This is a genomic window from Aeromonas sp. R4-2 (genome assembly GCF_040908295.1).
Taxonomy (GTDB): Bacteria; Pseudomonadota; Gammaproteobacteria; order Enterobacterales; family Aeromonadaceae; genus Aeromonas; species Aeromonas veronii.
The window spans coordinates 485361-543031 of sequence record NZ_JBFODL010000014.1 but is presented as its reverse complement, the minus strand read 5'-3'; the positions used below and the strand labels follow the sequence as shown (position 1 = coordinate 543031).

At 60.0% G+C, this 57671-nt stretch carries 47 protein-coding genes, 1 tRNA gene and 1 pseudogene; 36 read left to right on the top strand and 13 right to left on the bottom strand.

The features are described from left to right. Positions 1 to 340: 340 nt before the first annotated feature. From AB5Y99_RS12970 to AB5Y99_RS12950, 5 genes are all read left to right on the top strand, one after another. On the top strand, positions 341 to 1690 hold the full coding sequence (locus tag AB5Y99_RS12970) for an APC family permease (protein WP_005359067.1): 1350 nt from the start codon (positions 341 to 343) through the stop codon (positions 1688 to 1690). Between the two features lie 538 nt (positions 1691 to 2228). Continuing rightward, the gene (locus AB5Y99_RS12965) at positions 2229 to 2495 is read left to right on the top strand and encodes a hypothetical protein (RefSeq protein ID WP_021230505.1); all 267 of its coding nucleotides are present in this window, start codon (positions 2229 to 2231) and stop codon (positions 2493 to 2495) included. Further along, entirely contained in the window at positions 2495 to 3841 is a 1347-nt protein-coding gene (locus AB5Y99_RS12960) for an APC family permease (RefSeq protein WP_058057766.1), read from the top strand. The genes AB5Y99_RS12965 and AB5Y99_RS12960 overlap by 1 nt, the downstream gene beginning before the upstream one ends. 306 nt (positions 3842 to 4147) lie before the next feature. Then, positions 4148 to 5296, top strand: a complete 1149-nt coding sequence (locus tag AB5Y99_RS12955) for a Na/Pi cotransporter family protein (RefSeq protein WP_323890977.1) — start codon at positions 4148 to 4150, stop codon at positions 5294 to 5296. Between the two features lie 174 nt (positions 5297 to 5470). After that, on the top strand, positions 5471 to 5941 hold the full coding sequence (locus tag AB5Y99_RS12950) for an FKBP-type peptidyl-prolyl cis-trans isomerase (protein ID WP_005347462.1): 471 nt from the start codon (positions 5471 to 5473) through the stop codon (positions 5939 to 5941). A gap of 64 nt (positions 5942 to 6005) precedes the next feature. Here AB5Y99_RS12950 and ggt read toward each other — a convergent pair whose 3' ends face one another. Both ggt and rdgC read right to left on the bottom strand, forming a co-directional pair. After that, positions 6006 to 7787: a gamma-glutamyltransferase gene (ggt, locus tag AB5Y99_RS12945; RefSeq protein ID WP_323890975.1), complete on the bottom strand. Its 1782-nt coding sequence runs from the start codon at positions 7785 to 7787 to the stop codon at positions 6006 to 6008. 191 nt (positions 7788 to 7978) lie between these two features. Next, on the bottom strand, positions 7979 to 8890 hold the full coding sequence (gene rdgC, locus AB5Y99_RS12940; RefSeq protein ID WP_005347467.1) for a recombination-associated protein RdgC: 912 nt from the start codon (positions 8888 to 8890) through the stop codon (positions 7979 to 7981). Between the two features lie 177 nt (positions 8891 to 9067). On the opposite strand from rdgC, the gene AB5Y99_RS12935 reads away from it, so the two are divergent. From AB5Y99_RS12935 to AB5Y99_RS12925, 3 genes are all read left to right on the top strand, one after another. Further along, positions 9068 to 9496, top strand: a complete 429-nt coding sequence (locus AB5Y99_RS12935) for a GNAT family N-acetyltransferase (RefSeq protein WP_100654228.1) — start codon at positions 9068 to 9070, stop codon at positions 9494 to 9496. Positions 9497 to 9599: 103 nt separating this feature from the next. Further along, positions 9600 to 10826: an exonuclease SbcCD subunit D C-terminal domain-containing protein gene (locus AB5Y99_RS12930; protein WP_368209834.1), complete on the top strand. Its 1227-nt coding sequence runs from the start codon at positions 9600 to 9602 to the stop codon at positions 10824 to 10826. Beyond that, positions 10823 to 14575, top strand: a complete 3753-nt coding sequence (locus AB5Y99_RS12925) for an AAA family ATPase (RefSeq protein ID WP_368209833.1) — start codon at positions 10823 to 10825, stop codon at positions 14573 to 14575. The genes AB5Y99_RS12930 and AB5Y99_RS12925 overlap by 4 nt, the downstream gene beginning before the upstream one ends. A gap of 93 nt (positions 14576 to 14668) precedes the next feature. Here AB5Y99_RS12925 and AB5Y99_RS12920 read toward each other — a convergent pair whose 3' ends face one another. After that, positions 14669 to 15433: a class III extradiol ring-cleavage dioxygenase gene (locus AB5Y99_RS12920; protein ID WP_231720395.1), complete on the bottom strand. Its 765-nt coding sequence runs from the start codon at positions 15431 to 15433 to the stop codon at positions 14669 to 14671. A gap of 167 nt (positions 15434 to 15600) precedes the next feature. Further along, entirely contained in the window at positions 15601 to 15843 is a 243-nt protein-coding gene (locus AB5Y99_RS12915) for a hypothetical protein (RefSeq protein WP_139493569.1), read from the bottom strand. 308 nt (positions 15844 to 16151) lie between these two features. On the opposite strand from AB5Y99_RS12915, the gene pykF reads away from it, so the two are divergent. The 5 genes from pykF to AB5Y99_RS12890 all read left to right on the top strand — a co-directional run bounded on the left by pykF (position 16152) and on the right by AB5Y99_RS12890 (position 25210). Continuing rightward, positions 16152 to 17564, top strand: a complete 1413-nt coding sequence (pykF, locus tag AB5Y99_RS12910) for a pyruvate kinase PykF (protein WP_031227651.1) — start codon at positions 16152 to 16154, stop codon at positions 17562 to 17564. 150 nt (positions 17565 to 17714) lie between these two features. Beyond that, positions 17715 to 21044, top strand: a complete 3330-nt coding sequence (gene mscK / locus AB5Y99_RS12905; protein WP_058057772.1) for a mechanosensitive channel MscK — start codon at positions 17715 to 17717, stop codon at positions 21042 to 21044. Positions 21045 to 21449: 405 nt separating this feature from the next. Next, the gene (locus tag AB5Y99_RS12900; RefSeq protein WP_247824141.1) at positions 21450 to 21854 is read left to right on the top strand and encodes a hypothetical protein; all 405 of its coding nucleotides are present in this window, start codon (positions 21450 to 21452) and stop codon (positions 21852 to 21854) included. A gap of 53 nt (positions 21855 to 21907) precedes the next feature. Further along, positions 21908 to 23938, top strand: coding sequence for a M13 family metallopeptidase (locus tag AB5Y99_RS12895; RefSeq protein WP_323890969.1), 2031 nt, complete (start codon positions 21908 to 21910; stop codon positions 23936 to 23938). A gap of 339 nt (positions 23939 to 24277) precedes the next feature. Next, entirely contained in the window at positions 24278 to 25210 is a 933-nt protein-coding gene (locus AB5Y99_RS12890; RefSeq protein WP_270658999.1) for a GGDEF domain-containing protein, read from the top strand. Positions 25211 to 25308: 98 nt separating this feature from the next. Here the strand turns inward: AB5Y99_RS12890 and crr are convergent, their stop codons facing one another. The 4 genes from crr to cysK form a co-directional block, all read right to left on the bottom strand. Continuing rightward, positions 25309 to 25818, bottom strand: coding sequence for a PTS glucose transporter subunit IIA (gene crr / locus AB5Y99_RS12885; protein ID WP_005338264.1), 510 nt, complete (start codon positions 25816 to 25818; stop codon positions 25309 to 25311). 42 nt (positions 25819 to 25860) lie between these two features. Next, positions 25861 to 27588: a phosphoenolpyruvate-protein phosphotransferase PtsI gene (ptsI, locus tag AB5Y99_RS12880; RefSeq protein WP_204380033.1), complete on the bottom strand. Its 1728-nt coding sequence runs from the start codon at positions 27586 to 27588 to the stop codon at positions 25861 to 25863. 46 nt (positions 27589 to 27634) lie between these two features. Further along, positions 27635 to 27892: an HPr family phosphocarrier protein gene (locus AB5Y99_RS12875; protein ID WP_005338266.1), complete on the bottom strand. Its 258-nt coding sequence runs from the start codon at positions 27890 to 27892 to the stop codon at positions 27635 to 27637. Positions 27893 to 28332: 440 nt separating this feature from the next. Next, a complete protein-coding gene (cysK, locus tag AB5Y99_RS12870) occupies positions 28333 to 29301 on the bottom strand; it encodes a cysteine synthase A (protein ID WP_005338267.1) in 969 nt (322 codons plus the stop codon). A gap of 159 nt (positions 29302 to 29460) precedes the next feature. Between cysK and AB5Y99_RS12865 the strand changes: the two genes are divergently transcribed. The 18 genes and pseudogenes from AB5Y99_RS12865 (at position 29461) to exeN (ending at position 48397) form a co-directional block, all read left to right on the top strand. After that, the gene (locus AB5Y99_RS12865) at positions 29461 to 30303 is read left to right on the top strand and encodes a MoxR family ATPase (RefSeq protein ID WP_279489051.1); all 843 of its coding nucleotides are present in this window, start codon (positions 29461 to 29463) and stop codon (positions 30301 to 30303) included. A gap of 3 nt (positions 30304 to 30306) precedes the next feature. Continuing rightward, entirely contained in the window at positions 30307 to 31470 is a 1164-nt protein-coding gene (locus AB5Y99_RS12860) for a VWA domain-containing protein (RefSeq protein WP_368209832.1), read from the top strand. 54 nt (positions 31471 to 31524) lie between these two features. Then, on the top strand, positions 31525 to 32646 hold the full coding sequence (locus AB5Y99_RS12855) for a beta-ketoacyl-ACP synthase III (protein WP_110302726.1): 1122 nt from the start codon (positions 31525 to 31527) through the stop codon (positions 32644 to 32646). 49 nt (positions 32647 to 32695) lie between these two features. Then, positions 32696 to 34141 (top strand): HD domain-containing phosphohydrolase, encoded by a 1446-nt coding sequence (locus tag AB5Y99_RS12850; protein ID WP_368209831.1) that lies wholly within the window; start codon positions 32696 to 32698, stop codon positions 34139 to 34141. 327 nt (positions 34142 to 34468) lie between these two features. After that, positions 34469 to 36037: an ExeA family protein gene (locus tag AB5Y99_RS12845; protein ID WP_040065846.1), complete on the top strand. Its 1569-nt coding sequence runs from the start codon at positions 34469 to 34471 to the stop codon at positions 36035 to 36037. After that, on the top strand, positions 36037 to 36732 hold the full coding sequence (exeB, locus tag AB5Y99_RS12840; RefSeq protein WP_106842467.1) for a GspB family T2SS assembly factor variant ExeB: 696 nt from the start codon (positions 36037 to 36039) through the stop codon (positions 36730 to 36732). Before AB5Y99_RS12845 ends, exeB begins: the two co-directional genes overlap by 1 nt. A gap of 227 nt (positions 36733 to 36959) precedes the next feature. Continuing rightward, positions 36960 to 37793 (top strand): GspC family type II secretion system variant ExeC, encoded by an 834-nt coding sequence (gene exeC, locus AB5Y99_RS12835; protein WP_323891196.1) that lies wholly within the window; start codon positions 36960 to 36962, stop codon positions 37791 to 37793. A 21-nt stretch (positions 37794 to 37814) separates the two neighbouring features. Then, on the top strand, positions 37815 to 39854 hold the full coding sequence (gene exeD, locus AB5Y99_RS12830; protein ID WP_159143319.1) for a GspD family T2SS secretin variant ExeD: 2040 nt from the start codon (positions 37815 to 37817) through the stop codon (positions 39852 to 39854). Continuing rightward, on the top strand, positions 39854 to 41359 hold the full coding sequence (exeE, locus tag AB5Y99_RS12825) for a GspE family T2SS ATPase variant ExeE (protein ID WP_323890962.1): 1506 nt from the start codon (positions 39854 to 39856) through the stop codon (positions 41357 to 41359). Before exeD ends, exeE begins: the two co-directional genes overlap by 1 nt. A 1-nt stretch (position 41360) precedes the next feature. Beyond that, positions 41361 to 42581, top strand: a complete 1221-nt coding sequence (gene exeF / locus AB5Y99_RS12820; protein WP_005338296.1) for a GspF family T2SS innner membrane protein variant ExeF — start codon at positions 41361 to 41363, stop codon at positions 42579 to 42581. 97 nt (positions 42582 to 42678) lie between these two features. After that, positions 42679 to 43110: a GspG family T2SS major pseudopilin variant ExeG gene (gene exeG, locus AB5Y99_RS12815; protein ID WP_005338297.1), complete on the top strand. Its 432-nt coding sequence runs from the start codon at positions 42679 to 42681 to the stop codon at positions 43108 to 43110. Positions 43111 to 43148: 38 nt separating this feature from the next. After that, positions 43149 to 43721, top strand: coding sequence for a GspH family T2SS minor pseudopilin variant ExeH (gene exeH / locus AB5Y99_RS12810; RefSeq protein WP_005350046.1), 573 nt, complete (start codon positions 43149 to 43151; stop codon positions 43719 to 43721). After that, positions 43718 to 44077 (top strand): GspI family T2SS minor pseudopilin variant ExeI, encoded by a 360-nt coding sequence (exeI, locus tag AB5Y99_RS12805; protein WP_021229089.1) that lies wholly within the window; start codon positions 43718 to 43720, stop codon positions 44075 to 44077. The genes exeH and exeI overlap by 4 nt, the downstream gene beginning before the upstream one ends. Then, a pseudogene (gene gspJ / locus AB5Y99_RS12800) lies at positions 44074 to 44721 on the top strand (type II secretion system minor pseudopilin GspJ); the annotation flags it as partial. The gene exeI and the pseudogene gspJ, both read left to right, overlap by 4 nt. Before the next feature lie 115 nt (positions 44722 to 44836). Further along, complete coding sequence (exeK, locus tag AB5Y99_RS12795; protein ID WP_167572355.1) at positions 44837 to 45838, top strand: GspK family T2SS minor pseudopilin variant ExeK; 1002 nt, start codon at positions 44837 to 44839, stop codon at positions 45836 to 45838. Positions 45839 to 45960: 122 nt separating this feature from the next. Continuing rightward, positions 45961 to 47145 carry a GspL family type II secretion system protein ExeL gene (gene exeL, locus AB5Y99_RS12790; protein ID WP_323890955.1) on the top strand — a complete coding sequence of 395 codons (1185 nt, stop codon included), beginning with the start codon at positions 45961 to 45963 and terminating at the stop codon, positions 47143 to 47145. Then, positions 47142 to 47633 carry a GspM family type II secretion system protein ExeM gene (gene exeM, locus AB5Y99_RS12785; RefSeq protein WP_323890954.1) on the top strand — a complete coding sequence of 164 codons (492 nt, stop codon included), beginning with the start codon at positions 47142 to 47144 and terminating at the stop codon, positions 47631 to 47633. The genes exeL and exeM overlap by 4 nt, the downstream gene beginning before the upstream one ends. Beyond that, positions 47630 to 48397: a GspN family type II secretion system protein ExeN gene (gene exeN / locus AB5Y99_RS12780; RefSeq protein ID WP_323890952.1), complete on the top strand. Its 768-nt coding sequence runs from the start codon at positions 47630 to 47632 to the stop codon at positions 48395 to 48397. Before exeM ends, exeN begins: the two co-directional genes overlap by 4 nt. 62 nt (positions 48398 to 48459) lie before the next feature. Here exeN and AB5Y99_RS12775 read toward each other — a convergent pair whose 3' ends face one another. From AB5Y99_RS12775 to AB5Y99_RS12760, 4 genes are all read right to left on the bottom strand, one after another. Then, entirely contained in the window at positions 48460 to 49104 is a 645-nt protein-coding gene (locus AB5Y99_RS12775) for a 3-keto-L-gulonate-6-phosphate decarboxylase UlaD (RefSeq protein WP_323890950.1), read from the bottom strand. Positions 49105 to 49229: 125 nt separating this feature from the next. Further along, on the bottom strand, positions 49230 to 49922 hold the full coding sequence (locus tag AB5Y99_RS12770) for an L-ribulose-5-phosphate 4-epimerase (RefSeq protein ID WP_104015386.1): 693 nt from the start codon (positions 49920 to 49922) through the stop codon (positions 49230 to 49232). 40 nt (positions 49923 to 49962) lie between these two features. Next, complete coding sequence (locus AB5Y99_RS12765; protein WP_071912067.1) at positions 49963 to 50439, bottom strand: PTS sugar transporter subunit IIA; 477 nt, start codon at positions 50437 to 50439, stop codon at positions 49963 to 49965. 44 nt (positions 50440 to 50483) lie between these two features. Beyond that, the gene (locus AB5Y99_RS12760; RefSeq protein WP_368209829.1) at positions 50484 to 52235 is read right to left on the bottom strand and encodes a PTS ascorbate-specific subunit IIBC; all 1752 of its coding nucleotides are present in this window, start codon (positions 52233 to 52235) and stop codon (positions 50484 to 50486) included. 512 nt (positions 52236 to 52747) lie between these two features. Between AB5Y99_RS12760 and ulaG the strand changes: the two genes are divergently transcribed. The 4 genes from ulaG to ulaR all read left to right on the top strand — a co-directional run bounded on the left by ulaG (position 52748) and on the right by ulaR (position 56502). Continuing rightward, complete coding sequence (ulaG, locus tag AB5Y99_RS12755) at positions 52748 to 53815, top strand: L-ascorbate 6-phosphate lactonase (RefSeq protein WP_323890946.1); 1068 nt, start codon at positions 52748 to 52750, stop codon at positions 53813 to 53815. Positions 53816 to 53934: 119 nt separating this feature from the next. Further along, complete coding sequence (locus AB5Y99_RS12750; protein WP_368209827.1) at positions 53935 to 54759, top strand: Cof-type HAD-IIB family hydrolase; 825 nt, start codon at positions 53935 to 53937, stop codon at positions 54757 to 54759. A gap of 14 nt (positions 54760 to 54773) precedes the next feature. Then, entirely contained in the window at positions 54774 to 55646 is an 873-nt protein-coding gene (locus AB5Y99_RS12745) for an L-ribulose-5-phosphate 3-epimerase (protein WP_368209825.1), read from the top strand. A 97-nt stretch (positions 55647 to 55743) separates the two neighbouring features. Further along, the gene (gene ulaR / locus AB5Y99_RS12740; RefSeq protein ID WP_069526315.1) at positions 55744 to 56502 is read left to right on the top strand and encodes an HTH-type transcriptional regulator UlaR; all 759 of its coding nucleotides are present in this window, start codon (positions 55744 to 55746) and stop codon (positions 56500 to 56502) included. Positions 56503 to 56616: 114 nt separating this feature from the next. Here the strand turns inward: ulaR and AB5Y99_RS12735 are convergent. Continuing rightward, positions 56617 to 56704, bottom strand: a tRNA-Ser gene (locus AB5Y99_RS12735). A gap of 208 nt (positions 56705 to 56912) precedes the next feature. On the opposite strand from AB5Y99_RS12735, the gene AB5Y99_RS12730 reads away from it, so the two are divergent. Beyond that, positions 56913 to 57569 carry a Bax inhibitor-1/YccA family protein gene (locus AB5Y99_RS12730; protein WP_335847997.1) on the top strand — a complete coding sequence of 219 codons (657 nt, stop codon included), beginning with the start codon at positions 56913 to 56915 and terminating at the stop codon, positions 57567 to 57569. The last annotated feature ends 102 nt before the right edge of the window (positions 57570 to 57671 follow it).

Below are 57671 nucleotides of genomic sequence, written 5' to 3'. Positions count from 1 at the left end.
TGCAAATAAATGCAATTTTGCCCCCTTTTTTTCTTGTCAAGGGGGCCCTGCAAATGCACAATGCGCCGCCACTGAAAGAACCGATGTAAAACAATGGCATCGGTTCTTTTTTAGACAGTGAACACACCCATAAACGAGGCCGGATCACCCCCGGAAAAGATAGCGAGATTGGCAGCAGTCTCCCGACACCAAGTCTAGTGAGGAACAACATGGGGCATCTCAATGCTTTCCAACCGGCCATGGCCGGTGTGCGCCGCCCTGGCGCCCTTGATTCCCGGGCCTCTCTCCCGGTTTCGTTGATGGACCGTGCCACTCTGGCACTGCATGAGGAACATGCATAATGGCGGCCCAGCAGGTTGGTCTGAAAAAGACCCTCAAACTGTGGCAGGTCGTGGTTATGGGACTGGCGTACCTCACCCCCATGGCAGTGTTCGACACCTTCGGCATCGTTACCGAAATCACCGAAGGCCATGTGCCGACTGCCTACCTGTTTGCCCTCATCGGCATGCTGTTCACTGCCTTGAGCTACGGCCATCTGGTGCGCAAGTTCCCGTCGGCTGGCTCTGCCTATACCTATGCCCAGAAGGTGTTTCACCCCTATGTCGGCTTTATGGTGGGCTGGACCTCCCTGCTCGACTACATGTTCATGCCGATGATCAATATGCTGCTGGCCAAGATCTATCTGGAAGCCCTCTTCCCGAACGTGGAGCCCTGGACCTATATCTTCGGTCTGGCGGCGGTGATGACCGCCCTCAACCTGCGCGGCATCAAGCTGGTGGCCAACTTCAACAGCCTGATCGTGGTGATGCAGTTCAGCATCATCGCCATCTTCATCGGCCTGATCGCCTGGGGCGTTCACAACGGTGAAGGGCTGGGTACCGTGGCCAGCAGCCGTCCCTTCTTCTCCGAGCAGATCCAGGTATCGCCGCTGTTGATGGGGGCCTCCATCCTCTGTCTGTCGTTCCTCGGTTTTGATGCCATCAGTACCCTGTCGGAAGAGACCCCGGACGCGGATCGGGTGATCCCCCGCGCCATCGTGCTGACGGCGCTGATTGGCGGTGTGCTATTCGTCACCACCTCCTACTTCCTGCAGCTCTACTTCCCGGACATCTCCCGCTTCCAGCATCCGGATGCGGTACTGCCGGAGATCGCCCTCTATGTCGGCGGCAAGCTGTTCCAGGCGGTGGTGCTGGTCTGCACTACTGTGGCGGTGCTGGCCTCCGGGCTCGCCTCCCACGCCGGTGTATCGCGACTGCTCTACGTGATGGGTCGTGATCGCGCCCTGCCCGCCCGCTTCTTCGGCTACATCCATCCGAAGTGGCAGACTCCGGCGTTCAACGTGCTGCTGGTCGGCCTGCTGGCCCTCTCTGCGGTGTCGCTGGATCTGGAGATGGCGCTGGCGCTGATCAACTTTGGCGCCCTGGTGGCCTTCACCTTCGTCAATCTGGCGGTGATTGCCCACTTCTATGTGAAGCTGGGCCGCAACAAGTGTCTCAAGGACCACCTGATGTACCTGCTGCTGCCGCTCTGTGGCGCCGCCTGCATCGGGGTACTGTGGCTCAACCTCGAGCCCTCCTCCTTCGAGCTGGGGCTGATCTGGGCGGCGCTGGGGGCCATCTACCTGTTCCTGCGCCTGACCGTATTCCGTATCCCGCTGCATACCGCAGACAAGGTGGAGATCGCCCAGTAACCGCGGCTCAACCATACCGTCATACAAAACAAGGAGCCTGCGGGCTCCTTGTTGTTTTTGCGGTGTTCTGGTTGCCAGCAGCACGGGTTGCCAGAAATGCGGTTTCTGCAGGAAGTGTGACTGATTTCAAATAACTACCCAGCCGGGCTGCTTCCCGGGCCATGGCCCGAGCCGCGTTGCCTTCTATCCTCAGTCATTAATGTGAATGGATATGCAACCACTCTTTATCCACTTCACCCCCTCCCATCCCCCGCCAGCCGATAAGCTCGCAGGACTCGAGCCCGGGGGGACGCCGGCAAATATGATCAGGATCAATGTTGAGGCGCTATGCACCCTGCAGCCCCGATTTGCCGATTTTTCATACGCCATGACAGGGTTCTCTTCCCCCCCGAAAAAGGGGGAGCGGCTCGGGGACGGCTGCAGGGGGCGAGTGATCACTTACCTGCCCCGTACGTATGCAAAAAAATGCGTTAATCCGCCCTTTTTTGCTTGTCAAGGGGGCTGACCGAATGCACAATACGCCGCCAATAAAGGACCGATGTTCACTGCGACATCGGTTTTTGTATTTTTGAAGTGCAGTACAAACCCACCACAAGAGGCCGGAACGTTTCCGGAAGTGATATTCGAGATTGCCAAACAATCTCCCGACGTTGAGAGGATAACAATGGGGCGTTTTAATGCTTTCCTGCCGGTACAGCCCGGTATGCGCCTCCCCGGCGCCCTTGATGTACAGGCTTGCGAATCCATCGTATCCCTGCGCTCGTTGCAAGCACGTGCTGCGGCACTGATTGAGGAGAAAGCGTAATGGCATCGCAAAACGCCAAGCTGCTCAAGACCCTTACCCTGACACAAGTGATTGTGATGGGTCTGGCCTATCTGACCCCCATGGCTGTCTTCGACACCTTCGCCATCGTCGGTGACATCACCGACGGCCGGGTCGCCACCGCCTATCTGCTGGCTCTGGGTGGCATCCTGCTCACCGCTCTCAGCTACGGACATCTGGTACGCAAGTTCCCCTCTGCGGGCTCTGCCTATACCTATGCCCAGAAGGTGTTCAACCCCTACGTCGGTTTCATGGTCGGCTGGTCATCCCTGCTCGACTACATGTTCATGCCGATGATCAACATTCTGCTGGCCAAGATCTACCTGACCGCCATGTTCCCGGGCGTCGAGCCCTGGGTGTTCATCTTCGGTCTGGTGACCGTGATGACCTTCCTGAACCTGCGCGGCATCAATCTGGTGGCCAACTTCAACGGTCTGATCGTGGTGATCCAGCTGGCCATCATCACCCTCTTTATCGGCCTGATGGCGTGGGGCATCTACCACGGTGAAGGGGCTGGCACCCTGATGAGCAGCCGTCCGTTCCACTTCGAGTCAGCACAGCTGGTACCGCTGTTTACCGGTGCGACCATCCTCTGCTTCTCGTTCCTGGGCTTTGACGGTCTGAGCTCCCTCTCCGAAGAGACCCCGAACGCCGGCAAGGTGATCCCCAAGGCGATCGTGCTGACTGCCCTTATCGGCGGCATCATCTTCGTGGTGGTCTCTTACTGCCTGCAGCTCTACTTCCCGAGCCTCGCCCGCTTCCAGCATCCGGATGCGGTATTGCCGGAGATCGCCCTCTACGTTGGCGGCACCTTCTTCCAGTCCGTGGTTCTGGTCTGCACCACGGTCGCGGTACTGGCCTCCGGCATGGCGGCTCACGCCGGTGTGTCGCGCATCCTCTACGTGATGGGTCGTGATCGCATGATCCCGGAGCGGGTGTTTGGCTACATCCACCCGAAATACCGCACCCCGGCCATCAACGTGCTGATGGTGGGTGGTCTGGCCCTCTCCGCCGTGTCGTTTGATCTGGATACCGCACTGGCGCTGGTCAACTTCGGCGCACTGGTGGCGTTCAGCTTCGTCAACCTGTCGGTGATCGGTCAGTTCTGGGTGCGCGAGAAGCGCAACAAGACCCTCAAGGATCACGTCATCTACCTGTTGATGCCGCTGCTCGGCGCCGCCACCATCGGTGCTCTGTGGATCAACCTGGAGCAGAGCTCGCTGGAGCTGGGCCTGATCTGGGCGGGCCTCGGCGCAACCTATCTGTTCCTGCGTCTGGCGGTGTTCCGTATCCCGTTCCGTCAGTACGAGGAAGCGGCTGACGCCTGATCCTTTGCGGATAACGGATAGACAGAAGGGGAGCCATGGCTCCCCTTTTGCTATTTGACGGGCTGAATATGGGGCTCGACTATTGCCACTCTCCCGCACTTGCTTGGTCGGCAAGGAACAGACAGGGCGGATGGCGTCACCAGCCATATTTCTCGCCATCCCCATCATCTATTAGCGAGCAAACCACCAAAGCAAGTCATAAAACCATCATAAAAGTGTCACCTTGTCATATTTCTGTCATTAACCACTGATTAAATGCGCGGGTCATCAACAACCCAAGACGGAACGACCGTCTCAAGAGGCTTTATGCAACACCATCACTCCTTGTCACAGCCGCCCGCGACCCGCGCCCTGTTCAACTGGATGAGTGTCATCGTACTGGTCTACCTGATCCTGGTTGCCGTGGGCGCCATCTCCCACGGCTTCAAAGATTTCTCCGGCGGCGCCGAGGGCGCAGCCCAGATCTTCGCCTTTGCCAACAACCCCTTTGTCGCCCTGCTGCTGGGTATTCTCGCTACCGCGCTGGTGCAATCCTCCAGCACCGTCACCTCGGTGATCGTTGGTCTGGTGGCTGGCGGCCTGCCCATCGGCATGGCCATCCCCATGGTCATGGGTGCCAACCTCGGCACCACCATCACCAACACCATCGTCTCCATGGGCCATGTACGGGATCGCGCCGAGTTCCGCCGCGCCTTCGCCGCCGCCACTGTGCACGACTTTTTCAACCTGCTGGCGGTGTTCATCTTCCTGCCGCTGGAGCTGATGTTCGGTCTGCTGCAACACAGCGCCGAGTGGCTGGCCAACCTGCTGGTAGGCTCCGCCAACATGTCGATGAAGGGCATGGACTTCATGAAGCCGCTGACCGCACCGGCCCAGCAGCTGATTGACAGCGCCGTTGCCTTCCTGCCGGGCAAGGGTGCCGCCATCGCCACTATCGTCATCGGCATCCTGCTGATCCTCGCCTGCGTCACTTATCTCGGCAAAGTACTGCAACAGGTACTGGTTGGCCGTGCCAAAGAGGTGCTGCACAAGGCGCTGGGCCGTGGCCCGCTGACCGGCATCACCTCCGGTGCGCTGGTGACCATCATGGTGCAATCCTCCTCCACCACCACCAGCCTGATGATCCCGCTGGCCGGCGGCGGCGTGTTCAGCACCCGTCAGCTCTACCCCTTCACCCTGGGGGCCAATATCGGCACCACCATCACCGCCTTGCTGGCTGCCACCGCCATCAGCGGAGCCGGTGCCCAGCTGGCCCTGACCATCGCGCTGGTCCACGTGCTGTTCAACCTCTTTGCCGTGGTCATCATCTATGGCATCCCCTTCCTGCGCGACCTGCCGGTTCGCGCCGCCGAGGGGCTGGCCCGGGTAGGCAGCGAGAATAAGCTGCTGGCTCTGGGTTATGTGGCGGGTCTCTTCTTCGCCCTGCCCGCCCTGATGATGGTGGCCGCCAAGTAAGCGCCGCCGCCATGACGAGGGGCGAGTCACCGACTCGCCCCTTTTTGCGTCTGCGTCTCCGAGCTTTGCCTGCCCGCTCACATCCTCCCGCCCTGTGGCTCGCCATCAGGGGCGGTGCGCGATAAGATGGCGTCCTCATTGCACTTTTTACATTTCATGGAACAGGAAAAACCGATGAAATTCATACTGATCGCACTGCTCATCGCCGGTGTGGCCTACTACTTCTACTCCAGCAGCAACAACAAGAAGCTGGCGGCCGACAACGTGCGGATTGGCGCCGAGTTCCTCGCCAGCAACAAGGAGAAGCCGCTGGTGACCACCACCGCCTCCGGCCTGCAGTACGAAGTGCTGACCCCGGGCACCGGCACCGTTCACCCCACAGCCACCAGCAAGGTGAAGGTGCACTACGAGGGCAAGCTGCTGGACGGCACCGTCTTTGATAGCTCGGTCGCCCGTGGCGAGCCCATCGAGTTTGGCCTCAATCAGGTGATCGCAGGCTGGACCGAAGGGGTGCAGCTGATGGTGGAAGGTGAGAAGACCCGTTTCTACATCCCTGCCAACCTCGCCTACGGCGACCGCGCCGCTGGCAAAATCCCGCCGGGATCAGTCCTGATCTTCGACGTGGAGCTGTTGGGTATCCAGTAAGCGCTCCGTCACGCTCCATCAACAACAAGGCCAGCATTATGCTGGCCTTGTTGTTATGGGAACCTTACTCCCCCTTGGCGATCCCTTCCCGGCGCGGATCCGCTGCGCCAAACCAGCCGCCAGCGTTGCGCTCAACCCCCTGCAGGCCGGAGGTCTGCTCGTTCAATACCACCTCGTGTCCCCTCGCCTTCAATCCCTCGACCACCGACATGGGGGTGCGCCCCGCTTCCAGCTCGGTGGGGCCGTTGCGGCTGCCAAAGTTGGGCAGGTTGATGGCCTGTTGCAGGTTCAGGCCCCAATCCTGGGTGCCGAGCAGGGTCTTGCCCACGTAGTTGATGATGGCGGAGCCCCCCGGCGAGCCCAGCGTCATGGTCAGCTCGCCACTTGGCTTGTCAAACACCAGCAGGGGTGACATGGAGGAGCGGGGCCGCTTGCCCGGCTCCACCCGGTTTGCCACCGGCAGACCGGCAGCATCCACCGAGGTGAAGGAGAAATCGGTGAGCTGGTTGTTGAGCAGGTAGCCGTTGACCATCTGACGCGATCCGAAACCATCCTCGATGGAGCTGGTCATGGAGATGGCCATCCCCGCCTTGTCGACGATCGAGACATGGCTGGTCGAGGGGAGTTCCGGGGTCGCATCCTTGCCCCGCGCCAGCGCCAGTGGCGGCGTACCGGGCTTGGCAATCCCCATGGAGAGCTGACCGACAAGCTTGCCGCGTTCGGCCAGATAGCCCTTGTCCAGCAGCCCCTGCACCGGCACGCTGACAAAATCGCTGTCGGCGACGTACTGGTTGCGATCGGCGAAGGCCAGACGCGCCGCTTCGCTGTAGAGGTGGATAGCCTCGCTGGAAGCAGCCAGTCCCCCCTCCTTCGTGGTGATCGGCTTGAGGGCCGCCATATCGCGGCTCTCCAGCATGCCGAAGATCTGGCCGAGCGCCAGGGTGCCGGACGAGGGAGTGGGAAAGCCGCAGATCTTGCTTTGGCGATAGTCAAAGCAGAGGCCATCCCGCACTTTGGCCTGATAGCTGGCCAGATCGGTGGCCGCCAGTACCCCGGGGTTGGTGGGATGTTGGCGTACCTTGGCTACCATGGCATCCGCCAGCGGCCCCCGATAGAAGGCATCCGCCCCCTCTGTGGCCAGAGTGCGCAACACCTTGGCCAACGCTGGGTTGGTCAGCCGGGTGCCCGCCGTTTTGGGGCTGCCATCCGCCTGATAGAAGTAGGCACGCGCCTGCGGATCCCGTGCCAGATAGGGATCCTTGGCCAGCAATGTGGCCAGCCGTGGACTTATCACAAATCCTTGTTCTGCCAGCGTGATGGCGGGCTCGAACAGCGTAGCCCAGGGCAGCTTGCCATAACGTTGATGGGCCAGTGCCAGAGCGCGCAGGGTGCCGGGAACGCCGACCGAGCGGCCCCCGACCACCCCGTCATAAAACGCCAGCGGCTTGCCATCTTGCATAAACAGCTGGTCGGTGGCGGCAGCCGGCGCCGTCTCGCGGCCATCCACCGCACTCACCTTGTGGCCATCCCACACCAGCAGCAGCGTCCCGCCACCGATCCCGGAAGATTGCGGCTCTACCAGCGTCAGCACCAGCTGCACCGCAATGGCGGCATCGACGGCACTGCCACCGGCCTTGATGATCTGGTAGCCCGCATCCACCGCCAGCGGGTTGGCGGCCGCCACCATGAAGTCATGGCCCTGCCAGCCCTGTTTGTCGGTCCAGCCACTGGCGGCTTCGGGTGCGATCAGGGTCTGGGCTGGCGGGGTGTAGTGAAAGCCGTTGTCACTGGCACAACCGGCCAGCAGGGCAAGGGCGACAGCCAGCCCCAGAGGTTTGCGCAACATGACACTCTCCTTGTCTGTTTTATGACCATGAAGAGGGACTATGTCACGATTGGCGCTGATAGCTCAAGTTATTGAACAAGATCAATATCTTACTCATCTATCAATAATGGCTATCCGTAACAGATATAAAAAAACCGCCCGAAGGCGGCTTTTACGATGGGATGGCAGAGGCCAAACAGGCGCAAGTCCGGTTAGATGGACTGCTCTTCGCCACCCAGGGCGGCAAACAGCGCCGGGATAAACTGGGACAGCTCGGCGGTGACCAGCGCGAAGTCGGCATCCAGACGGGCGGCAGGATCTTCGCTGGTGACGTCGTCGTTCTGCTCGCGCAGCTCTTCGCTGAATTTCAGACGCTTGATGGAGAGATCATCCCCCAGCACGAAGCTGACGGTCTCGCCCCAGTTGAGGGCCAGCTTGGTCACCAGCTTGTCGTTGGCCAGGTGGTTCTTGATTTCATCCGTCATCAGATCCTGCTGCTTGCAGCGGATAATACCGCCGTGCTCCATGGCACTGCGCAGCTCGGCTTCATCTTCCAGCGTGAAAGAGGCCGGCAGGTTGCCCTCGTTCAACCACTCGGTCATGGTGATCTCGGGCGGGTTCTTGAGAGCCACCGGCACCACCGGCAGGGAGCCGATGGATTTGCGCAGCAGCGCCAGCAGATCGTCCGCCTTCTTGGCAGAACCTGCATCCACCACCATCAAATTGTCGGCCGGATTGATCCAGGCGAAGGTCTGGCTGGTACGACTGAAGGCACGGGGCAGCAGGGTGTGGAGGATCTCCTCTTTCAGCGCTTCCTTCTCTTTCTTCTTGAGGGCGCGTCCCTGTTCGAACTCGATCGCCTCTACCTTCTCGGCCAGCATCTCCTTGACCACGGTACCTGGCAGCATCTTCTCCTCTTTGCGGGCGCAGATGAGGATATGGCCGGAGGCGCTGTGAGTCAGGGTTGAGCCGAATTTGCCAAGGGGCTTGACCCACCCGAAACGGGAGATGTCCTGACTGCCGCAAGGGGTGAAGGCACAGGCTTCCAGCTGGGTTTCCAGCTGATCCACGGTCAGGTCAAAGGGGCGGGTAAAGCGATAAATCTGCAGGTTTTTAAACCACATGGCGTCCTCGGTCTCTAGATTGTCCGGCGGGCATTGTACTAGAGAGGCGCTTTGTGATCAGCCAATCATTCTCGCTAAATAAAGGGCGATCGACCTCACAGGGTCTCATTTATGTCACCTGTTTGTTCATCAAGTTCTCCTAGACTGCGAAAGTAAATTGTTAATAAGGATGAAGGTATGTTGCGGCCCAGTCGCCCGGAAGACATGGAAGAGATCGTCGAAATCTGGTTGCTGGCCTCCCTGCAGGCCCACGATTTCGTCGATGCCTCCTGCTGGTGGCAGGCCCAGGAGGATCTACGTACCCGCTATCTCGATCGCGCCGCCATCTGGGTGTTCGAGGAGCGCGGCGATCTGCTCGGTTTCATGGCACTGGCGGACAACTATCTCGCCGCCCTCTTTGTGCGCCCCGACCGTCAGGGCCGCGGCGTCGGCCACGCCCTGCTGCAGGAGGCGAAGCGTCAGGGGGCGTCGCTCCACGCCCGGGTCTTTGTCGAGAATGATCAGGCGGTGCGTTTCTATCGCCGCCACGGCTTCGTCATCGAGGCCGAGGAGTCCGATCCCCTTACCGGCCACCCCCAATACCGGATGTGCTGCGAACCTGCCTGAATCGATGCCAGCCCCCTGTTTTACTTGAAAAAAGCACGGGGCATCCTCATCTTGTCACCATCGGGTGCCACAGGCACCGTCCCTGCAACCGGGCTGCTTTCCAATGAAAATCCTCCATACCGCCGACTGGCACCTTGGCCATCAACTTCATGGCCATGACCGCCGTTTTGAACACGATGCCTTTCTCAACTGGCTGAGCGACACCCTCAAGGCGCGCGAGATCGACGCCCTGCTGGTGGCGGGCGATCTGTTTGATACTGCCAATCCGCCCGCCAGCGCCTGGCAACAGCTCTACCGCTTTCTGGCGCGGCTGCGCGCCGAGATGCCCCACCTCAATATGGTGCTGATCGGCGGCAACCACGACTCCCCCTCCAAGCTCGATGCCCCCCACGAGTTGCTGCGCGCCTTTGACCTGCATCTGGTCGGCAGCATCAGCCGCGACAGTGAGGGTAAGCTCGAAACCGACCGCCTGCTGGTGCCACTACAAGACAAGGAGGGTAACATTGCCGCCTGGTGCGCCGCCGTGCCGTTCCTGCGCAGCAGCGATCTGCGGGTGGAACAGCTGGCAGAAGGACAAGACAGGCTGATTGAAGGGGTTAGGCAGGTCTATGCCGAGGTGCTGGCCGAAGGGCGCGCTCGCTGCGGGGAGGCGCTGCCGCTCATCGCCATGGGCCACGCCTATCTGGCGGCGGGCCAGCTCTCGGAGCTGTCGGAGCGGCGGGTGCTTGGCGGCAACCAGCATGCCCTGCCCGCCGATCTTTTCGCCGCAGCCGACTACACGGCGCTCGGTCACCTCCATCTGGCCCAGAGCCCGACCGAGGGGGTGCACTACAGCGGCTCGCCGCTGCCCCTGTCGCTGGCCGAGGCCAACTACAACCATCAGGTGCTGGAAGTGACCTTTGCGGGGGGGAAACTGGCCGGGTTGGAGCGGATCCGGGTGCCCCGCGCGGTGGAGATGATCCGCCTGCCCCAGAGCACCCTCGACGACGCGTTGAACGCCATCGCTTCGCTCGAGCTGCCTGCTTGTCCACAAGAGGCACAACCCTTCCTCGAAGTGCGGCTGCTGCTGCCCAAGCCCGAGGCCCGCATCCGCGAGCGGATTCTCGCCGCCATCGCAGACAAATCGGTGCGTCTGGCCCGCATCAGCACCCAGTATCAGGGCTCGGGCGAAGGGCTGGCCGATGGTCGCGAGCGGCGCAGGCTCGATGAACTCTCCCCCACCGAGGTGTTTCGCCTCTGCTATCAGCGCCAGTTTGAGGGGGAGCCCGAGGCTGGGCTAGTTGCCTCGTTTGAAGAGATCCTGGAGCTGGTGAAGGAGTCAAACCAATGAAAATCTTGTCTCTGTCAGGTGAGAATCTGGCCAGTCTGACCGGCCCCTTCACCATCGACTTTACCAAGGGGGCGCTCGGCGCCGCCGGTCTGTTTGCCATCACCGGCAATACCGGCGCGGGCAAGAGCACATTGCTCGACGCCATTTGCCTGGCCCTCTACGACGAGATGCCGCGCTTTATCGCCAATCGCAAGAACGTGGCCGAAGTGGGTCGCATGGATGATGAAGAGAAGCTCAAGGCCAACGACGTACGAGGCATCCTCAGTCGCGGCCACGCCAGCGGTTTTGCCGAGGTGCAGTTTCGTGGCTGCGATGGTCGCATCTGGCTGGCCCGCTGGGCGGTGCGCCGGGCGCGAAACCGCTCGGAGGGGCGTTTTCAGGCGCAAGAGCGAACCCTGACCGATGTGGAGTCCGGGCAGGTCTTCTCCGGCAGCAAGCGGGAGCTGCAGGATCGCATCGACGAGCTGGTGGGTCTCTCCTGGGAGCAGTTCCGCCGCGCGGTGATCCTGCCGCAGGGGGAATTTGCCGCCTTTCTCAAATCGGATGCCAACGAGCGCTCCGCCCTGCTCGAACGGATGACCGGCACCGAGCTCTACTCCGCCATCTCCATCCAGACCTATGAACGGGCGCGGGAAGAGCAGCAGAAGCTGGCCACCATCGCCCAGCGCCTCGGCGACGTGGCACTGATGGATGAAGCGACCCGCGAACAGTGGGTAAGCCAGCAGATAAGCCTCTCCACCACCCTCAAGCACGAGCAGCAGCAACAGCAGCTGATGCAGGACTTGCGCGACCTCAACAGCCGCATTGCCGCCCAGCTGCAGGGCTGCGCCGAGGGACAGGCGGCGCTCGATGCAGCCCTGCAAGCCCACGGCGCCGCCGCCCCCGAGCGCGAGGAGTTTACCCGCGCCGAGCAGGCCCAGGTGGCCCGCGCCGATCACGACGAGCTGGCCCGCCTCACTCTGGAAGTGCAGCAGCAGGAGAAGGTGATCGCCGAGCTTGGGCCGGAGCTGGCCAAACTCGAAGAGCAGACCCAGCAGAGCGCGCTGACCGAACAGCAGTTGTTGGCGGAGAAGATCGCCGCCGAGCGGGAATGGGGCGCCCTGCAACCCGAACTCAAGCGGGCGCAGGAGCTCGATACCCGCATCCGGGAGAAAGTGCAGCAGTTGCAGAAGATCCAGCAGGAGGGGGCGCAGGAACGAGAAGTGCAGCTCACCCTCGAGCAGGGTTGGCGCGAGCAGAGCCGACAGGTGGAACTGCTCAAGCAGCAGCACCAGCAGTGGGGGCTCTGGCTCGAAGAGCACAAGGAGCTGGCACCGGTTGCCCGCCAGTGGCAGCCCCTGCTCACCGCCATGCAGGATTGGGCCGAGGATGCCGACAAGCTGCAGCAACTGCTCACCCTGCGCGATCACAAGCTGCGCGCCCTGCAACAGTTGCAGCGCCAGCTGGAGCAAGGCCAGCAGGAGCGCGACTACTGGCAACATGAACAAGCTCGGCTGCAACAGCAACAGAACGAGCTGCAGGAGCAGCAGTGGGAGAGCCGCCTCGCCAAGGCGCAGGAGCAGTGGCAGCAGCAAACCGAACAGCTGGGTCAGCTGCGCCAGTTGCTGGAGCTGGCCGACTATGGCCGCAACCACGGCGAACAGCATGGCCGCCTGCAGCAGGAGATTGCCCAGCTGGAGCAGGCGCTCGGCAAGCTCGCCACCCTAAGCGAAGAGCTGGCCCCCGCCCGCGAGCGGCTCGCCCTGCAGCGGGATGAGGCGCGCCACGCGCTGGAGCAGTCCCGCGCCATCGCCAGCTTCGAGCAGTATCGCCATATCCTGAGCGATGGCGAACCTTGCCCGCTGTGCGGTTCCGGGGAGCACCCCTACAGCCAGAGCCAGCCACAGGTGGCGGGGATCCTGGGTCAGCTGGCGGAGCGGGTCAGAAGCCTCGAACTCGAATGGGATCGCCTCAATCATCAATACATCCAGTGCGAGAGCGAGCGTCAGGAGCTGGCCCGCCAGCTGGCGGTACGCCAGCAGCACCTGCCAGAGCTGGAAAACCGCGCCGAGCAGCTGACCCAGCGCTGGCAACAGCTGGGGGGCGATACCCTGCTCGGCCATCCGCTACCGCTGCGCCAAAGCCCCATTGAGTGGAACGAGCTGATGAGCACCCTGCTTGGCCGTGGCCAGGCGCTGGAGCAGGGGTTGGCCCAGAGCCAGCAGCAGCTGCGTCAGGCCCAGCTTGGTCAACAACAGCTGCAAGGGGTGCGTCAGCAACTGAGCCAACTGGCTGCCCAGCACCAGCAGTTTGACCAGCAGTGGCAGGAGGCCGATCGCCAGCGCATCGCGCAGGAAGGGGAAGTGAAGGGGATTGGCGAGCAGGAGGCGACCCTGCGCCAGCGCCTTGAGCAAAGCGCCCACCGCCTCGACGAGCAGATGGGCGGCCAACCGTGGCGCCAGTGGCTCGGCAGCCAGCAGTGGCACGAGTGGCAGCGAGCCTGCGAGGCCTGGCTGCACGGCCAGAGCGAGTGGGAGCGGCTGGCCAGCGAGATCGCCAGCCTCACCCCCGCACTAAGTGCGCAGGAGGCGCGCCTGCAGACCCAGCGCGAGCTGCTGCACAAACTCGAGCGGGACTACAAGGAGCACGAACAGCAGCGTCAGGGGCTGCTCACCAGCCGCGCCGCCTGTCTGAATGGCGAGGAGATCCCGCTGGTCGAGAGCCGCTGGCAACAGCGGCTGCAACAACTCGCCAGCGAACTGGAGCTGATGCAAAGCGGCGCCCGCGCTCTGCGGGAGCGGCAGACCGAACTCAAGACCCGCCTCACCCATGTGGAGCAGGAAAAGCAGACCAGCAGTCGCCGCAAGCGGGAGGTGCTGGGGCGCTGGGCTGCCCACGCCAGTACCCTCGGCATTGCCGAGTACGACCTGCGCCGCCTGCTTGCCATCACTCCCGATGAGCTCAAGGCTCGCCGCACGGCCCTGCAAGGATTGGAAGATGTCCTTGGTGAGGCGCGTACCCGCCTCGCCGAGCGGCAACGGGCGCTGGCACTGGAGGAGAGCAAGCGGGATCGCTATCGTGAGCATCACCCCGAGCTGGCCGCCCTGCCGGATGCAGAGCTGAGCGATCTACTGGCGGCACTCGATGCCCGTTGTCGCGCCCTTGAAGAGCAGCTGTTCGAGTGCAAGAGCAAACTGGCACAGGCCGAAGCCGCCGCCCTCAAGGCGGGCAGCCTGCAACAGGAACTGGCCGCCCAGCAGGCAGTGGCCGACCACTGGCAGCAGCTGTGCGATCTGATCGGGCAAGCCAACGGCGCCAAGTTCCGCACCTTCGCCCAGAGCCTCACCCTCGAGCGTCTGCTGTTGGAGGCCAACGCCCAGCTCGCCGAGCTGTCGCCGCGCTACCGGCTGGAGCGGGTACCCGGCACCGATCTGGCGCTACAAGTGGTGGATCTCGACATGGGGGACGAGGTGCGCTCGGTGGACTCCCTCTCCGGTGGCGAGAGTTTTCTGGTGTCGCTGGCGCTGGCGCTGGCCCTCTCCAGCCTCTCGTCACGGCAGACCCAGGTCGAGTCGCTCTTTATCGACGAGGGGTTTGGCACGCTCGATCCGGACAGTCTGGATCTGGCGCTCGCCAGTCTCGACTCCCTCCAAGCCGCCGGTCGCCAGATCGGGGTCATCTCCCACGTCCAGACGCTGGTGGAGCGGATTGGCGTGCAGATCAGGGTCGAAGCCCTCGGCGGCGGCGAGAGCCGGGTAGTGGTCCCCTGAGTAGCATCAGCTCAATCACCAGTACCATCGGCTAAATCACTACGCCGTAAACAACAAGACCCCGCCAATTGGCGGGGTCTTGTTGAGAGGCTATCAGCCGAAGCGGTAGGCGCCCATATAGAGGCTGCCGCCATCCCAGCTCTCGTGCAGCCGGGTGGGCGCCACACCATCAGCGGCCCCCAACGCCACAAAGAGTGGGCGCAGATGATCGTCGTGGGGATGGGACTCCACTGCTCCGGGAGCCAGCCGACGATAGTCGAGCAGCGCCAGACGATCCTCGTCGGCCATCTTCTGCTCCAGCCAGTCGACAAACTGGCTGGCCCACTCTGGCACTGGCGAGCCTTCCGGTGCCAGCGCCCGCAGGTTGTGGGTAATGGCGCCAGAGGCGAGGATGCCAATCCCCTGACTGCGCAGCGCCCCCAATACCTCTCCCAGTTGCCACAACTGAGCCGGGGTGAAGCTCGCGGGAATGGAGAGCTGCACCAGCGGGATCTCGCTGTTTGGGTCGATCAGGGAGAGCGGCGACCAGACCCCGTGATCCAGCTCGCGCCGCACCGGGGTGGCGGTCAGTCCGGCCAGTGCCAGCTGGTCGCTCACCCCTTGTTGCAGCCACTCGGGGCTGCTGGCAGGCCAGCGCATCCGGTAGAGGGGCTCGGGAAAGCCGTAAAAGTCGTACATCAAGGCCGGTTTGGGCTCGACGTTGATCTGCAGCTCGCGGCTGAACCAGTGGGCGGAGATGACCACCAGCCCCTTGAGCTCACCCAGACGCAGGGTTCGCAGAAAGCGGGTGGCGGGTTGCTCACGCAGCACCAGATCCGGTGCGCCGTGAGAGATAAACCAGACGGGGGCGAGGGACATAAAGCGGACTCCAACAAAGTATCAGGGGGCGATACCGGAGGGGATATCGCTGTTGGAATCGATTATCCCCCTGCCATTAAAGGTGAACAATCCAGCAAGATATATAAGCACTATCAACTAATGGTTGATAATTTCACGCCTTCACGACAGGAAATCGGCAATAGATATCAAGGCTGCGGTGCATCCGGCAGCGGTCGGGCTACACGAAGCGCCATCCGGGTCGCGGCACTGTGATCCTGCCACTCTCGCCACGCCAATCCCTCGGCGGCCGCCTCCCCTTTCACTGGATGGGAGAAGATCGCCAGCAGACCGGCATTGTCAGGCCAGTAGCGGGCTGGCAGTGTCTGAACCAGCAGCAGGGCGGCGCCCAGCAAGAGCAGAGCCCATCCGGTTTCATGGCTGTTTTTCATCCCGGCCTCCTTCACCCGTGCGCCAATGAACTAACATTTTTGCGCAAGCCGGTGACAAGACGGTGACAGCGGACGGGTGGTCATTTTACAACATCTGAACCTCAACCCGGCCAAACAACCACAGATGGCAACATTTGTATCCCTTCAGCCCGAACCTGTGGCCGTATGCTCTAAAATGTGACTCACAGGAAAACGTTATCCCTGAAAAGAAAACGTTATCTGGTCAAAACGTTGTTTCTGGATCATAAAAAGATTCCAAAAACTGGTGTATATTGCTCGGCGGAAATTCCTTAACCATGAAGATTGACATGAAAAAGACCAAAATTGTCTGCACCATCGGTCCGAAGACCGAATCCAAAGAAATGCTGGCCAAAATGCTGGACGCCGGCATGAACGTCATGCGCCTGAACTTCTCCCACGGTGACTACGCCGAGCACGGCAGCCGCATCAGCAACCTGCGCGCTGTGATGGCCGAGACCGGCAAGCACGCAGCTATCCTGCTGGACACCAAGGGTCCGGAAATCCGTACCATGAAGCTGGAAGGCGGCAACGACGTCGCGCTGGTCGCTGGCCAGACTTTCACCTTCACCACCGACCAGACTGTGGTTGGCAACAAAGACAAAGTGGCCGTGACCTATGCCGGTTTCGCCAACGATCTGCGCGTCGGCAACCGTATCCTGGTTGATGACGGCCTGATCGGTCTGGACGTTATCGAAATCACCGAGCGCGAAGTTATCTGTAAAGTGCTGAACAACGGTGATCTGGGCGAGAACAAAGGCGTTAACCTGCCGGGCGTCTCCATCAAGCTGCCGGCCCTGGCCGAGAAAGACAAGCGCGACCTGATCTTCGGTTGCGAGCAAGGCGTTGATTTCGTTGCTGCTTCTTTCATCCGTAAGAAAGAAGACGTTCTGGAAATCCGTGAGCACCTGAAAGCCCACGGTGGCGAGAACATCCAGATCATCTCCAAGATCGAAAACCAGGAAGGTCTGGACAACTTCGACGAGATCCTGGCTGTTTCCGACGGCATCATGGTTGCTCGTGGCGACATGGGTGTAGAGATCCCGGTTGAAGAAGTTATCTTCGCCCAGAAGATGATCATCGCCAAGTGCAACAAAGCCCGCAAAGTGGTTATCACTGCCACCCAGATGCTGGACTCCATGATCAAGAACCCGCGTCCGACCCGCGCCGAAGCTGGTGACGTGGCCAACGCCATCCTGGACGGTACCGACGCAGTGATGCTGTCCGGTGAATCCGCCAAGGGTAAGTACCCGCTGGAAGCCGTAACCATCATGGCCACCATCTGCGAGCGTACCGATGCCGTGATGCCGTCCAACCTGTCTGCTGCCAACGACAGCAACAAGCTGCGCATCACCGAAGCCGTATGTAAAGGCGCCGTAGAGACCTCCGAGAAGCTGGACGCCCCGCTGATCGTGGTCGCTACCGAAGGCGGCAAGTCTGCCAAGGCCATTCGCAAGTACTTCCCGAAAGCCTGGATCCTGGCTATCACCACCAACAAGAAAACTGCTGCCCAGCTGGTTCTGACCAAGGGTGTGGTTGCTCACGTGGTTGACAGCATCGCCTCTACCGACGATTTCTATCGCATCGGTAAAGAAGCCGCGCTGGAAATCGGCATGGGTCTGAAAGGTGACGTGGTTGTGATGGTCTCCGGTGCTCTGGTACCGAGCGGCACCACCAACACCGCTTCTGTTCACGTTCTTTAATCAGAGCTGAACGAGTTGAAAACGGCGCCTGCGGGCGCCGTTTTTTTTGTCTCTCCCCCCTGCTTACCTGACAAGCCCGGTGTTAGAATCCACGCGAATTTAATCTATGCGGGAAATCTCCCGAATATCGCGTAATAACCCGGAAGTTATATGCCCTCAATACGTTTTAAAAGAGTCTCGGCCACCCTGTTGCCGCTGCTCTGTCTCCTTGCCAGCCTCTGCGTGCCGCAAGCCATGGCGCAAGATGTCCCCTCTCGCAACGCAGTTCAGCGAGCGCTGGATGGTCTGGGTAAATCAGAGACCCTGACCGTCAGTCAGCAAGCAGATCAGAAGTTGCTGACCGAAACCCTCGCCCTGCTCGACAGCATCGACAAGGAAGAGGCGAAGGCCAAGACCCAGGCCCAGCGGATCCGCAACCTGCCCACCGAACTCAGAGAGATCAGCGCCAAGCTCGATGCCCTGACCAAGGGCAAGAGTGCCGAGCAGATCAAGAGCGAATACGCCAGCATGAGTCTGGCAGAGCTCGACAGCCGTCAGCCGGAAGTGCTGGCCAACATGCAGGCGGCCCAGGAGGCCCTCGGCGCCATCGGCAGCCAGCTCACCAGCTTGCAGACCCTGCCGGAGCGGGCCCAGGCCAGCATGAGCCGTGCCTACCAGCGCAGTCAGGAGATCCGTACCCGCCTCAACGCAGGTGAAAGCGTCTCCAGCGCCGAGAAGATGAAGCTCGGTGCCGAGCTGGCCCTGCTCGACCTGCAACTGGCCCACCTGCAAAAGGAGCTGGATAACCGAACCAGCATGCAGGATCTGGCGATCAAGCAGCGCGACTACCAGAGTGCCCGTCTCGCCAGCGAAGAGCAGAAACTGCAGCTGTTGCAGGATCAGAGCAGCGCCAAGCGCCTCGGCGATACCGAAAAAACCGCCGAGCAGACCGGTGAACTGGTGGCGACCGAAGACAGCCCGCTGGTGCAAAAAGAGCAGGAGCTCAACCACCAGCTCAGCCAGCAGCTGATCGGTGCCACCACCAGCCTCAACTCGCTGGTCCAGAAAAACCTGCAAGCCAAGAGCTGGCTGGAGCGTGGCATCCAGACCGAGCGCAACCTCAATGAACAGGTGCAGATGCTCAAGGGCAATCTGCTGCTGTCGCGCATTCTCTATCAGCTCTACCAGCAGTTGGAAGCGGCGCCCACCATCGCCGTCAAAAATCTGGAAGAGCAGATTGCCGATCTCCATCTGGCCCAGTTTGAACTGAGCCAGCAGCGTGACCAGCTGTTCCAGAAGAACCTCTATCTGGACAATCTGATCGCCGGCAGCAAGGATCCGGTGAGCGAGGAGGACAAGGAGAGCCTTGCCAAGCTGCTCGATACCCGTATCAATCTGCTCGATCAGCTCAACCGCCAACTCGACAGCCAGCTTACCAACGCCATCAGCCTGCAGCTGACCCAGCAGCAGCTGGCGCGGGTCTATGCCTCTATCGAATTTACCCTGCAGCAACATATCTTCTGGGTAAGCAGCAACAAGCCCATCGACAGCAAGTGGTTTATCAGCTGGCCCGCCCAGGCCTACAAACAGGCCTCCGACTGGGTATTGAAACCGGACTGGAAACGCTGGCGCGAAGAGCTGCTCGGGATCTCCCTGCTTGCCTTCCCGCTGCTGCTGATCGGCGGCCTGCTGGTCTGGAAACGTCCGGCGCTGGTTGAGCGCGAGAAGAAGATCACCAAGGACCTTGGCCGTTTCCGTCAGGACAGCCAGTGGCACACCCCGCGCGCCCTGCTCTATACCGTGCTGCAACGCCTGCCGGGCAGCATGTTCATTCTGGCTGGCGGTCTGCTGCTCACCTACTGCGGTCTGCTCAGTCCCAAGCTGATGTTCCAGATCACCCTGAACCTTGCCCTCGGCTATCTGGTATTCAGCGTCTATCTGGCGGTGATGCGCCCGGGCGGCATCGCCGAAACCCACTTCCGGATCCCGAAAGCGGAGCTGCAGGCCAAGCGCAACAGCATGCGCTACATCTGGTTACCACTGCTGCCGCTCATCATGCTCGCAACCAAGGCGGTGGTTGAACCCTCCACCCTGGGCAACGACGTGATCGGCCAGGCCATGACCCTGACCCTGCTGGGGCTGGCCGCCTATCTGGTGTTCCCCATCTCCCGCGCCCGCATCAAGGGCGAGGCGAGCATGCAGAAGTCGCTGATCGCCATTGCCCTGGCGCTGGCACCGGTGGCGCTGATCGTGCTGGCCGTGCTCGGTTACTACTACACCGCGCTGAAGCTGACCGGTCGCCTGATCGAATCCTTCTACCTCATCATCATCTGGAGCCTGGTCTACCGCACCGCCCTGCGTGGTCTGGAGCTGGCTGCCCGTCGTCTGGCCTACCGCCGTGCGGTGGCCAAGCGTGAGCACAAATCTTCGGAAGATGCGGAAGGTGGCGAGTCCATCGAAGAGCAGCCCATGGATCTGGAGGATGTCAGCCAGCAGTCCCTGCGTCTGACCCGTACCGTGCTGATGCTGATCTTCGGCGTCGCCTTCTACTGGCTCTGGTCCGATCTGGTGGCGGTCTTCTCCTACCTCGACAGCATGGTGCTGTGGCACCGCAGTGAAGGCACCGGCGCCAACGCCGTGCTGTTCCCCATCAGCCTGAGTGATGTGCTGATCGGCTTCCTGCTGCTCGGCGGTGCCTGGTCACTGGCGCGCAACCTGCCCGGCTTGCTGGAGGTGCTGGTGCTCTCCAAGCTCAATCTGGCTCAGGGGACCGCCTACGCCATCACCACCATGCTCAACTACGTGCTGATCGGCTTTGGCTCCCTCACCGCTCTTTCCATGATGGGCGTGCAGTGGGACAAGCTGCAGTGGGTAGCGGGTGGTCTGTCAGTCGGTATCGGTTTCGGCATGAAGGAGATCCTCTCCAATTTCGTCTCCGGCATCATCATCCTGTTCGAGCGTCCGGTGCGGATCGGTGACACCGTCACCATCGGCTCCTTCTCCGGTACCGTCTCGCGGATCCGCATTCGCGCCACCACCCTGACCGACTTCGACCGCAAAGAGGTGATCATCCCCAACCAGCAACTGATGACAGAACGGCTCATCAACTGGTCGCTGAGTGACACCGTCACCCGGGTGATCGTACGGGTGGGCGTGGCGTATGGCTCGGATCTGGAGCTGACCCGCACCCTGCTCAAACAGGCGGCCGACGAAAACAGCCGGGTGCTGAAAGACCCGGCCCCCATCGTCTACTTCCTCACCTTTGGCGCCAGCACGCTGGATCACGAGCTGCGCTTCTTCGTGAGCGAACTGGGAGACCGCAACCCGGCGGTGGACGAGTTGAACCGCAAGATCGACCAGCTGTTCCGCGAGAACGGCATCGAGATCGCCTTCAACCAGATGGATGTCTACATCAAGAACATGCAGGGCGAAGAGCAGAAGGTGGAGTCCAACTCCGCCGCCCTGCCGCCGCCCGCGGAAGATGGCAAGCAGCCAGCCTGATAGCGAACTGCACTGATCTGATGACAACAGCCGCTCACCCAGGTGAGCGGCTTTTTTATGCCAGTTTATGGCGATAGAGACAGTTATCCATTGCCAACATGGCTGGCCGCCGCACAACAGGCAGCCATCACCCTTGATAAAATATAAAGAGAAATAAAAGTCTAAAAACAAACACTTGCCCTACACCACTACTTACCGCATGGATGAAACCTGCGCCCTTCTCCCCTCACCGCCCCCCATACCGCGCTCGCTCCGGCTCCCGGATTTTTATAACTTTTTTTAATTTTATTTGAGTGTCCTCTTCATCCTGACCATTGCAAAGTGGCGCCATTCCAGCGCCGGGCCCTGTGACCACCACCCTGCTGACACCGACTTGCTCATTTGATAATTGAAAGGATCCGAGAGATGAAACACTCCTTGATGGTAATGGGAATAGCCGCCTGTCTGGCATTAAGCGGCTGCCAGAATATGGACACCAAGAAAGTCCTGATAGGTGCAGCTGCGCTGGGGGCCATCGGCGCCGCTGGCTATTACGCCGGGAAAAAGCACAGCGATAACAAACACGAGCATGATGGCCAGCATGACGATAGCGATGACCAGCATATGGCCACCAGCAAGATGCCCCGTTACTGCTCTGGGGAAGCAGCCCGCAAATTCCATGTCTCCCCGCGCGATATCACCACCGAGTCGGCAGAAGAGAACGGCCACAGATACAAGGTCTATGGCCAGTACGAGACCGACGATGATGCAGTCGACTTTACCTGCACCTTCAATCACGACGGTCGCTTCCTCTCGGTCGTTCGCAGCTGATTGACCAGCAGTTACAGCCAATCACCACAGGCTCCCCATACAGGACACTCACGATGAAACAGCAACGCAGCATGATCGCTAGCCTGATTGCGCTGGCCCTGCTTGGCCTCGCGCCATGCGCCGGTGCCACCAGCGGCCACTCCGGGGTGGATCTGGCCAGCATGGATAACAGCGTGCGCGCGGCGGACGATCTGTTTCGCCACGTAAACGGCAACTGGCTGGCCCGGACCCAAATACCGGATGACCTGCCGGGACAGACCATCGGCAATCTGCTGGCGGACAAGTCGCTGGAGGATCGCAAGGTGTTGCTGGAGGCGCTGCTCAAGCGCCCGCAACAGGCCGGAACCCCTCGCCAGCAGATCGCCGATCTCTACGCCAGCTATCTGGATCAGGCCGGGCGGGATGCCAAAGGGCTGACCCCCATTCAGCCACTGCGTGACGAGATCATGGCCATCCATGATGGCGCCTCGCTGGCCACCTACTTTGCCCGGGTTAACAAGCTGGGGGGCGGCGCTCCCTTTGGTATCGGGATCATGGCCGACAAGAAGCAGCCTGACAGCTACGGGATCTACCTGCAGCAATCCGGCCTCGGTCTGCCGGATCGGGACTACTACCTGAAAGCGGATGCCGCCAGCAAGGCTCTGCGGGCCAGCTACGAGCAGTTCATTACCGCTCTGCTCAACCATGCCGGCATCGAGGGGGCGAGCGAACAGGCTCATCGCATTCTGACGCTGGAGACCCGCCTCGCCAGCCTGCAGTGGGGCAGAGTCAAACTGCGGGATGACAACCTCACCTACAACAAACTGCCCATCGCCCGCCTAAGTCAGTTGCTGCCCACCCTGGATTGGCAACGCTACCTTGCAGAGGCCGGTATCGTCGGGGAAACGGAGATCATCGTCAGTGAGCCGGACTATCTGGAGAAGCTGACCGCCGTGATGCAGGAGACCAGCATCGCGCAGTGGCAATCCTACTGCCTGTTCCATCTGCTACGCACTTATGCACCCTATCTCGACAGCCAGAGCAATGCCCTGCACTTCGCTTTCTACGGCACGACCCTGAGCGGCATCCCCCGGCAGCGGGAGCCCTGGAAGCAGGCCATGGAGGTGCTGGACGACTATCTGGGTCAGGCGGTGGGCAAACTCTACGTGGATCGCTACTTCCCGGTCGAAGCCAAGGCGCAGATGGCAACCATGGTGCGCAATCTGATCGCCGCCTATCGCCAGGAGATCGGCGAGCTCGACTGGATGTCTGCCCCGACCAAACAGCAGGCGCTGGCAAAACTGGACAAGGTACGGGTCAAGATCGGTTATCCCGACCAGTGGCAGGATTACAGCGCAATCGAGATCCGTCCCGATGATCTGGTCGGCAATGCCCAACGCGCGGCCACGGTGCGTTACAACGAGCACCTTGCCCGCCTCCATCAACCGGTGGATCGGGAGGAGTGGTTCGACAATCCGCAGACGGTGAACGCCTACTACAACCCGAACAACAACGAGATCGTCTTCCCGGCCGCCATACTGCAACCGCCCTACTTCGATCTGAAGGCGGATGATGCGGTCAACTATGGCGCCATCGGCGCGGTCATCGGTCACGAGCTGAGCCATGGTTTCGATGATCAGGGGGCCAAATTCGATGGCAACGGTGCCTTGCACAACTGGTGGGCTCCGGCCGATCTCAAGGAGTTCACCGCCAGAGCGCAAAAACTGGCGAAACAGTACGACCGTTTCGAGCCCATCAAGGGGGAGCATGTCAACGGCCAGCTGACCCTTGGCGAGAACATCGGCGATCTCGGCGGCTTGACCATCGCCCACAAGGCGTACCGGCTCGCCCTGGGCAACCGCCAGCCAGCGGTGCTCGATGGCTTTACCGCCGAGCAGCGCTTCTTTATCGGCTGGGCGCAGGTGTGGAAAGGGAAGTACCGGCCCGAGCTCGCTGCCGTTCTGCTCAAGACAGATCCCCACTCGCCGCTGGAGTACCGGGTCAATGGCGTCGTCGCGAATATGCCGGCCTTCTATCTCGCCTTTGCCATCAAGCCGGGAGACAAGCTCTATCTGCCACCTTCCGAGCGTGTGAAGATTTGGTGACCACCAGCAGGGGCCCTGGCCCGAAAAGCTCCAGCAGATGGACCACCTCCACCTGAGCTGAAGATGACCGACACAGGGAGTGTCTGTTTTACCCTGCCTGGTTTTTCCCGACCCACATGTGCCTGACCATGTGGGTTTTTTTGACCCTTTTGCTCTACCCCTTCTCCTCAGCCTGCCCAGCTTTCACCCGATACGGCCACGGCAAACAACTCCGCCGTTTTCTCGCCTTTGCCATTGGCTGAAAAACCGGCGGCGGAACCACCATAAATCGGTTTACCACCAAACAGGTCTGACCTATGGTAAAGCATGTAAAAGATGCATCGTGGAGCCGCTTTTCCTATGAATGACCGAGAACTGCAACAGATCCTGTTTCGCTCCTTCGATGTGATCCCGCTGCCTATTCTGGTGTCCGAATCCATTGCCCGTCACGATGGCTGCTCACCCGACATGATCCCGCAGCGGCGCCACCGCTTCCTGAATAAAGCCTTTATTGAGCAGCTGGGCTACAACCTTGACGATCTGCCGGACATGGCCTCCTGGTTTCAGGTCGCCTACCCGGATGAAGGGTATCGCCGCACCATCATCGACTCCTGGCACTCCCAGGTGGAACAGAGCTTGTCTCAAGGGCTGGAGGTCGCCGAAATGCCTGCGCTGATCCGCTGCAAGAGCGGTCAGTCGCGCTGGTTTATCGTCACTGCCCAGCTGGGTGCCGATGCCATCCCGGATGGCCATATCGTCACCTTTCGCGATATCCACGACCTGCAGTGCATGGTGGAAGAGGTGAGCCGCCTCTCCTGCACCGATCCGCTCACCGAACTGACCAACCGGCGTGGCGCCCAGCAACAGTTGCAAGCCCTTTGGTTGCAGGGTGAGCCCCTCTCGGTGGTGTTGGGAGATATCGACCATTTCAAGCAGGTCAATGACCGCTACGGCCACCCTGCTGGCGATGCCGCGCTCTGCGCCGTCGCCCACGCCATGGCGAGCCAGCTGTTGCCGGGGGAGAGCCTGGCCCGTTGGGGCGGGGAGGAGTTCCTGCTGATCCTGCCTGGTTGCGATATTGACCAGGCAGCACGGCGCGCCGAACAGCTGCGCCAGCATGTCAGTACCACCCGATTGCCATGGCAGGGGAAGCAGCTCTCCCTCACCATCAGTCTGGGGTGTGCCAGCATGAAGGGGCAGGAGAGCATCGACTATCTGCTGATGATGGCCGACCGGGCCCTTTATCAGGCCAAGGATCAGGGGCGTAACCGGGTTGTCATCTCGACGGAATAGAGTGATCACCAGAAAGGAAAGCCGACTCGCGGCCATAAAAAAACCGAAGCACAAGGCTTCGGTTTTTTACTGCGCAACTGGCGTGAGCCAGCCTGGCATTACTTCTTGATACGGATAACCGGGGTCTCGCCCACAGTCACGGCACCAGTCATTTTGATCAGCTCTTTGATCTCGTCCATGTTGGAGATGACAACCGGAGTCAGGGTAGACTTGGCTTTCGCTTCCAGAACGGCCAGATCGAACTCGATGATGGTGTCGCCGCGCTTGACCTGTTGACCTTCCTGAGCGATACGCTTGAAGCCTTCGCCTTTCAGTTCAACGGTGTCGATACCGAAGTGAACGAACAGCTCGATACCGGAGTCGGATTCCAGAGAGAACGCGTGGTTGGTCTCGAAAATCTTGCCGATGGTACCATCGCACGGCGCAACCATCTTGTTGCCAGCCGGCTTGATGGCGATACCGTCACCAACGATCTTCTCGGCGAAGACAACGTCAGGCACATCTTCGATCGGCACGATTTCGCCAGACAGCGGAGCAAAGATTTCGATGCCGCCGGTGTCAGAGCTATCGTCGGAAACCAGTTTCTTCAGTTTATCAAACAGACCCATATAAAGCTCCTAGAGATGATTTGTCGCTGTTTGCAGCCGATCTTAGCAGACTGCTTTCTGCTTAATAAAGTTATCTACGCATGCTTCGATTTCAGCGGCGGTGGCAAAGCTCAGTGCTTGATCAGCCATTGCCTTCACATCTTCGAAGTTGGTGTTGCGGATAAGCTTCTTGATACGCGGTACAGAGATGGCGCTCATGGAGAACTCATCCAGACCCATACCCAGCAGCAGCAGGGTAGCACGCTCGTCACCAGCCAGTTCACCACACATACCGGTCCACTTGCCTTCGGCGTGGGACGCATCGATAACCATCTTGATCAGGGTCAGGACGGAGGGTGACAGCGGGTTGTACATGGCGGAGATCATCTCGTTACCACGATCGACAGCCAGGGTGTACTGGGTCAGGTCGTTGGTACCGATACTGAAGAAATCCACTTCCTTGGCCAGATGATGAGCCATCACGGCAGCAGCCGGGGTCTCGATCATGATACCCACTTCGATGGATTCATCAAAGGCTTTGCCTTCGGCACGCAGTTCGGCTTTCAGCGTCTCTACGGTAGCTTTCAGGCTACGGAACTCTTCGACAGAGATGATCATCGGGAACATGATGCGCAGTTTGCCGAAGGCAGAGGCGCGCAGAATGGCCCGCAGCTGAGCGTGCATGATGTCTTCGCGGTCGAAGAAAATACGCACAGCACGCCAGCCCAGGAAGGGGTTCATCTCTTTCGGGAAATTCATGTACGGCAGCTCTTTGTCGCCGCCAATGTCCATGGTGCGCACGATGATCGGCTGATCCGGCATCGCTTCGGCCACTTCTTTGTAGGCTTTGAACTGCTCTTCTTCGGTCGGCAGCGCGTCACGGTCCATGAACAGGAACTCGGTACGGTACAGACCCACGCCTTCGGCGCCATTGCGGATGGCACCTTCGGTATCCTTGACGGTACCGATGTTGGCGCACACTTCGACCTGGTGACCATCCAGCGTGATGGCAGGCAGATCTTTCAGCTTGGCCAGCTCATCTTTCTCGGCCTGGAACTGAGCCTGGAACTTCTTGGCTTCGGTCAGTTGCTCAACGGTCGGATTGATGATGATCTGGTTGTTGATCGCATCCAGCACCAGCATGTCACCGTTCTTGACGCGCTCGGTGATGTCGTTGGTGCCTACCACGGCCGGCAGCTCCAGGGAGCGGGCCATGATGGAGGTGTGAGAGGTACGGCCACCGATGTCGGTGACGAAACCCAGCACATATTTCAGGTTAATCTGAGCGGTTTCAGACGGGGTCAGGTCTTTGGCGACCAGGATCACCTCTTCGTCGATGGTGCTCAGGTTGACAACGGCAATGCCCAGTACGTTCTTGACCAGACGGGTACCGATGTCACGGAAGTCGGTAGCGCGTTCGCGCAGATAAGGGTCATCCAGCTCGGCCATCATCTTGGCGTACTGTTCGATCACCTCATAGATGGCTTTGTCAGCGGAAGCCTTGTTCTCTTTGATGAAGGATTTGATATCCCCTTCCAGCTCCTCATCTTCGAGCAGCATGATGTGGCCTTCGAAGATGGCCTCTTTTTCCTCACCGAAGGTGCGACCGGCCATCTCTTTGATGGCTTCCAGCTGGGTAGCTGACTTGGTACGAGCTTCGAGGAAACGGTTGATCTCGGCATCAATCTGGTCAGCAGAGATTTTGCCCTGATTGATAACGATTTCATCTTCTTTAAGAAGAAGCGCCTTACCGAATGCGATACCGGGGGACGCAAGAATGCCAGATATCATAATCCTTCCTATTAAAACGACTGTGGGGGAGGAATCTAAAGCTGGATTACTCCAGCTCGTCCATCAGGGCAACCAGCTTCTCAACAGCTTGCTGAGCATCCGGGCCGTCAGCCTGGATAGTTACGTTGGTACCCTTGGTCAGGCCCAGGGTCTGCAGCTTGAACAGGCTCTTGGCGCTGGCGGACTTGCCACCGGAGACCACAGTGATCTCGCTTTGGAATTCTTTGGCTTCTTTCACGAACTGAGCTGCCGGACGGGTGTGCAGGCCGTTTTCAGCAGTAATAACAACAGACTTCTCGTACATGGTTTCACCCCATATTATTGATATTTTTTGGTGGATTGGTCGTTTTTGAAGCAACCTGACCCACCGAGTCAGTATGGATATGTTGTAAAGTAACGAAAGCAGACCCGCAATGGTTTAATCCAGGTCAAGTTTCTGTGCAGTAATCGGCGCGCTGGTTGGCAATTTTCAGTTATTGGGCTACAAGCCGCATCAGGACTGGCCTGAAATTATTTTATAACGAAAAATAACACTTTGTTACTTTGTGATACCCAGCCAGCAAACACCGCGTGACGCCGCACAGGATATGAGATTTAGAGCGGAATGTCTGCTTTTTTTCTCACTCCGGAACTTGTTATTTTACCCCAAAAAATAAGGATCAAGTGACACTAACAGGGGTTGAGTCTAGCCCATAAAGAAGCGGCGCTCCTGGGAGCGCCGCTGTTTTGAAAGATTCCGATCAGTTACTGCTGCAGTTCCTGCTCGCTGAACACCCCGGCAAACAGGGCGCTAGAGAGGTAACGCTCCGCCGCACTCGGCAGGATGACCACTATGGTTTTGCCTGCAAATTCCGGCAGCTCGGCCAGACGGCTGGCAGCCACCACCGCAGCACCGGAGCTGATACCGGCCAGGATCCCCTCCTCCTCCATCAGGCGACGGGCCATCTCGATGGCTTCATCGCTGGTCACCTTCTCCACCCGGTCGATGAGGGAGAGGTCCAAGTTGCCCGGGATAAAGCCGGCGCCGATCCCCTGGATCTTGTGGGGGCCCGGTTTGATCTCTTCCCCGGCCAGCTTCTGGCTGATGACCGGCGACTCGGCCGGTTCGACCGCAACAGAGACCACCGCCTTGCCTTTAGTCTGCTTCAGATAGCGGGAGACACCGGTAATGGTGCCGCCGGTACCGACCCCGGCCACGAACACATCCACTTCGCCGTCAGTGGCATCCCAGATCTCGGGGCCAGTGGTCTTTTCGTGGATCTCCGGGTTGGCCGGGTTTTCAAACTGTTGCAGCAACACATACTTGCCCGGCTCGGACTCGAGGATCTCGTTGGCCTTGGCAATGGCCCCCTTCATGCCGAGAGGCCCTTCGGTCAGCACCAGATTGGCACCGAGCGCCTTGAGCAACTTGCGGCGCTCCAGGCTCATGGTGGCCGGCATGGTCAGGGTGATGGGATAGCCGCGAGCCGCCGCGACAAAGGCCAGAGCAATACCCGTGTTGCCGCTGGTGGGCTCGATGATCTCCTTACCCTTGGTCAGGATGCCGCGCTTTTCGGCATCCCAGATCAGGTTGGCGCCGATCCGGCACTTGACGCTGAAGCTGGGGTTACGGCTCTCGATCTTGGCCAGCACGCGGCCTTTGGTAACACGGTTGAGACGAACCAGCGGGGTGTGACCGATAGTCTGGCTGTTGTCCTCAAAAATTTTGCTCATGGTGCTATCCCTGTGTTTGTTACGACGATGAAACAAGATTACCCTGTGGTTTCTGAATGAGAAGTGACTATTCGTTATAACCATATGGTATTACAACATATAGAGCTTATTCTCTCTGGCCCCTGACTCCGGGCGCCAATCGTCAAAGGAACCGACGTTATGGGATTTTCAGGAAGCAGCCAGTATCTCCCCTCCGATGCATTGAAGATGGCGGTCAATGCCGCCATCACCCTCGAAAAACCGCTGCTGATCAAAGGGGAGCCGGGCACCGGCAAGACGGTGCTGGCCGAAGCGGTCGCCGACCATCTTGGCACCGACCTCATTGCTTGGCATATCAAGTCCACCACCAAGGCCCAGCAGGGACTCTACGAATATGATGCGGTGGCCCGGCTGCGGGACTCCCAGCTCGGCGACCCCAGAGTGGCCGATATCAGCCACTACATTCGTAAAGGCAAGTTGTGGCAGGCCTTCAGCGCCGAGCAGCGACCTGTGCTGCTGATCGACGAGATCGACAAGGCCGACATCGAATTCCCCAACGATCTGCTGCTGGAGCTGGACCGGATGGAGTTCGACGTCTACGAGACCGGCGAGCGAGTCAAGGCGCGCCAGCGTCCGGTGGTCATCATCACCTCCAACAACGAAAAAGAGCTGCCGGATGCCTTCCTGCGCCGCTGTTTCTTCCACTACATCCGCTTCCCCGACAAGGCCGAGATGCAGGCCATCGTCAAACTCCACTACCCCGACCTCAAGGAGAGCCTGCTTGGCGAGGCAATGGATCTCTTCTTCGAGCTGCGCGAGGTAGAGGGACTGCGCAAGAAACCCTCCACCTCGGAGCTGCTGGACTGGATCCGCCTGCTCTTGGCCGACGATATCGCCCCCGAGGCGATGCGTGCCCGCGAGCCCGGCAAGCTGGTGCCAGCGCTCTACGGCGCCCTGCTCAAGACCGAGCAGGATCTGCATCTCTTCGAGAAGCTCGCCTTTCTGGCCCGGCGCGGCAGCTGACCCATGCTGATCGACTTTTTTACCCACCTGCGCCGCCACAAGCTCCCCTGTAGCCTGCGCGAGCTGCTGGACTTGCACGCCGCACTGGCTGCCCGGCTGGTCGCTGTCGATATGGACGAGTTCTACCAGCTCTCCCGCTGCCTGCTGGTAAAAGACGAGGCCCACTACGATCGCTTCGATCGCGCCTTCGCCGAATACTACGAGGGGCTGGAAGCCATCCCCCTGCTGCCGGAGAGCCTGCCCGAGGAGTGGTTGCGCAAGGAGTACGAACGGCTGTTGAGCCCAGAGGAGAAGGCGCTGCTCAAATCCCTCGGCGGACTCGACAAGCTGCTGGAGACCCTCAACCAGCGATTAAGCGAGCAGAAAGAGCGCCACGCCGGCGGCAGCAAATGGGTGGGGACTGGTGGCAGCAGCCCGTTTGGCCACGGCGGTTTTCACCCTGAGGGCATCCGCATGGGGGGAGAAGGGCAGCACGGCAAGGCGGCCAAGGTGTGGGAGGCCCGTCACTATCGCAACTTCAGCGACGACTCGCCGCTCGGCCAGCGCGCCATTCAGCTCGCGCTGCGCAAGCTCAGACGCTGGGTGCGCAAAGGCAATCCCGACGAGCTGGATCTCGACGACACCATAAAAAGTTCGGCCCGCCAGGGCTGGCTCGATGTGAAGCTGCGGCCCGAGCGCCACAACGGGGTGAAGCTGTTGGTTTTCTTCGATGTGGGAGGCTCCATGGATGCCCACGTGGCCGAGGTGCAGCGCCTATTCTCTGCCCTGCGCCACGAGTTCAAGCATCTGGAGTACTTCTATTTTCACAACTGCCTCTACGACTTCGTCTGGAAGGATAACGCCCGCCGCGTTGAGGAGCGGTTCGATACCCTGCGCCTGCTGCGCACCTACGGCAGCGACTACCGGGTGATCCTGGTGGGGGATGCCACCATGGGCCCCTACGAGATCACCTGGCCCGGCGGCAGCGTCGAGCAGTGGAACGAGGAGTCGGGTCAGGTGTGGCTTACCCGATTGCAGCAGCACTTTCCCAAACTGGTGTGGATCAACCCCACCCCGCGGCGGGAGTGGCTCTGGCATCCCTCCATCAAACTGATGAATGACGTGGTTGGCGGACGGATGCATCCGCTGACCCTGGCGGGTCTCGCTGCGGCGATCGACCAGCTGTAACCCTCTCTACCCTATAAACCGACAAGCCGGGAACGCACCCGGCGAGGAGCAAAGATGACCTCTATCGTGATCAGTGGCTCAGGCCTCTATACCCCACCCTTTGCCGTCAGCAATGAAGAGCTGGTGGCCGCCTTCAACCAGTATGTGGATCTCTACAACGAGGAGAACGCCTCCGCCATCGACGCCGGCCAGCTTCCCGCCAAGCAGCACTCCAGCTGCGAGTTCATCGAGAAGGCATCCGGCATCAAGAGTCGTTATCTGGTGAGCCGAGAGGGAGTGCTCAACCCCGACATCATGCAGCCGCTGCTGGCGGAGCGGCCCGATGAGATGCCCTCCATCATGGTGGAGATGGCTGTGGCTGCCGCCGAGCAGGCACTGATCGCCGCCGGTCGCGAGCCGGGAGAGATCGATCTGGTGATCGTCGCCGCCTCCAACATGCCGCGCCCCTACCCGGCGCTGGCCATCGAGCTGCAGCACTATCTGGGGGCGAGCGGCATGGCCTTTGATATGAACGTGGCCTGCTCGTCCGCCACCTTCGGCATCAAGACAGCCGCAGACATGCTGGCGGCAGGCACCGCCAACGTGGCGCTGGTGGTCAATCCGGAGATCTGCTCGGGGCATCTCAATTTTCGCGATCGGGATAGTCACTTTATCTTCGGCGATGCCTGCACCGCTGTGCTGCTGGAGCGGGAGGCCGATTGCAAGATGGCCAATCCGTGGCAACTGGTGGCCAGCAAGCTGGTGACCCAATACTCCAACAACATCCGCAACAACTTCGGCTTTCTGAACCGGCTGAGCCCGCGCACCCGCTACGGCGACGACAAGCTGTTTCGCCAGCAGGGGCGCAAGGTGTTCAAGGAGGTGTTGCCGCTGGTGTGCGACCAGATAGCCAACCAGCTCGATGAGCAGGGCTGGCCTGCCGAGAGCCTGAACCGGCTCTGGCTCCATCAGGCCAACCTCACCATGAACCAGTTCATCGGCCGCAAGCTGCTCGGTCACGATGCCAGCCAGCAGGAGGCGCCGGTCATTCTTGATAGCTATGGTAATACCAGCTCGGCGGGTTCCATCATCGCGTTTCATCTGTACAATCGCGACCTTCCTGCGGGGGCTCGCGGCGTACTGTGCTCCTTTGGCGCTGGCTACTCCATCGGTAGCCTGCTGCTGCGGCGCCTGTAATGGCGGGCCTCCCGCCGACATAACAATAACCAGCAACATGGGTGGGAATATGCAGAGGATCACGGGGCGCTGCGCCCTGCACTACGGGGTAACCCTGTCACTATTTTGTCTCTATGGCTGGCAGGTTTGCCCGTTTCTCGAGAGTCTCACCCTGCCCCAGTTGCTGGGGCCGACCCTGGTGACGTTTGCCATCATGTTCGCCGTGCGCAATTGGCTGCTCTCAAGTCGGCCCTTGGCGCGCAACGGGCTGGACGGGTTTGGGCTGGAGGTGGGTTTCTACCTGCTGGGAGCACTGCTGCTGTCGGGCTACAACGCCCTGGCCCACGACTTTCCGCTGGAGAGTCACCTCAAGGTGCTGCTGGGGATGACCACCCTCGGCTTTCTGGTGGCGGCCGATCTGACTCTGGAGCGAGACTTGCATCGGGCCAGAGCACGGCAAGCCGAGCAGAGCCTGGCGCTGAGCCACCCGCTGGCCATGCCGCTGCCACGCAAGTTCACCCTCTTTACCCTGGCGACCCTCACCCTGCTGGGGGGCGTCTTCTTCTTGCTGTTCAACAAGGATCTGGAGTGGCTGGTGACGGTGGAGCGCAGCCTGCCGAGGGTCGATGCCCAGCACTACATCCTCTGGGAGATCGCCTTCGTAATGACGGTGACCTTCTGTTATCTCGCCCTCATTATTCACGGTTATGGTCGCAATCTCGGCCTATCCCTGCGCCAGCAGACCAGCACCATGGCCAGAGTGCAGTGCGGTGACTTCGACGCCCGGGTGCCGGTCACCCGGGATGACGAGTTCGGTCTTATCGCCGCCAGCACCAATCAGATGATCGGCGAGCTGAAATCCCGCAGCGACGAGCTCAACCTGACCCGCGACGTGGCCATCCTCGGCCTCGCCTCGCTGGCGGAGACCCGGGACAACGAGACCGGCGCCCATATCATTCGCACCCAGCACTACGTCAAGGCGCTGGCGCAATACCTCAGTCGCAGCGATTGGGATCGCTATCCGCTCGATGATGCCACCATCGACCTGCTGTTCAAGTCGGCCCCTCTGCACGATGTGGGCAAGGTGGGCATTCCCGATGCAATCCTGCTCAAACCGGGCAAGCTGACCGACGAGGAGTTCGCCATCATGAAGCGCCACCCGCAGATCGGCGCCGATGCGCTGGCGAGCGCCGAGGCGCAGCTGGGCTCCAACTCCTTCCTGCGGCTGGCCCGGGAGATCTCCCTCACCCATCACGAGAAGTGGGATGGCAGCGGCTATCCGGTTGGGCTGGCGGGTGAAGCTATTCCCCTCTCCGGGCGCTTGATGGCGGTAGCAGATGTCTACGATGCCCTCATCTCGAAACGGGTCTACAAACCCGCGTTCAGCCATGAAGAAGCGAAGGAGATCATCGTGAAGGGGAGCGGCAACCATTTTGATCCCGGCATTGTCGCGGCGTTTCTCGCCTGCGAGGCACAGTTCAGGGAGATTGCCGCGCAGTTTCAGGATCACCACTGAGCAAGTACATGCCGACCAGCTTGCCCTGATGGCTGACAGGGCAACCAGCGTCATAAATTGTACACAAACAGGTCCGACCATTGCCGGTTCAGCACCATGCTGACGGCATTTTCCACGCCGCGCCTATATTGATATTTCCCTTTATTTACAGCTGTTTTTTGTCATTTTGTGATCTGGATTCGTGCCAATGACGCAACCGGGATCACAAGATGGCAGGAAAAGGCCGCAATTTGCCCTTCGGCGCCAATGATGGCTTCCAATGAAAGCGAGGTTTGCTATCATCCGGAGACATTTTTCATCTGTCGCCGGCTACAAAAGAATACCCTCATGTACACACAGTTCTTCGGCCTCTCGGAACACCCGTTTTCCATCTCGCCCAATCCCAAGTACCTCTATATGAGCGAGCGCCACGGCGAAGCCCTTGCTCATCTCAACTATGGATTGCAGGATGGCGGCGGCTTTGTGCTGCTGACCGGCGAAGTGGGCACCGGCAAGACCACCGTCTCCCGCTGCCTGCTGCAACAGCTGCCCGCCGAGACCGAGATCGCCTATATCCTCAATCCCTCTCTGACCGAACGGGATCTGCTGGCCGCCATCTGTGACGAGTTTCAACTCCCCTATCCCGAAGATGCCGGGATCAAGCGGCTGTTCGACCTTATTCGCGATCACCTGCTGGCCAACCTGGCGGCAGGCAAGCGCAGCGTGGTACTGGTGGATGAGGCGCAGCACCTGCTGCCCGGCGTACTGGAGCAGCTGCGCCTGCTCACCAACCTCGAAACCGACGAACGAAAACTGCTGCAGGTGGTGCTGATCGGTCAGCCCGAGCTGCAACAGATGCTGCGCCAACCCCTGCTGCGTCAGCTGGCCCAGCGCATTACCGCCCGCTATCACCTGCTGCCGCTCTCTCACAGCGATGTGGATGCCTACGTCCGCTTCCGGCTGCAAGTTGCAGGCTGCGTACAACCCATCTTTACCCCGCGCGCCATCAAGACGCTTCATCGCCTGAGTGGCGGCATCCCCCGTTTCATCAACCTCATCTGCGACCGCGCCCTGATCGCTGCTTTCGCCCGTGGCAGCTACAAGATTGTCCACAGCGATATCAGCCAGGCCGCCTTCGAGGTCAATGGCGTTCGGGACGAAGGGAGCTGGGCCTCCGGTCTGATGGTGACGCTGGCGGGCGCCCTGCTGGTGGCCGCAGGCTGGTGGGGCTGGCAATTTTTCGGCGTGTTCCCCACCCGTCCGGTAGTCAAGGTCGAGGTGCCGGTCACCATCGACGAGACCGCCGAGCAGCAGGAGCAGCTGACCGAGGCGATCAATCAGGCCATCGACCCCGACAGCGCCATGCAGAATCTCTATCGGGTCTGGGGCTATGAACCGGAACCGTTCGAGGCAACCTGTGACAATGCGCCCCGTGCCGGTCTGCGCTGTCAGGAGGGAGAGGCAAGCCTCGACGAGCTGCGCGCCCTGCAGTATCCCGCCATGATCACGCTCACTGACCAGACTGGCGGCCTCTACTACGCGACCCTGGTCAATCTGGGGCCGAACAAGGCCAGCCTGATGATCGGTGACCAGAGCTGGCAGGTGGATCGCCAGTGGCTCAGCGACAACTGGGGCGGCAGCTACACCCTGCTCTGGCGCATGCCCAAAGGGGGCGTCAGCCTGATCGCCAGCAATGCCGGTCAGACCCAGATTCAGTGGCTCGACAATGCCCTCAGCCGTGCGCTGCAACAACCCGAGCGCAAGGTGCGCCGTTTCGATGGCGAGCTCAAGAACAAGCTGCAGCAGTTCCAGCGGGATCAGGGGCTCACCCCTGATGGCATCGCGGGCAGCAACACCCTGCTGCGTCTCAACGCCCTCTCCGGTGAACCCATGCCCAGACTGGAGGAGGCCTCCTGATGTCGACCCTGCTCAAGGCGCTGCGCCGGGCGCAGCAACCGCAACTATCTGCCCATATACCGGCCATGGGCTTGCCCATGCCCCGGGAAGAGGAGCGCAGCCCACACCGCATCGGCTGGCTGCTGGCTCCCCTTGCCCTGTTGCTGGGGGCGGGTGCCAACTATGGCTGGCATCTGATCCACCTGCGCCCCATCGAGGAGAAGGTGGAGGTGAAAGAGGTGATCACCCCGCCCTTCGTGCGGGTCGAACCCAAGGCAATGGTGACCCGTCCGCTGCCCCCGCCCCTGCCGGAGCCGGTGGTCCAACCCAGAGCAGTGGCCAAAAACGAAGGGCCCAGTCAGGGGAATACCCCCGCGCTGAGTCTGGCCGAGCAGCTGATGAAAGCCCTCAATGAGACCCCATTGCAGGAGACGCCACACGCCACCGGCCATAACAACGTGCAACCAGCCCAGTTGATGGCGCTGGGCTCGGCGCCCCAGTCGGTGCGCCAGCAGGTACCGCAATTGAGCTATGGCTCTCATGTGTTCTCCTCCAACCCCGCCAAGCGGGCCGTGGTGCTCAATGGCCGAGAATACCGGGAGGGGAGCGAAATCGCCCCGGGAGTCGTGCTCGCCACCATCGACCAGCAATACATAGTGCTGCAGGTCGCCGGACAGAGCGTGACCCTCAAGGCGCTGCAGGATTGGCGAGGATGAGTACGCACCGTACCCTGATGTTCGCTGGCAAGCAGGATGCACCTCACCTGAGTGCCACTTTTGTGAGCATTCAAAGGTTTACGGTGTGATGAAATATCCATTTTTACGGTTTGGCGCGCCCCGACCCGTTGTGTCACAGCACTCCGCCGTACACAATACGCAGCCGCCCCAGAGCCTGGAATTTGTTGATTAATATGACGCTACGATTCAGGGATGACATCTTGACCATGCTGCTGGCCCAGTGCCGGCGGCTTCCCATGACCAGAGTCACCCAGGTGGCCTTTCTGGCGCTGCTGATCATGCTGGCCCAGCAGAGCGCAGCCCTCACCTGGCGTCTGCTCACCCTGGCAAACCCGCAAACCAGCCAACCGTGGCAACCCTCCGCAGTGGCGGTCAGCGGCCAGAGCAACCCGCGCCTTGAACTGGGCGAGGTAAGCCGACTGGCACTGTTTGGCAAGGCGATCCCCAAGGCACAGGCCAAAGCCGCCGTGGCCGCCAATGCGCCGCGTACCCAGCTCAATGCCCAGCTCAACGGGGTGTTGGCCAGCTCGGATCCCGCCAAATCCATCGCCATCATCGCCATGTCCGGCATCCAGAACTCCTACGGGGTCGGTGACATGATTGACGGCACCCAGGCGCGGATCCGGCAGGTCTATCCGGATCGGGTGATCATCGAGCGGGATGGCCGCGACGAAACCCTGATGCTGGATGGCGAGGAGTATGGCAAGCCGCTGCCGCAGACCAACACAGCCCCCATTGGCTCCCTGCGCAGCGAGCTGATGGCCGATCCGGGCAAGATCACCGATTACCTCAATATTTCACCGGTTCAGGTGGATGGCCGCATGACCGGCTATCGCCTCAATCCGGGCAGCAATCCTGAGTTTTTCAACCAGAGCGGGCTGCAGGCCAATGACCTGGCCATCAGCATCAACGGGCTGGATTTACGGGACAACATGCAAGCCATGCAGGCGATGCAGCAGATGGCTGGCGCAACGGAAATGACAGTGACCGTCGAGCGACAGGGCGAACAGTTCGACATCTATGTGCGCTTGTCAGAATAATGATTTGGAGTCGTACCAATAATGACCACTAAAGGGAAAAGCTGGCGTCTGGCCACTATCGCAGCGGCACTGATGATGGCGGGCTCAGCCTGGGCCACCGAATACTCTGCCAGTTTCAAGAACGCCGACATTGAAGAGTTCATCAATACGGTGGGCAAGAACCTCAATAAAACCATCATCATAGAGCCATCGGTACGCGGCAAGATCAACGTGCGCAGCTACGACCTGCTCAATGAGGAGCAGTACTACCAGTTCTTCCTGAGCGTGCTCGACGTCTACGGCTTTGCCGTGGTGCCGATGGACAATGGGGTGCTCAAGGTGCTGCGCTCGCGGGATGCCAAGACCTCCGCCATTCCGGTGGTGGATGGCAGCAACCCGGGCTCCGGCGACGAGATGGTGACTAGAGTTGTGCCGGTGCGCAACGTCTCGGTCCGTGAACTGGCGCCGCTGCTGCGCCAGCTCAACGACAACGCCGGCGGTGGCAACGTGGTGCACTACGAGCCCTCCAATGTGCTGCTGATCACCGGTCGCGCCGCCGTGGTCAATCGTCTGGTAGAGGTGGTGAACCGGGTCGACCGCGCAGGCGATCAGGATGTGGACATCATCAAGCTCAAGTTCGCCTCGGCAGGTGAAATGGTGCGGCTGGTGACCAACCTCAACAAGGATGGCAACCCCCAGGGGGGCACCGCCTCCCTGCTGCTCTCCCCCAAGGTGGTGGCCGACGAGCGCACCAACTCTGTGGTGGTGAGTGGTGAGCCGAAAGCGCGCGCCCGCATCATCCAGATGGTGCGCCAGCTCGACCGCGACCTGCAGAGCCAGGGCAACACCCGGGTCTTTTACCTCAAATATGGCAAGGCCAAAGACATGGTCGAGGTGCTCAAGGGGGTCAGCTCCAGCATCGAGGCCGACAAGAAGGGCGGCGGCGCAACCACAGGTGGCGCCAGCATCGGCGGTGGCAAGCTGGCCATCTCCGCTGACGAGACCACCAATGCGCTGGTCATCACCGCCCAGCCGGACGTGATGTCCGAACTGGAGCAGGTGGTGGCCAAGCTCGATATCCGCCGCGCCCAAGTGCTGGTGGAGGCGATCATCGTTGAGATGCAGGATGGCGACGGCCTCACCCTTGGCGTCCAGTGGGGCAATGCCAACGGCGGTGGCACCCAGTTCACCAACTCAGGTCTGCCTCTCGGCAGCGCCATTGCGGCGGGCAAGGATTACCAGAATGGCAAGACCGACACCGCTGCCGGTCTGCTGAAAGAGTTCAACGGCATGGCCGCCGGTTTCTATCACGGCGACTGGGCCATGCTGGCCACGGCGCTGGCCTCCAATACCAAGAACGATATTCTCTCCACCCCGAGTATCGTCACCATGGATAACAAGGAGGCCTCCTTCAACGTCGGTCAGGAGGTCCCGGTCCAGAGCGGTTCACAAAGCTCTACCACCAGCGATCAGGTGTTCAACACCATCGAGCGCAAGACGGTGGGCACCAAGCTGGTGGTGACCCCGCAGATCAACGAAGGGGATTCGGTGCTGCTCAATATCGAGCAGGAGGTCTCCAGCGTCGCCCAGACCCAGGCGACCGGTACTGCCAACCTTGGCCCCACCTTCGACACCCGTACCGTCAAGAACGCGGTGCTGGTCAAAAGTGGCGAAACTGTGGTGCTGGGCGGTTTGATGGACGAACAGACCAAGGAGCAGGTCTCCAAGGTGCCGCTGCTTGGCGATATTCCGGTGCTGGGCTATCTGTTCCGCTCCACCTCCAACACCACCTCCAAGCGCAACCTGATGGTCTTTATCCGGCCGACCATCTTGCGTGATGCGGATGTCTATACCGGTGTCTCCAGCAACAAATACTCCCTGTTCCGCGCCGAGCAGCTCAATGCCGCCTCGCAGGAGGGGTATCTCACCTCCCCCGCCCGTCAGGTATTGCCTGCCTATGGCCAGGATGTGATGGTGTCGCCCGAGCTGCAAAAAGAGATCCAGAAGCAGATCAACGAGATGCGGAGCAGACAGCAAAGCACTGTCGAGACCACCACCCCGTTTGTGCAGAGTAAGCCCTGATGAGTGCCTACCATCTGGATGGAAGCGCCGGGCCTGCGCCACTGCCCGAACTCCCCTTTGTCTTTGCCCGCAATTTCGGGGTGATCCTGATTGAGCGGGAGGGCGCCCCCGTGCTGCAGTGCCGCCCTGGCGTCACCCCGCAAGCCCTGCTGGAAGTGCGGCGGGTCGCGGGTTGCAGCTTCGCGGTGGAGCAGCTCGACAACGAGGCCTTCGAAGAGCTGCTGATGGCTCACTACCAGCGCGACTCCTCCGAGGCGCGCCAGCTGATGGAAGATCTCGGCAACGAGATGGACTTCTTCGCCCTGGCCGAAGAGCTGCCGCAAAGCGAAGATCTGCTGGACGCCGATGACGACGCCCCCATCATTCGCCTCATCAACGCTATGCTGAGCGAGGCGATCAAGGAGGAGGCTTCCGATATCCATATCGAGACCTTCGAGCGGGCACTGGTGATCCGTTTTCGTATCGATGGGATACTGCGGGAGATCCTGCGCCCCCATCGCAAGCTGGCCTCACTGCTGGTCTCGCGGATCAAGGTGATGTCGCGAATGGATATCGCCGAGAAGCGGGTACCGCAGGATGGCCGTATCTCGTTGCGGATCGGCGGCCGCGCCGTCGACGTGCGGGTCTCCACCATGCCGTCCAGCTACGGCGAGCGGGTAGTACTGCGTCTGCTCGACAAGAACAACGTGCGCCTCGAGCTCAAGCAGCTGGGGATGACCGCGGCCAACCGCACCATCATCAGCGAGCTCATTCGCAAGCCCCACGGCATTATTCTGGTCACCGGCCCGACCGGTTCCGGTAAATCCACCACCCTCTATGCGGCGCTGTCTGAAATCAACTCGCGGGATCGCAACATCCTGACGGTGGAAGACCCCATCGAATATGACCTCGAAGGGGTGGGCCAGACCCAGGTCAACACCAAGGTGGACATGACCTTCGCCCGCGGCCTGCGCGCCATCCTGCGCCAGGATCCGGATGTGGTGATGGTGGGGGAAATTCGAGATCTGGAAACCGCCCAGATCGCGGTGCAGGCGTCGCTGACCGGCCACCTGGTGATGTCGACCCTGCACACCAACACCGCCATCGGCGCCATCACCCGGATGCGGGACATGGGGATCGAGCCCTTCCTGCTCTCCTCGTCCTTGCTGGCGGTGCTGGCCCAGCGGCTGGTGCGCACCCTCTGCCCCGATTGCCGTGCCCCGCGCCCCATCACCGAGCAGGAGCGCCTCGCCATGGGCATCGAGCTGGCCCCCGATCAGCAGGTGTGGCGCCCGGTCGGCTGCGAGTTGTGCAACCACACCGGCTACCGTGGCCGGACCGGCATTCACGAGCTGGTGGTGATCGACGAAGCAGTGCGTGAAGCCATTCACAGTGCCAGCGGCGAGCTCGCCATCGAGCGGCTGATCCGCGGCCACACCCCCAGCATCCGCCGTGACGGCATCGACAAGGTCCTCAAGGGGCAGACCAGCCTCGAAGAGGTACTGCGTGTGACCCGGGAAGATTGAGATGGCGGCATTCGAATACAAGGCCCTCGACAACAAGGGGCGCAGCAAGAGCGGCGTGATGGAGGGCGACTCGGCCCGCCAAGTGCGCCAGCTGCTGCGCGAACAGGGGCTCACCCCCCTCGAGGTGAACGAGACCACCGAGAAGGCGAAACGGGAGGCGACCCGCTTCGCCCTATTTCGGCGCGGTGCCAGCACCGCTGAGCTTGCCCTGATCACTCGCCAGCTGGCCACTCTGGTGGGGGCCGGTCTCACCATCGAAGAGGCGCTCAAGGCGGTGGCCGAGCAGTGCGAAAAAGCGCACTTGCGCTCTCTGGTGGCAACCGTGCGCAGCAAGGTAGTGGAAGGTTATTCGCTGGCCGACTCGCTGGGGGCTTTTCCCCATGTGTTCGACCAGCTGTTTCGCTCCATGGTGGCGGCCGGTGAAAAATCGGGCCATCTGGAGAAGGTGCTCAACCGCCTCGCCGACTACACCGAGCAGCGCCAGCATATGCGCACCAAGCTGCTGCAGGCGATGATCTACCCCATCGTGCTCACCTGTGTCGCCATCGGGGTTATCTCGATCCTGCTCACCGCCGTGGTGCCCAAGGTGGTGGCCCAGTTTGAACACATGGGCCAGCAGCTGCCGGGCACCACCCGCTTTCTCATCGGTACCAGCGAACTGATGCAGGCCTACGGCCTCTGGTTCCTGCTGCTGATCTTCCTTGGCAGCTTTGTCTGGCGCTGGTGGCTCACCGATGAAAAGCGTCGCCGACGCTGGCATCAGGTGCTGCTCGGCCTGCCGGTGATTGGCCGTGTCAGTCGCGGTCTCAACACCGCCCGCTTCGCTCGCACGTTAAGCATCCTCAACGCCAGCGCGGTGCCGCTGCTGGAGGGGATGAAGATCTCCGGCGAAGTGCTCTCCAACGACTTTGCCAGAATGCGCATTCTCGAGGCTGCCGAACGGGTGCGCGAGGGGACCAGTCTGCGCAAGTCGCTGACCGAGACCAAGATTTTCCCGCCCATGATGCTGCACATGATCGCCTCCGGCGAGCAGAGCGGCGAGCTCGACAGCATGCTGGAGCGGGCGGCGGACAACCAGGATCGGGAGTTTGAATCCCAGGTCAATATCGCCCTCGGGGTGTTCGAACCCATGCTGGTGGTCTCCATGGCCGGGGTGGTGCTGTTTATCGTGATGTCGATCCTGCAGCCGATCCTCGAGCTCAACAATATGGTGAATATGTAAGTTTCCGGCGTTCGATAGCCCCGCTGGCGGCCCGTCGAACCCACCCAGTGATCACTCTCTGATGGGCCATCCCATCTCATTCGTTACGGAGCAACTCATGAACAAACGTCGTCAATCCGGTTTTACCCTGCTGGAAGTCATGGTGGTCATCGTGATCCTCGGCATTCTGGCCAGTCTGGTGGTGCCCAACCTGATGGGCAATAAGGAGAAGGCTGACCAGCAGAAAGCGGTCTCCGATATCGTGGCGCTGGAAAACGCCCTCGACATGTACAAGCTGGACAACAACCGCTACCCAACCACCGAACAGGGTTTGGACGCGCTGGTGACCAAGCCCTCCATCGATCCGGCGCCGCGCAGCTACCGCGATGGCGGCTACATCAAGCGCCTGCCGCAAGATCCCTGGGGCAACCCGTACCAGCTGCTGAGCCCGGGCCAGTTCGGCAAGATCGACATCTTCTCCATGGGTCTGGATGGTGAAGCCGGTACCGATGACGACATCGGCAACTGGAACCTGAAGGATTTCCAATAAGTGATGTGCCGCCACCGCACTCCTTGTGAGCTGACTGCATGAAGCGATCTCTCTCCTTTCATCGCCAATCCGGCTTTACTCTGCTGGAAGTGTTGCTGGTCGCCATGCTGATGGGGCTGGTGGCCACCGCCGTCACCCTCAGCATGGGAGGCGCCAGAGGGGATAGGGAGCTGGACAAGCAGGCGCGTCGCCTGATGGCGACGCTGCAGCTGGCACAGGAGTATGCGGTAATGGATGGTCGACTGGTGGGAATTCGCATCGAGGATAACGGCTGGCAGTTTATGCAGCGTCAGGCCAAGGATCGCAAGTGGCTGGCCCTGACTGGCGACAAGCAGCTGGGGCCGGTACAACTGGCCGAAAACATGACGCTGGCACTGGAGCTGGAAGGCTTTGGCTGGCAGCCGGACTCCGACGAAAAGACAGAACAGAAGCGCGACGAGAAGGAGCGCACGCCTCAGTTGCTTATTTTCCCGGGCGGCGAGCTGAGCCCGTTCGTGCTCACCTTCACCCAGCAGGATGACGATGCCCGCTACACCCGCATCGTCAAGGGGGACGAGTTCGGCCGCCTCACCCTGCTCACCGGCGATGAAGATGAAGAGGTGAGCGAATGAAAGCCCGGGGCATGACACTACTCGAAGTCATGGTCGCACTGGCGGTCTTTGCCATCGCGGGTCTCGCGGTAATGAAAACCGCCAGCGAACACCTCTCTGCCCTCAACTATCTGGAGCAGAAGACCCTCGCCACCTGGGTGGTAGAGAACCAGCTGGTGCAACAGAAGCTCGAGAACAAGTGGCCCGGTGACAGCTGGGTGGAAGGGGATGAGCAGATGGCGGGCAGCACCTGGTACTGGCGCTATCGCGGCGTCGCCACCGCCGACAACAACTTCCGAGCGCTCGATATGGAAGTGCGTACCGAGGCCAAAGCCGAGAACCCGGTCGCCATGATGCGGACCTATATCAGCCGATGACCCAGCACGTTGCCCGCACGCCTCGCCCCGTCCGCCATGCCGGTTTCACCCTGCTCGAAATGCTGGTGGCGATCGCTATCTTCGCCACTCTCAGCATGGGCGCTTATCAGGTGCTGCAGGGGGTACTCACCAGCGACGAGGTAGCCAAGCGCAAGGAGGCCCGCCTCAACGCACTGCAGCTCGCCTTCACCCTGCTGGAGCGAGATATCACCCAGATGGTGCCGCGCAGCGGTCGCATCGAGGGGGAGAACAACAAGGTGCTGCTGGCGGCTTCCCGGTTCGGCCAGCAGAGCGATGACTGGGGCATGGCCTTTATGCGCAGCGGCTGGCTCAACCCGGACGGCATGCTGCCCCGCTCCCATCTGCAGCGGGTCGGCTGGCGTCTCAAGGATCAGAAGCTGGAGCGCCTGAGCTACCTCTATCCGGATCCGGTGATCGGTACCGAGCCACGCATCCAGCCGGTGTTAGCGGGAGTCACGGCGTTTCGCCTCTACTTCTTCGACAAGGGCAACTGGAAAGAGGAGTGGAGCCAGCGCAGCGTGCTGCCCCACGGGCTGGCGGTAGAGCTGGATCTGGAAGATTACGGCACCATTCGCCGTCAGTTCCTGATTGGTGCCGGAGGCCAGCGCGCCGAAGAGAACAGCCAGAGCAGCAACCCTGACCAAGGGGGTGGCAGCAACAGCAACAACAACGGGAACAGTGGCGGCAACGGCAATACCAATAGCGGTAATGGTGACAACCAGAGCGGAGGGGGCGCCAATGCGGGCTAATCTCGCCGCCCCCGGTCGCCAGCGCGGCATGGCGCTGCTGGTGGTGCTGCTGATCCTCTCGGTAATGGTGATCATCGCCAGCAATATGAGCGGCCGCCTGCAGCTTGAGCTGCGCCGCACCGCCAACATCACCACCGGCAAACAGGCATGGTGGTATGCCCTCTCGGCAGAGGCGCTGGTGAGCAAGGTGCTGACGCAGGATTTCAAGGACAATCCCGAGGTGGTCAACCTCAGCCAGAACTGGGCCCGCAAGAATACTGTGTTTCCGGTGGACGATGGCCAGCTCAAGGGCGAGGTGACAGACCTGCAATCCTGCTTCAACCTCAACAGCCTGAGCGTGGCCTCCAAGGCGGGAAGCGGCGAGGAGCTGGCGCAGCAGCCCTATCCGGTGCAAGTGTTTCGCGAACTGCTCAAACAGCTGGCGATGGATGATTACGAGGCGGCCCAGCTCACCGATGCCATCCGTGACTGGACTGACAAGGATACGGTGCTGGTCTCCAGCCTTGGCGCAGAGGACGCCTATTACGAGGGGCTCAAGCCACCCTATCTGACCGCCAATCAGTGGATGCTGGGCAAGGATGAGCTGCGGGCGGTGCGCGGGGTGACGGCCAGGGTCTATGCCAAACTGGCCCCCTACGTCTGCACCCTGCCCAACGACAAGTTGAAGATCAATATCAATACCCTTGCCACCCAGCGCCCCGAGCTGCTGGTCGCCCTCTATCTGGGTACTATCGGGCTGGATGACGCCAAGCGAGTACTGAACGAGCGGCCACAGAAGGGGTGGAAAGAGAGCAAGCTGATGACAGACATGCTCGCTCCGGTCGATGCGGTGAAAGGGCTGAAAGAGGCGCTGGTGGTCAAGAGCGACTTCTTCGAAGCCCGAGTCGTGGCCGAGGTCGGCGACAACCGGGCCTGGCTCGAAACCCTGTTCCAGCGGGGCAAGGACAATAAACTGGTGATGTTGCGCCGCCTCAGTAGTGGCGCCGAATAAACAGCGCATCTGCGGGCCCTCGCCCGCGGGTTCGAGAGATGTTGGATGCAGCCTGCGGGCTGCGCACCGGTTGCCAGGGCGCACAACGCCCTTTGCAAACCGGTATCGCAGGAGAGAGATGCGTGAGCGAAAGTCTGGTCATCCGACTGGGGACCAATAAACAACAACCCGTGGCCTGGCTGGTCTGGTCCGGTCAGGAGCAGGAGATCATCGCCTCCGGCACCCTACCTTCGGTCGATGCCCTGAGCGAGCTGCAGGAGCGGGCCGGTGGCCGCCCCGTAGTCACCCTGGTGCCGGGCAGCGATCTGATCTTCCGGCGCGTCACCCTGCCGGGTCGCTACAACCGCCAGTCGGCGGCGGCCCTCCCCTATCTGCTGGAGGAGCAGATCGCCTCCGATGTGGACGAGCTCCATCTGGTGGTGCTGGCCCACGAAGGGCAACAGGTCGACCTGATGGCGGTGGATCGGCAGAAGATGGGCGAGTGGCTCGGCTGGCTCGATGCCGCTGGCCTCAAGAGCCTGCAACTGCTGCCCGATGTGCTGGCGCTACCACAGGCCGCGGATGGCTGGTCTGCGCTGCAACTCGGCAATGAGTGGCTGGTACGCCAGGGCCCCTGTCAGGGGATCGTCGCCGACGAGCCGCTGCTGGCTATCTTGCTAGCGACTGAAGTAGAGCCGGTCACCATCCACAGCCACACCCCGGTGCCCGCCATTGCCGCCGCCAACTGGCAGGCGGCGGAGCCCGAGCTGCCCATGCTGCTGCTGGCCAAAGGGGCCCTCACCTGCCGGGCCAACCTGCTGACAGGCCCCTACCGGCCGCAGACCGAATATGCCCGCTACTGGTTGCAGTGGCGCAAGGTGGTCATCACCGCCGGTCTGTTGCTGCTGGTGGCCCTCGGCCAGCGCGGGGTGCAGCTCTATCAGCTCACCGAGCAGGACAAGGCCCTCAAGGCGGAGATCCGTGCCGTCTATACCCGTATCTTCCCGGGTGAGAGCCGCATCGTGAACGTGCGCAGCCAGATGAACCAGCATCTGCAACAGATGGGACAAGCCCCGCAAAACGGCGTGCTGCTGATGCTCACCGAGCTGGCCCCCACCTTTGCCGAAGTACCCGGTCTGAAACCACAGGTGATGCGCTTTGATGCCAGTCGCCGCGAGCTGAGGCTGCAGGTGACCGCCCCAGGCTTTGCCGAGATCGAGCGGTTCCGTGAGCTGGCTGGCAAGCAATTCGAGGTACAGCAAGGCGAGGTGCGCAGCACCGAGGGCAAGGTAGAGGGCGCACTGGTGCTCAAGGGTAAATCATCATGATGGAAAAATTGCAGAGCTGGTGGCACGGCATCACCGCACGGGAACAGCGGCTGGTGGTCGCAGGCGGCGTTCTGCTGCTGGTCGGTCTCTTCTACTGGAGCCTCTGGCAGCCCATCGCCAACCGCATCGCAGAGCGGGAGCGGCAGGTGCAGAACCAGCAGCAGACCCTCGCCTGGCTCAAGGAGAAAGGTAAAGAGGTGCTGGCCATGCAGGGTGGCTCGGGTCGCCAGATCGACACCAGCGGCACCCTTGAAGGGGTTGTCAACCGCGCCGCCTTCAACCACAAGATCAAGATTGCCCGGCTGCAACCCCAAGCGCAGGAGCTGCAAGTGTGGATCGACACGGTCCAGTTCGATGACTTGCTGCTCTGGCTCTCCACGCTGGTGGAGCAGCACGGCATTCAGGTTCAAATCATCGAGATCGCCCGCGAGGATCTGGCCCCGGGTCTGGTCAAGGTCAGACGTTTGCAGTTGAGTCGTCCACAATGAAAAAACGCATCCTGATTGCCAGCCTGTTTCTGGCTGCCTATCTGATCTTCCTGCTGGCCACCCTGCCCGCGGCACTGGTGGCTCGCCATCTGCCGCTGCCTGCCAACGTCGCCAATCTGCTGAAACTGGAAGGGGTGAGTGGCACCCTCTGGAGTGGCCAGATTGCCCGACTGCAATATGCCAGCGAATCGGTGAACCAGCTGCGCTGGGATCTCAACGGCTGGTCGCTGCTGCGCTTTGCCCCCGAAGTAGCCATACGCTTTGGCGATCGCAACGGCCTCAATGGTCAGGGCGTTGTCGGCTGGAATGGCGCCGCCTTCGGCCGCGACCTTACTCTCAACGCCCCCGCCCCCTGGTTGCTGAGCCGGGTGCCGATGCGCCTGCCGATCCCGATCACCGTCAGCGGCCAGCTGCAGCTCAAAGTGGAGCAATTTGCCCAGGGTAACCCTTGGTGTGACAACCTCTACGGCAACCTCGACTGGTACAATGCCAGTGCCGATACCCCGGCGGGCAAGCTGGATCTGGCCGATCCTGAGCTGAAGCTCACCTGCCTCGACTCCAAACTGGTGGCCGAACTCAAGCAGGGCTCCGATGCGGTGCAGACCATGGGTCGCCTCGAGCTGCAACCCAATGGCCAATACCTGTTCCAGGGCACCCTGAAACCGGGCCCGGCACTGCCACCGCAGATGCAGCAAGGGCTCCCCTTCCTCGGCCAGCCCGACAGTCAGGGCCGCTTCCCCCTGCGCTATCAGGGGCGGATCTAACCCCTTCAACAACAAGGCCCCGGATATTTCCGGAGCCTTTATTCGCTAATACCCTGCTCCTGTTACCAATATTTGTTTATCTCGCTGCGCAACGCTTCGGCGGTTGCCTGACCGCTTTCCGATGCCAATGCCCGCCCGGCGATAAAGGTCTTGGCCCGGATCCCTTCAAACAGATGGATATCTTCCGGCACGATACCGCCGGTGATCGACAGCTCCAGCCCAAGCTCAGAGAGTGCCCGCATCTTGCTCAAATCGGCCTGGGTCCAGCTGACCCCGGCCAGCTCGGCATCCCGCGAGCGGTGATAGATAGCCTGACTGATCCCCATATCGGCCCACTGTTTGGCATCATCCAGCGTCCAGTTGCCATAGATCTCGATCTGGATCTCCCCGCCAAACTCGTCCGCGACTTTCTTGCAGGCAGCAATGGTAGCGACGTGTGCAGCGGCCGATACCGTGATCCAGTCAGCTCCGGCCGAGAAGGCCATGCGAGCCAGAATGGCACCACCATCTGTGGTCTTCATATCACACACGATAATGTGATCAGGGTGACGCTCGCGCATGGTGCGTACCGCAGACATGCCTTCTGCAAAAGCCAGAATAGTGCCGACCTCGATCACCTCGACATAACCGGCGACGCGATCGGCAATATCCACGGCGGTAGCAAGATCGGTAGAATCCAGAGCAATCTGTAACATGGGTTTGGTCATACTATATTTCCTCAATTTAAAACCTTGGCAGAATGGATTGGCCCATTGATTTAAAGTCGATAAAGGGCCGTAACCTGACGTCACTAACATAAATAGATGGGCAATTTAAATAACGGGTCAACTAATTAGCGCTGGCCGTAATAGGCATTCTCACCATGTTTTCTGAAATAGTGTTTGTCAGACAACTCCTGCGCAATATGGATGGCCGGATTCAACGCTCTGGTTGCCAGCGCCATGGTAGCGACCTCCTCCAGCACCAGCGCATTGTGCACCGCATCCACCGCACTCTTGCCCCAGCAAAACGGAGCATGGCCAGTAATGACCACGCCTGGCAAGGCCTGCGGATCCAGCGCCCGTCGCTGAAATTCTTCGACAATGACCTTGCCGGTATTTTTTTCATAATCAACGCGAATTTCATCTTCGGTCAGCGGACGGGTGCAGGGAATATCGCCATAGAAATAATCAGCATGGGTGGTACCCAAGGCGGGAATATCCATTCCCGCTTGCGCCCAAATAGTGCCATGACGGGAATGGGTGTGCACAATACCGGAAATGCCTTTAAACGCTTTATATAAAACCAGATGGGTTGCGGTATCACTGGACGGGGATAAATGTCCATCGACGATCTGGCCTGCCAAATCAACCACCACGATATCGTCAACGGTCATATTGTCGTAAGAGACCCCCGACGGCTTGATAGCCACCACGCCCAGATTGCGATCAATCTGGGACACGTTGCCCCATGTCAGGGTAACCAGACCGTATCGGGGCAACAGCAGGTTGGCCTCCAGTACCGCCTCTTTCAATGAGTTGTACATTTCGTTCTCCTGGGCCCCTTGAGGGGCCGCGTTGGGTGCCTCAGACCACTTGCGCCAGCGCCTGATCAATGACGTTGAATACATCTGCCGTGCTCTGGCACGCTCGCAGCTTGTCGAGGTTGATCCCGCTCTCGCTGTTTTCATCCTCCAGCACCTGAGTCACCTCCATAAGTCCCTCCATGTGTTCATCCGAGGTGCTGCCCGCCAGCGTCACCAGCACGTCCACCGGCTCCTCTTCCCCTTCAAATTTCACCGGCGTAGTCAGGGTGACCAGTGCAAACGCCGTGCGATTGACTCCATCCTCCGGCCTTGCATGGGGCATCGCGAATTGGGGGGCAATCACGATATAGGGTCCCATCTTTTCAATGCTGCCGATGATTGCGTCATGGTAACGCGGCTCCACGGCACCGGAGCGGATCAGCATGTCGGTGCCCAGCTTGATGGCGCTGCGCCAGTCGCTGGCGGCCGCATTGAGCAATACAGAGTTGTTTTCCATCAGAGATTGTTTGAATTTCATCTTGTTCTCCTTGCCCGCGGCCACATGCCGCGAGGCTCATCGGCTTAATTTGCAAAGTTGTTCTTGATGATGCCCAGCAGTTCATCACCAAACGAATTGGGGTTGAGCATGTTCTGCACGCCCAGCACGAATTTGCCCTCACCGGGGCTCATCTCGCCGGCCAGATGCTTGGAAGAGACGATGATGTCGGTGGTCTGCAGCTTGGTTTTGTAATCGGCCACGGCGCAGGAGTCCATGACATGGGGCACGCCACGCTGTTCGAGAAACTTGCCGATCTTCATCTTCATCATCATGGATGAGCCCTGACCGTTGCCGCATACCGCCAGGATCCGCACTGCATGTCCCCCTTTGGCACTCTCGGCTGGCGAGGCTGGCAGATCGGCCGCGTCTTCAGCCACGGCGGCTCTCGGGACAGCCATATCCTCTTCCATACGCAGGGTGCGGGAAGCGAAGTACATATAAAGCCCGGCCCCAGCCAGTAACACCACGAAGAACAGGGAAGACAGCGAGAGGCCCTGCATGATCACCGGGAATACCAACGCCCAGTCAGCCATCCCCATCCAGCCATTGAAGCTGGTGCCATTGACCGCGAACAGGTGGATAGCCCAGGCAGAGCCAAGCACCTCGATGATCCCCATGACGAAGCAGATCTTCATCACAGCGCGCCAGCCGCCAAAGTGGTTGGCGAACACCCCTATGGTGGCGTTGGAGAAGAACATGGGAATGAAGCCCGGGATAATCATGATGGGCGCCTGGAATGCAAGCAGGGCAAGCACCGCAAGGAACTGACCGATAGCCCCCCACATGAAGCCAAAGACCATGGCATTCGGCGAGTAGGCGTAGATAGCGGCGCAATCGATTGCCAGGACGGCGTTGGGAATGACCCGTTCGGAGATCCCCTTGAAGGCCTCGGAGAGTTCGGCAACGAACATCCGCACCCCCACCACGATGACCTGAATGGCAACCGCAAACTTGAGACCGGTTTCGAGAATGTAGATGGACCAGTGGGTCTGACCTGCCATCTGTTGCAGATTATCGAGGCCAAATGAGAGCAGGATGATACCGAAGAAGATGGTCATCACGATGGCGGTCGCCGTGATGCTGTCGTGGAAAATGTGCAGCCACTTTGGCAGCTTCAGGTGATCGACGCTCTCTTCCTTGTTGCCCAGTTTCGGCGCCACCTTGGTGGCAATCCAGGAGGCGACCTGTTGCTGGTGACCGATGGAGAACCCAGCCCCACCGGTTACTTCCTGAGTCGGCTTGAACATGATGTTGGAGGAGATCCCCCAATAGAGCGCCATGATAACGGCGGAATAGAGGATGGTTTCCCACATCGAGGCGCCCATCACCATATAGAAGACCGCGATCAGACCCACTTGCTGAAACATGATGTGGCCGGTCAGCATGATGGTGCGGATCCCGGTATAGCGCCGCAGCAACACCAGCAGAATATTGAGGGCAAGGGCAAGCAATACCGCATAGCCGACCCAGGAGTAGTTCTCTCCCATGGTTTCCATGGTCGCCATCATGGTGGTGTAGGGATCAATCACTGAACCGGTGAGGTGATGATATTCCGCAATCTTGTCCACCACCGGCTTGAAACCTGCCACCAGCGTACTGGCGCCCACCTGCACCAGCATGAAACCGACGATGGTCTTCACGGTACCCTTGACGACCGTCGTGCCATCCTGCTTGAGCAACAGGTAGCCAATACAGGTCACCAGCCCCAACAGCAGGGGTGCCTTGGTCATCACCTGACTGTAAAAGATGTAAAAAGCGTTGTAGAGGGTTTCCATATTTATGCTCCGTCCAGATGAGGACAACTCATGGCTATTGGATTGGTGCGGACATCTCACCATTCATATGGGCATTGCTTTACCTGACGCCCCGCGAGCAGATTCAACTGCCACCACTCACTATCAAATCCAAAATAATCATACATAATCACATTGTGATTTATTGTGATGAAGATCGAGGTCGGGAGAATCTCTTTTTTCCACCATCTGGATGTGAAATTTCGGTTAAAAGGGTACTCAAAGCTGCATGAAAGGATTCAAAGAATCCCTGAAAATAGGCAGCAAATAAGTAAACCCAATAAATACAACCACTTAAAAACATGCTCACCTCTTGATTGTGATGTGCCGCAATTAATCTCACAAAACAATCAACACAATCATTGATAATCACAAAAGCGAGTAATATAGTCACAACCAATCAAAGCAAATCACTGGCTCGCAACCATGCAAGTCATGTCATCACCCGATGAATCACCACTGTGTGAACCATCCAAATCAGAAAGGTATGTGAGATGAGCAAGATTGAAGAAATCACCCGTGAATCGTGGATCCTCAGCACCTTCCCCGAGTGGGGCACCTGGCTGAATGAAGAGATTGAGCAGGAAGAGGTCAAACCGAATACCTTCGCCATGTGGTGGCTGGGTTGCACCGGTATCTGGCTGAAGTCTGCTGGCAATACCAACATCTCCATCGACTTCTGGTGCGGCACGGGCAAGCGAACCCATGGCAATCCCTACATGAACAAGCAGCACCAGATGATGCGGATGGGGGGCGTGCGCAAGCTGCAACCCAACCTGAGAACCTCACCTTTCGTGCTCGATCCTTTCGGGATTAAAGATATCGATGCAGTGCTCGCTACCCACGATCATGCCGACCATATCGACGTCAATGTGGCGGCTGCCGTGCTGCAAAACTGTGGTGAGCATGTGAAGTTCATCGGCCCGAAAGCCTGTGTCGACCTCTGGTTGCGCTGGGGGGTGCCTGCCGAGCGTTGCGTGGTGGCCCGCGTAGGTGACGAGATCCCGGTGGGCGATATCGTGATCCAGGTACTCGATGCCTTTGACCGTACCGCGCTGGTCACCCTGCCGGCGGGGGTCTCCTCCACCGACAAGAGCATTCTGGATGGCATGGATGATCGGGCGGTGAACTATCTGGTCAAGACATCCGGGGGCAACCTCTACCACTCGGGTGATTCTCACTACTCCAACTACTACGCCAAGCATGGCAATGACTACCAGATCGATGTGGCGCTGCTCTCTTATGGCGAGAACCCCCGCGGCGTGACCGACAAGATGACCTCATCAGACATCTTGCGGGCCGGGGAGTCCCTCAACACCAAGGTGGTGATCCCGTTCCACCACGATATCTGGGCCAACTTCCAAAGCGATCCCCGCGAGATCGAAGTGCTCTGGAACATGAAAAAAGATCGCCTCGGCTATCGCTTCAGCCCCTTCTTCTGGCAAGTCGGTGGCAAATACACCTTCCCGACCGACCAGAACAAGCTGCACTACCAGCACCCGCGCGGGTTCGATGACATCTTCATCGATGAGCCGGAGCTGCCTTACAAATCTTTCCTGTAAGCACGCCCTGTCAGACGTCGGGTAATACGAGGGAGGGTGATGGAGATGGGCCAGCAAGGCGTCATCTCAATCCCCCCTTCTATTGCCCCCACCTCACCGGATAACAAGAAGATCAGACGATGCGCTATCACGCCCTGGCCCTCGATCTCGATGGCACCACCCTGACCAGTGCTCACACCATCATGCCGGCCGTCAAAGAGGCCATCATGAGGATCAAGGAGCAGACCACCGTCATACTGGTCACCGGCAGACACCACACGGCCGCCCACCCCTATCACCACGAATTGGGACTGACTACTCCCATCATCTGCTGCAACGGCACCTACGTTTACGACTACGACCAACGTGCCGTACTGGCGGAGAACGCCATTCCCCATCAGCTGGCACAACGCTTTATCGCGCTGGCAAAGGAGCACCGGCTCAACCTCGTCATGTATGTCACTGACCGCATGGTCTACTCCGTTCATCAGCCGGTACGCTACGTGGCGGCCCTGCAGCAGTGGGCCAGCAGCTTTGCGCCGCCTATCCAGCCGCAGGTAGCCAGTGTTGACTCGTTTGAAGAGGAGTTGGCCAACAGCAGCCATGTCTGGAAGTTCGTGGCCGAGGGAGAGATCACCGCCATTCAGGCCTTCTCACATCACCCCTGGGTACGCGAACACTTCAGTGGCGAGCAGTCATGGGCCAATCGGGTCGATTTTGCCCGCCGCGGCAACAGCAAGGGAGCGCGACTGCAGGATTATCTGGACCAGCAAGGGATCAGCCCGGCGCGACTGGTCGCCATCGGCGACAACCACAACGACACCTCCATGCTCTGCCTCGCAGGGATGGGCATCGCCATGGCCAATGCCGAGCAGGAGGTCAAACAGATGGCCAACCGGATCACCTGCGAGAGCAACGACGAGGGCGGGATCCTCGAGGTATTGAACCGCTATTTCCCTATCTGAATGCAGGAGCTTGTATGCACCACTTTGACCATGCCTTACGCCTCGGCCTATATGAAAAAGCCATGCCCTCTGCACTGGAGTGGCAAGAGAAAATTCTGTCGGCCAAGGAGCTTGGCTTTGATTTCATCGAGATATCCATTGATGAGTCAGATGAAAAACTGCAACGGCTCGACTGGTCAGATAGCGAAATCTATCGGCTCAGACGCCTGTGCGAGCAGCACAGCTTGCCGTTGCACTCCATGTGCCTGAGCGCCCATCGCCGCTTTCCGTTTGGTTCGCAGGATCCGGCCATCCGCGCGCAGGCGGCCATCATCATGGAAAAAGCGATCAATCTGGCATACAAGCTCGGCATTCGCTGCATCCAGCTGGCGGGCTACGACGTCTATTACGAACCGCAAAGCGACGAGACCCACCGCCACTTCATCGACGGGATGAAGGCGGCAGCCAAAATGGCGGAACGGGCAGGCATCATGCTGGGTGTGGAGATCATGGATACCCCCTATCTCAACTCCCTCAGCAAATTCGAGGTGCTGAAAAAGCAGATCCCCTCCCCCTACTTCATGGCCTATCCGGATGTCGGCAATATCACCGGCTGGAACTATGACACCTGCACCGAGCTGCAATTGAGTGCAGACCATATCGTGCAGATCCACCTCAAAGACACCCGCAAGGTAACGGCCAATGGCAGCGGGCAGTTCCGTGATCTGGTCATTGGCGAAGGAGAGGTCGACTTTGCCGCCATTTTCAACACTCTGGCAAAAATCGGTTACAACGGCCCTCTGGTGCTGGAGATGTGGGCCAAGGATGAAGAGTGGGCCAGCAACCTGAAAACGGCCAAGGGGCGACTGGTCGAACACGCTCGGCAAGCCGGTCTGGCGATCGCCTGAACGCCCATTATCAGAAGAGTAAACAAGGTTGCTGTCATCGACACCCATGCGCGATATAATCACCACCCAATCAGATTCAATCATCATCAGGCATGATATGACAGAAGCACATCGCCATAACGCCATTTTGGAACTGCTCAATCAGAAACGTCATCTGTCGGTCAACAGCATAATGCAAGCCTTTGATATTTCTCCGGCCACTGCGCGCCGCGATATCAACAAGCTCAATGACTCCGGCAAGCTGCGCAAGGTGCGCAACGGGGCCGAAGCCCTGATGCAGGCCAGAAAGGCCCACTGGTCTCCTCTCGACAGCAATGAAAGCCTCAATCACAGCGAAAAGGTGCGCATCGCCCAGGCGGCGGCTGCGCTGATCAAACCGGGGGAAAGCGCGGTCATCAACTGTGGCTCTACCGCCTTCGTGCTGGGTCAGGAGATCTGCGGGCAGGATGTTCAGGTCATCACCAACTACTTCCCGCTCGCCAACTACCTGATCGAGAATGACCATGACGGCGTGGTGATCATCGGCGGTCAATACAACAAGTCGCAATCCATCACCCTGGCACCGCAGGACGAGATCTCCTCCCTCTATGCCGGGCACTGGATGTTTACCAGCGGCAAGGGTGTCACCGCAGATGGTCTCTACAAGATGGATATGCTGACCGCCATGGCGGAGCAGAAGATGCTCAACCACGTCGGCCGGCTGGTGGTACTGGCTGACAGCAGCAAGGTGGGACAGCGGGCAGGCATGCTGTTTTGCGCCGCCAGCAAGATCGACATTCTGATCACCGGCAAGGATGCGGATAAAGAGGTTATCGAGCAGATCAAAGCCAGAGATGTGCAGGTCATTCTGGTCTAAGACATAAAGTGCCGGGGCGCTTTGTCGGCGCCTTCTTTCAAGACCATTTTCGGCCAGATACCGCAGATAAAAAAAAGCCCAAGCGGGTGACCGCTTGGGCTTTCTCTTTGAATATGGCGGAGGAGGTGGGATTTGAACCCACGGATGGTCGCCCATCGCCGGTTTTCAAGACCGGTGCATTCAGCCGCTCTGCCACCCCTCCGAACGGCGTGCATACTACGCTAAGCCCTTGTTCATATGCAATACATATTTCCTGTGGGATAGTGTGCGGGAGCAAAATGGCAGGTGGCTTGAAATTGTTCCTCGTCATCCCTATTTGTTCTACATACAATGCGTAAACATGCAGTAACAAACAGCGATCACGAGGCGGCTGCTCGCCGTCTCACCCGGACATCAAGAGGACACCCAAGATGGATACCCGTTCTATCTACACTGGCACCCAAAGTGCCGTACGCGATACCAACAAGGTGCTGCGTAACACCTATATGCTGCTCTCCCTCACTCTGGGCTTCTCTGCCGTGGTGGCGGGGGTCGCTACCGTGATGAACATGCCGCCGCTGCACTGGGCCGTGTTCCTGATCGGCGTCTACGGTCTGATGTTCCTGACCGAGAAGAATCGCAACAACGGCATGGGGCTGGCCTTCACCTTCGCCCTGACCGGTCTGCTGGGCTATAGCCTGGGCCCCATCATCAACATGTACATGAACAATGGTGGTGGCGAGATCGTGATGACCGCCCTTGGCGGCACCGCGCTCACCTTCTTCGGTCTGTCGGCCTATGCCCTGACTACCAAGCGTGACCTCTCTTTCATCGGCGGCATGCTGTTCGTCGGTTTCTGGGTACTGCTGGTGGCCATGATTGCAAACATCTTCCTGCAGATGAGCGCCCTGAGCCTGGCTCTGTCCGCCATGTTCATGCTCTTCTCCTCCGGTGCCATCCTGCTGACTACCCAGCAGATCGTGCGCGGCGGCGAGACCAACTACATCTCCGCCACCGTCACCCTGTATGTATCCATCTACAACATCTTCCTGAGCTTGCTGAGCCTGCTTGGCGGCAACCGCAACTAATCAAAAACCCCGCTTCGGCGGGGTTTTTATTGGCGCCGATTTTTGTCAGGATAAGTTGTAAATCAAGGATATGAAGCGAAGTGGCCCTGATTTGGATCAGGG

Bases quoted from the DNA above. Each gene is read 5' to 3' on its own strand.
- exeD (WP_159143319.1), top strand. From the start codon at position 37,815: ATGACCACTAAAGGGAAAAGCTGGCGTCTGGCCACTATCGCAGCGGCA.
- mscK (WP_058057772.1), top strand. From the start codon at position 17,715: ATGCCCTCAATACGTTTTAAAAGAGTCTCGGCCACCCTGTTGCCGCTG.
- AB5Y99_RS12770 (WP_104015386.1), bottom strand. From the start codon at position 49,922: ATGTACAACTCATTGAAAGAGGCGGTACTGGAGGCCAACCTGCTGTTG.
- exeK (WP_167572355.1), top strand. From the start codon at position 44,837: ATGCGGGCTAATCTCGCCGCCCCCGGTCGCCAGCGCGGCATGGCGCTG.
- exeI (WP_021229089.1), top strand. From the start codon at position 43,718: ATGAAAGCCCGGGGCATGACACTACTCGAAGTCATGGTCGCACTGGCG.
- exeF (WP_005338296.1), top strand. From the start codon at position 41,361: ATGGCGGCATTCGAATACAAGGCCCTCGACAACAAGGGGCGCAGCAAG.
- crr (WP_005338264.1), bottom strand. From the start codon at position 25,818: ATGGGTCTGTTTGATAAACTGAAGAAACTGGTTTCCGACGATAGCTCT.
- AB5Y99_RS12960 (WP_058057766.1), top strand. From the start codon at position 2,495: ATGGCATCGCAAAACGCCAAGCTGCTCAAGACCCTTACCCTGACACAA.
- AB5Y99_RS12920 (WP_231720395.1), bottom strand. From the start codon at position 15,433: ATGTCCCTCGCCCCCGTCTGGTTTATCTCTCACGGCGCACCGGATCTG.
- AB5Y99_RS12765 (WP_071912067.1), bottom strand. From the start codon at position 50,439: ATGAAATTCAAACAATCTCTGATGGAAAACAACTCTGTATTGCTCAAT.
- AB5Y99_RS12745 (WP_368209825.1), top strand. From the start codon at position 54,774: ATGCACCACTTTGACCATGCCTTACGCCTCGGCCTATATGAAAAAGCC.
- AB5Y99_RS12845 (WP_040065846.1), top strand. From the start codon at position 34,469: ATGTACACACAGTTCTTCGGCCTCTCGGAACACCCGTTTTCCATCTCG.
- AB5Y99_RS12950 (WP_005347462.1), top strand. From the start codon at position 5,471: ATGAAATTCATACTGATCGCACTGCTCATCGCCGGTGTGGCCTACTAC.
- AB5Y99_RS12760 (WP_368209829.1), bottom strand. From the start codon at position 52,235: ATGGAAACCCTCTACAACGCTTTTTACATCTTTTACAGTCAGGTGATG.
- cysK (WP_005338267.1), bottom strand. From the start codon at position 29,301: ATGAGCAAAATTTTTGAGGACAACAGCCAGACTATCGGTCACACCCCG.
- AB5Y99_RS12850 (WP_368209831.1), top strand. From the start codon at position 32,696: ATGCAGAGGATCACGGGGCGCTGCGCCCTGCACTACGGGGTAACCCTG.
- exeB (WP_106842467.1), top strand. From the start codon at position 36,037: ATGTCGACCCTGCTCAAGGCGCTGCGCCGGGCGCAGCAACCGCAACTA.
- AB5Y99_RS12900 (WP_247824141.1), top strand. From the start codon at position 21,450: ATGAAACACTCCTTGATGGTAATGGGAATAGCCGCCTGTCTGGCATTA.
- AB5Y99_RS12935 (WP_100654228.1), top strand. From the start codon at position 9,068: ATGTTGCGGCCCAGTCGCCCGGAAGACATGGAAGAGATCGTCGAAATC.
- exeE (WP_323890962.1), top strand. From the start codon at position 39,854: ATGAGTGCCTACCATCTGGATGGAAGCGCCGGGCCTGCGCCACTGCCC.
- AB5Y99_RS12775 (WP_323890950.1), bottom strand. From the start codon at position 49,104: ATGACCAAACCCATGTTACAGATTGCTCTGGATTCTACCGATCTTGCT.
- AB5Y99_RS12925 (WP_368209833.1), top strand. From the start codon at position 10,823: ATGAAAATCTTGTCTCTGTCAGGTGAGAATCTGGCCAGTCTGACCGGC.
- AB5Y99_RS12970 (WP_005359067.1), top strand. From the start codon at position 341: ATGGCGGCCCAGCAGGTTGGTCTGAAAAAGACCCTCAAACTGTGGCAG.
- AB5Y99_RS12955 (WP_323890977.1), top strand. From the start codon at position 4,148: ATGCAACACCATCACTCCTTGTCACAGCCGCCCGCGACCCGCGCCCTG.
- pykF (WP_031227651.1), top strand. From the start codon at position 16,152: ATGAAAAAGACCAAAATTGTCTGCACCATCGGTCCGAAGACCGAATCC.
- exeN (WP_323890952.1), top strand. From the start codon at position 47,630: ATGAAAAAACGCATCCTGATTGCCAGCCTGTTTCTGGCTGCCTATCTG.
- exeH (WP_005350046.1), top strand. From the start codon at position 43,149: ATGAAGCGATCTCTCTCCTTTCATCGCCAATCCGGCTTTACTCTGCTG.
- AB5Y99_RS12855 (WP_110302726.1), top strand. From the start codon at position 31,525: ATGACCTCTATCGTGATCAGTGGCTCAGGCCTCTATACCCCACCCTTT.
- AB5Y99_RS12865 (WP_279489051.1), top strand. From the start codon at position 29,461: ATGGGATTTTCAGGAAGCAGCCAGTATCTCCCCTCCGATGCATTGAAG.
- exeG (WP_005338297.1), top strand. From the start codon at position 42,679: ATGAACAAACGTCGTCAATCCGGTTTTACCCTGCTGGAAGTCATGGTG.
- ulaG (WP_323890946.1), top strand. From the start codon at position 52,748: ATGAGCAAGATTGAAGAAATCACCCGTGAATCGTGGATCCTCAGCACC.
- AB5Y99_RS12860 (WP_368209832.1), top strand. From the start codon at position 30,307: ATGCTGATCGACTTTTTTACCCACCTGCGCCGCCACAAGCTCCCCTGT.
- ggt (WP_323890975.1), bottom strand. From the start codon at position 7,787: ATGTTGCGCAAACCTCTGGGGCTGGCTGTCGCCCTTGCCCTGCTGGCC.
- AB5Y99_RS12875 (WP_005338266.1), bottom strand. From the start codon at position 27,892: ATGTACGAGAAGTCTGTTGTTATTACTGCTGAAAACGGCCTGCACACC.
- exeM (WP_323890954.1), top strand. From the start codon at position 47,142: ATGATGGAAAAATTGCAGAGCTGGTGGCACGGCATCACCGCACGGGAA.
- ptsI (WP_204380033.1), bottom strand. From the start codon at position 27,588: ATGATATCTGGCATTCTTGCGTCCCCCGGTATCGCATTCGGTAAGGCG.
- ulaR (WP_069526315.1), top strand. From the start codon at position 55,744: ATGACAGAAGCACATCGCCATAACGCCATTTTGGAACTGCTCAATCAG.
- AB5Y99_RS12965 (WP_021230505.1), top strand. From the start codon at position 2,229: ATGTTCACTGCGACATCGGTTTTTGTATTTTTGAAGTGCAGTACAAAC.
- AB5Y99_RS12890 (WP_270658999.1), top strand. From the start codon at position 24,278: ATGAATGACCGAGAACTGCAACAGATCCTGTTTCGCTCCTTCGATGTG.
- AB5Y99_RS12930 (WP_368209834.1), top strand. From the start codon at position 9,600: ATGAAAATCCTCCATACCGCCGACTGGCACCTTGGCCATCAACTTCAT.
- AB5Y99_RS12915 (WP_139493569.1), bottom strand. From the start codon at position 15,843: ATGAAAAACAGCCATGAAACCGGATGGGCTCTGCTCTTGCTGGGCGCC.
- AB5Y99_RS12730 (WP_335847997.1), top strand. From the start codon at position 56,913: ATGGATACCCGTTCTATCTACACTGGCACCCAAAGTGCCGTACGCGAT.
- exeC (WP_323891196.1), top strand. From the start codon at position 36,960: ATGCTGCTGGCCCAGTGCCGGCGGCTTCCCATGACCAGAGTCACCCAG.
- AB5Y99_RS12750 (WP_368209827.1), top strand. From the start codon at position 53,935: ATGCGCTATCACGCCCTGGCCCTCGATCTCGATGGCACCACCCTGACC.
- rdgC (WP_005347467.1), bottom strand. From the start codon at position 8,890: ATGTGGTTTAAAAACCTGCAGATTTATCGCTTTACCCGCCCCTTTGAC.
- AB5Y99_RS12895 (WP_323890969.1), top strand. From the start codon at position 21,908: ATGAAACAGCAACGCAGCATGATCGCTAGCCTGATTGCGCTGGCCCTG.